This window comes from Paenibacillus sp. Aloe-11 (assembly GCF_000245715.1).
Classification (GTDB): Bacteria; Bacillota; Bacilli; order Paenibacillales; family Paenibacillaceae; genus Paenibacillus; species Paenibacillus kribbensis.
Genome location: NZ_JH601056.1, coordinates 116,903 through 174,573 on the forward strand (window position 1 = coordinate 116,903; position 57,671 = coordinate 174,573).

A 57,671-nucleotide genomic window follows, 5' to 3' on the forward strand; every position below is an offset into this window, starting at 1 on the left:
TACCGGCAACAATCAAACTTCGGCAGCTTCTGACACAAGCAACGGCAGTCAAACAGTCCCTAAAGATCATAACTCAGCAGGTAAAACAACAGCACAACATGACAAGTCCGTTGTTGACAACAGCAAATCGGAGAATTCAGCTACGGTGGCTGCCACCAATAAAACTTATCATTTGGACAAAGCGTATAATGTGGTTCCCAACCAAGAAGGAGTGGAAAAAAAGGTAATCTTGCTAACCTTTGACGATGGGCCCAAGGAAGCGGCCATGATTAATAAAATCATTGATACGCTAGACAAGCACAAGGCCAAAGCTATTTTCTTCGTAAACGGTTACCGTGTGAAGGAGCATCCTGAGCTGCTCAAGCTTATCCATGACCGTGGACAACCCATCGGCAACCATAGCTGGGATCACATCGTGCTAAAGAACAAATCGGAGGCTGAGGTCAAAAAGCAGATTGAAACCGTCCAAAAAATAGTCAAGGATATAACGGGCCAAGCACCGGTGTTTTTTCGCCCACCTCATGGTGCAGGCGGTGACGTAGGCCGTAAGGTTGCCAAGGAAAACGGACTTCTGTACATGACCTGGTCCGTCGGTTCTCTGGACTGGACTATGAAGAAGAGTCAGCCTAACAAAACGGATGCGCTTCTCAAAAATGTAACGGAGCAGCTACATCCTGGCAGCAACATTTTGATGCATGAACTGCCATGGACAGCTGAGGCGCTGGACAGTCTATTGACTCGCCTGGAGCAAAAGGGCTACCGGTTTGTTGATCCGCAAAGCATTGAGGTTCCTGCCGGCTAACAGGAATTTGGGTTTATGGTCAATAATCAACGATAATTGCAAAAAAGGCCTTCATCTTCCGCATAAGCCTGTGCGGAGATAAAGGCCTTTTTCATACACCCTTTTATTACCAGAGCAATTTACTGATAGGCGGTGCTCCCTTAATGCCCCACCATAGCAGCGCTGCTGTAATAAGTACAAAAAGCGTGCTCAAAAAATTTAAAAACCACTTGCTTACCCGGATGCGGCGGGACGGAAACATTTCTGCCCGCGTACGGTACTCACTGACAGGAGCGTCATCCTCCATCATCACAGCAACTTCTGGTGCAACGTCAACGTGGGCCAATTCAGGCACGGGTCGTGAAGCACGGGAACGGACTGGTTTTGATTTCGACCTGTCCTCCTCCTTGACTTTGCGACCATTACGACGGCTACCATAGGTCTGCACTCTGCTAAGCTCCTGATTCATTCTTCATACCTCCGAAAACGCAACGCTAAACCGGATATCAGGTCAATCACAAAATGACAAATGATCGGCGCCCATAGGCTGCCGGTCTGTACGTAGATATAGCCCAATCCGTAACTGCTAAGGAATACCCAGCCTGTTGGAATCCAATGCCGCAAATATCGGATATGGATGACTGCAAACAAAATGCTTGTCCAATAAGGTCCAAAGCTGTACTGAATCGCACCTCTGAACAAAAGTTCCTCACAGATCGAGACGACGGCCGCTATACAAATAATATGCCAAATCGGTCGATTTTGAAACAGCAATTGGTTGATACCGCCGTCATCCATAGCATCCTCAGGCATAACTCGGGATAACACCAGATCCACCAGAAGCATAGCAGCGGCCAATCCCAGTCCCCACCATAAGACATGTAAGCTGTTCGGCAAGGCAAACAGTTCCAACACATTTCTTTGCTGAAAAATAATCCAGACTGCACCGACCAGCAGGGTCAGTCCCTGGGTTAGATACAAATTGTAAAGCAGCAAGCGGTCATTCAGTTCGTGAATTTGCGCTCTTTTCCATTTCACTTTAAGCTTTTTCATGATTAGTTAGTCCTCTGCATAGTCTTCTTTAGCATCATAGCCAAAAAGTCGAGCGGATTCAAGAAGACCTAATTCTTAATTATTCCGCATGTTATAGCTACTTTCTAGCCAGCTATCTATACATGTCGCATCTCCTATTGACATGGCCATGTAAGCCGTGATACATTATGAAAAAATTATTTACGACAACAACCTTGATGGAGAAAAGATATTGATTTCGTCCTCAGAGAATCGGTGCTTGGGTGGAAGCCGATGGCGAAGTAATGTTCTTCAGCGCTCCTGAGTTATTGCATCGAGGCCTAGGAAATTTTATTCCGGCATTAGATGCAATCGGCAGAAAACCGTTATCCTTTCGGTCATTATATGACCGCTGAAGGCAGTCCATTGCGAAATGGCTGCGAATTAGGGTGGTACCACGATAACTCTCGTCCCTTACTATGGAGATAGTATGTGATTCGGGAGTTTTTTTGATGCCCAAAAACCGCAAAGCGGCTCCCCACAGAGCTTTTGTCCATTAGCTTTGACCGAAAGCTCGGTGTGTAATGCTATTTTATCCCTTTTCTGCGTCAATGCGTTATCACACAAGTGTTAACCACGCTCTCCTGTACTTTTAGAAGCATTTCAAGTTTTTTCATGTTCTTTATGGAATGTATTTCAGTTAGAAGTACATCCTGTCCATAAAAGAAGTTAACTTTGAGGAGGAAACCAAATGTTTAAAGTGTTAGTATCCGATCCGATCAGTGACCTGGGCATTCAGCAGCTGATGGATGCAGACGATGTCACGGTGGACAAGAACACAGGTCTCAGCGAGGATGAATTGGTTCAGATTATTGGCGACTATGACGCACTGCTCGTCCGCAGCCAAACCCGGGTAACCGAACGCATCATGGCCGCAGGTAAAAACCTCAAGGTTGTCGGACGCGCCGGTGTCGGAGTCGACAACATCGATCTTGAGGCAGCAACGCAACGCGGGATTATCGTAATTAACGCTCCTGACGGCAACACAATTACGACATGTGAGCATACTTTTGCCATGATGATGGCTCTGGCACGCCATATTCCACAGGCATATGCCAAAACCATCGCCGGTACATGGGATCGTAAAACATTCCTCGGTGTCGAGCTGCGCAACAAAACGCTTGGAGTCCTCGGTATGGGACGCATCGGCAGCGAAGTAGCCAAACGCGCCAAAGCCTTTGGCATGAACATCCTCGGCTATGATCCGTTTCTGACGGAAGAACGTGCCGAGAAGCTGGGCATCAAGCTGGCCAGCGTGGACGAAATCATCCGCAACGCAGATTTCATGACCGTACACACACCTTTAACACCGGAAACCAAGCATATGATTTCACGCCCGCAGTTTGAAGTGATGAAAAAAGGTATGCGCATCATTAACTGTGCCCGAGGCGGTGTTATCGATGAAATGGCTCTCGTTGAAGCCATTGATAAAGGCATTGTGGCCGGTGCTGCCTTTGACGTATTCGAGTCGGAACCGCCAGCACAGGATCACCCTTTCCTGAGCCATCCGAAAATTATCGTCACACCGCATCTGGGTGCCTCGACGGTCGAAGCGCAAGAGAACGTAGCCATCGACGTATCCGAGCAGGTGCTGCACATTTTGCGTGACGAGCCGTTTAAAAATGCGGTCAACATGCCTCCTGTTCCATCCAATGTGATGACGCAATTGCAGCCGTATTTCTCGCTTGGCGAGAAGCTGGGCAGCTTTGCCGCACAGGTAACAAATCAGGCTGTACGTGAAATCCATGTGGATTACGCTGGCGATTTGTCCTCTGTAGATACACAGCCGCTGACACGTTATATTTTGAAAGGTGTACTCAGCCGCCATCTGGGCAGCGATGTAAACATTGTAAATTCTGTACATCTTGCCAAAACACGTGACATCCATCTGGTCGTATCTCAGGCACCGGCTACCAAGGGCTTTACGAACCTGATCACCGTTACGCTTAAAACGCAAAGTGGCGAAGAGCAAAGTGTAGCTGGCACCCTGCTTGCAGGTTATGGCGAACGTATCGTTCAGTTGAACCAATTCCCGGTTGATGTGGCACCAGAAGCTCATTTCCTGCTCATCTCCCACAATGACAAGCCAGGCATTATCGGCCGTGTCGGAACCCTGCTTGGCGAAAACGGCGTCAATATCGCCTCCATGCAAGTAGGACGTAAAATTGTTGGTGGTGAAGCGATCATGATCCTGACGGTTGATAAGGCTGTGCCAAAAGACGTGCTGATTCAGCTGGTCGGGTTGCCGGAGCTGAATACCGCTCAAGAAGTAGTACTGGATTAAATATAGACAGAGCTTAAGAAAGTCCATTGACTTTCCCTATAAAAGTGAGGCGCCTGGGTAATCAGGCGTCTTTTTCCTATGCCAATGTCAAGCATCTATCTTGATGCTGAATGTTCCACGTTGAACAAGATAAATGTTGATTTTTCAACAAAAAGCACCCTCTTCCGAGGATGCTTTCGAACAGGATAATCAGCTAAGTTTCCTTAGTCTGTGACAGAGCCTGACTTTGGTTTTTTGGAGATCGGCAGCAGAATCGTGAACTCTGTCCCTTCTCCCAATGTGCTGGCAGCAGAGACAGAGCCTCCATGAGCCTCTACAATATTTTTGACAATAGCAAGTCCCAGGCCTGTGCCCTTATCCTCGCCTCGCACTCTGGCCTTGTCGGCCTTGTAAAAACGGTCAAAAATATAAGGCAAATCCTCGCTGGCAATACCCACGCCTTCATCCTTAATCCGGATGCGTACAAGCTCATGCCGTTCCCCGAGAATTCGATCTGCCCCAATGGTAACCTTTTTCCCTTCGGGTGTATGTCTGAATGCGTTATCTAACAGATTGGTCAGTACCTGCTCCAGCCGATCCTCGTCCGCATCAGACAACAGCAGCTGTTGGCCCTGATCATGATAATCAAGAGTCAGCCCCTGTTCCTTCGAGCGTACTGCAAATTTGCGGTGAACACGCTCAATCAGCTCGTTCACATTCACTTCCTGACGATGCATGTCTGTATGACCTGCTTCCATTCGAGCCAGATCAAGCAGATCCTTAACCAGCCTTCCCATGCGCAGTGATTCATCATGGATGACCTGCACCAGCTCCTCGGATTCCTCCGGTGAACCAGCCATACCATCCAGCAGCGCTTCACTGTAGCCCTGCATCATGGATAATGGTGTACGGATTTCATGAGATACATTGGCGACAAAGTCGCTTCTCATCTTTTCAAGCTTCACTTCTTCTGTGATATCCCTAAGCACAGCTACCGTGCCACGAATTACATTATCCGTGTACAGAGGGGCCATCTGCACCGACCAGGAGCCATTCTTTACATGAATATGGTCTCCGACGTCCTCTCCTTTGTCCATAACCATATGAAACAGTGGCAGCAACGGGTCTGGCACAGGTGCTCCAAACTCCTTTTGATCTTGTCCTTGCCATTCCAGCTCTCCCCAGCTATCCAGCAAATTTTGCGCAGGCGGATTCGTCAAAATAATTTGCCCGCTTCTGTCAAAGGTAATTACAGCGTCAGACATGCTTCGCAGTACCCTGGATAGATGGTTTTTCTCCTCATTCAGACTGCGGATCGTCGCTTCCAGTTCCGTAGACATATGATTAAAGGTTTTCGCCAGCTCCCCGATCTCATCACTGGTCACCAGTGAAAGCCGTGTATCATACTTTCCCTCACGAATGGCATTCGCCGCCTGAATCAACAGCTGCATAGGCTGTGTGATTTTGGTAAAAAGAAATAAAGCAAAAAAGGTCGTTAATAAAAATCCGACAATACAGGCATAGGTGAACAAATGCTTGATTTCCGTCGATTCATGCGCCGCGAAATTCCTGTTGATATACGGCAATAAAAAAAGTCCCAGGAAAATAAGCACGGAGCCTACAAGACAAATGATGGTGATCCACAGCTTGCCTACCAGTGATCTCCAAAAGTTCACGTTATTTTGGAACCTCCAGCTTATAGCCTACACCCCAAACGGTTGTAATCATAGCCGCTGCCTCCGGGGATACCTTATTCAGTTTTTCACGAAGCCGCTTCACATGCGTATCAACGGTACGCAGATCGCCAAAAAATTCATAATTCCATACATCTTTTAGGAGTTCTTCACGCGAAAAGACTTTATCCGGTGACACTGCCAAATAGTGCAACAGCTCGTACTCTTTTGGGGTGAGACTGATCTCAATTCCGCCCGCACTTACCCGGTGTGCATCATGCTCAATAATAAGATTCGGAAAAACGATACTATTGCTTGGGACCGCTTCTTTGGTTAGAAAGGCAGTTTCCGAAGAACGGCGCAAAATCGCTTTAACCCGATAAATGACTTCCCGGGGACTAAAAGGCTTGACCACATAATCATCGGCCCCAACTTCAAAGCCTTGTACGCGGTTTACTTCTTCGCCTTTGGCGGTCAGCATAATGACAGGCGTTGCCTTGGTCTGACGAAGGCGTGTACATACTTCAATCCCATCCATGCCCGGAAGCATCACATCCAGCAAAATAATGCTGTAATCGCTTGCAGTCGCTTTTTGGAGAGCAATCTCCCCATCCTCGGCTTCATCAATTTCATAACCTTCTTTTTCCAGATACATCCGCAGAAGGCGGCGAATGCGTTCTTCATCATCTACAATTAATATGCGGTTGCTATGTTCTGACATATTCCCAGCCCCTTCGCTAAAAAAAGCATTCTCTCTATTTTACTATTTTCCCGTGCGTGGTCAAACTTTACTCTTGTTCAACAGTCTCTTTACATCAAAAAGGCCGGGGTTATGACCCCCGTCCTGTCCGTTTCTTTTTCGTGTTGTCTGATTTGGCAAGTTGAATGAGACGGTTGATTTCGTCCTTGGTGAGGGGTCTGGTCAGACCACGCTTCAAGTTTTGCAGCAAAAGATCCCCGAAGGCAATTCGTTTAAGTCTGATAACCGGGTGTGAAATAGCCTCAAACATCCGTCTTACCTGACGATTTCTACCTTCATAAATGGTAATTTGGATAACAGACTCCTTGCCATCCGGGTCTACATCTTTATATTCTACCTCGGCTGGTGCAGTAATGCCATCTTCCAGCACAATCCCTTTTTTCAGCTTGTCCAGCTCGGTACCATGCGGAACGCCTTTGACAGTCGCTACATATGTCTTGGGCACATGATGCTTGGGATGGGTGAGCAAATTGGCGAACTCGCCGTCATTGGTAAGCAACAGCAGTCCTTCCGTATCGTAATCCAGACGGCCTACCGGATACACACGTTCCTTGACACCTTTCAGGTAGTCGGACACGATTTTTCGACCTTCCGGATCGGAGGCGCTCGTAATAACCCCTTTGGGCTTGTTCATCATCAGGTAGATTTTTTTCTCGGTTTTGATCGGTCTACCCTTTACCGTAATTATATCCTGATCAGGGTCCGCCTTCGTTCCCAGCTCTGTTACGACAACCCCGTTCACTTCCACGCTGCCCGCCTGAATGAGCTCCTCACATTTCCGTCTGGACGCTACACCAGCCTGGGCCAATATTTTCTGCAATCTTTCCATGTTCGCTAATTCACCTCATGCTAATGATACCCATCTACGAACAAAATCACAACCCCCGTTCAAAAAACGATGCAGGAATCAAAATACAAGCAGGCAAATTGCAATGGCTGCGACAAAACCAACCACGTCGGAAAATAGTCCTACCTTCAGAGCATATCGTCCATTGCGGATACCTACCGCACCAAAATATACAGTCAGTACATACAAAGTTGTGTCCGTGCTGCCCTGAATGGTTGAAGCGATCCGGCCGATCATAGAGTCCGGGCCATAGGTGCGAATCAGATCTGTCGTGAACGCAAGCGAACCGGTGCCCGTCAATGGACGGAGCAGCCCTAGAGGCAGCACCTCACCGGGGACGCCCCAGCTTTTAATCCATGGTGTAACCCAGGATATCATATAATCCAAGGCACCAGAAGCTCGAAAAATGCTGATCGCTACCATCATGCCTACGAGATGAGGAATGATGTTGATCGCGGTGGAGAAGCCGTCCTTGGCCCCATCCACAAAGGAATCGTAAACGGGCACTTTCTTGGCATATGCATATAAAGGAATAAAAGCGAGAATAGCCGGAATGGCCCAAGTCGATATGAGGTTAATAAAATTGAGCATGCCTCCCTCACCCTTTCCAAGTGGTATCCCTGCTCTGGACAGCGGTGATTCCCGTCCGTCGAGCTGCAGGTGAAGATACAGGCGGCGCTGTCGAAGAGGACGCAGGGGTTGCCGTGGTTTGAGGAGGCTGTGGCGTCAATGCGGTCTGAGACGGCGGATTCGCTGGGGGGCGGCGCAGTTCTCGACTACGGTACCACCGATCTGCCACTATCGCAGCAAAGGTCGCTATCGCAGTTGCCACCAGTGTCGTGCCGACGATTTCTGCCGGATGTGCAGAATGATAATTAAGCCGAATCGCAATCAACGTCGTGGGAATCAACGTAATGCTGGCCGTATTTAACGCCAGCAGCGTACACATGGCAGGAGTAGCGGTCTGCTTATCCGGGTTGAGCGTTTGCAGCTCCTGCATCGCCTTGATGCCCATTGGAGTTGCTGCATTGCCTAGGCCCAGCAGATTGGCGCTCATATTGGACAAAATATAGCCCATAGCCGGATGATTGCGCGGAACATCCGGGAACAAAAAGGCAACGATGGGAGCAAGCAGCTTGGATATTTTTTGCAAGAGCCCGCCGTCTTCGGCCAGCCTCATCATGCCCATCCAGAACACAAGCACGCTGATCAGTCCAAAGCACACTGTAACACCTGTGGCTGCCCCGTCAAAAGCCGCCTTGGTCACTACCTCAATATTTCCCTGTGCAGCAGCAAATACAAATCCGATACAAATCAAAGCCACCCATATGAGATGAATCATGATTGATCCCTCCTATACTCCAAACAGATTTCTGATAATCACACTCCATCCGCTTGTCCAGCTGCGTTGCTGAGTGCTGCTTACAGGAGCTTGATCAGTTGGAACCTCCTGTCCTGGCTGTATCGTTCTTGGAGTGGGCAGCTTGCTGCCTTTTGCATACACAGGAACGGAACCGATCAGTTTGCCTTCCAGCAGAAACTCGACACGTCCTCGTAAACCGAAGGATACGTCCGATCTGCCAGCAGAGCGGGACTTTTTATACAGCACTAATCTTTTGTGCAGTTGGCTCTTCTCACCGTCGTTCAGAGGATAAGCAAAGCTCGCGCCCGTCAATAGCGGATAGCCTTTAATGGGTTGTTGCTTGTCCGTAATCGGAATGAGTGGATAATATTGAAACCCGTAATCCAGCATATGTGCATGGTCATTCCAATCATCCCCGTCATTCAAAGTAACGGCAGCAAGCTGGCGACCGTCGCGCGTGGCCGAACTGACCAGACAACGGAAGGCTTTTTTGGTATAGCCAGTTTTCACACCATCTGCCCCTTCATAGAGCCTCAGCATCTTGTTCTTGTTACGCCACGAGTAATCCCAGGGATCGTTGGGATTCGGTGCTTTTTTCAGTTCTGTCTTAACGATATGTGCAAAAGTTGGATTATGCAGCGCATAAGCGGTTAGCCGGGCCATATCGTTCGCTGAGGAATAATGCCCTTCGGTATCCAGTCCATGAGGATTAGCAAAATGCGTATGACTTAGCCCAAGCTGAACCGCCTTTTCATTCATCAAATGAACGAATCCCTCTTCTGTCCCACCCACATGCTCGGCAATGGCAGAAGCAGCATCATTTCCGGAACGCAGCATCAGACCATACAGCATGTTTTCCAGCGTCATTTGTTCACCCATTCGCAGAAAAAGTGAGGAACCTTCTTTGGCATAAGCCGTCGGACTAACCTTTACCTGATCCTGCAAGCGTCCATGCTCAATAGCTACAATAGCAGTCATAATTTTGGTCAGGCTGGCAATACGCAGCTCCCGGTCACCCTCGGCAGCATATATGATTCTTCCTGATGCGACATCAATTAAAGAGGAGGCCTGCGCATGGGTTTTTAATGCAGGTGGGGATACCTCTGTCTTCATCGCTCCCCGAACAGGCTGTGGACCCAGCAATGCGAGCGGCAATGACACAATAAGCAGCAGTGCCAGCGGCAAAACAAAGGCGCGTCCATTAGACGAAAGCTGGTTTTGGCCCGCGTGGATGTGTTGCTTCTTTTTAAACATTTGGATTCCTCCGGTTTTGAGCAAGTCTTGTACCATTCTATGTCCAAGCTGTTCAAAGTATGTCCACCTTTATAACAGAAAATTCCTCTACAAGATATGCCCGGTCAGGCAATTTACACTCCTGATCACATATATATAGTTGAGGATTTGCAAGATCCTGAGTAGCTAAATATTTAATTTGGATGGGGGTACAGCATGCAGCGCCTACAGTTTGAACCGATTTTGAGATCCCGGATTGTAGAGTCCGCAGAGGCATTACAACGAAGCGGCGTATCCTTTGCCACGTTTGCAACCGCGCGTCGTAATCCGCAGTTTTGGGATTTGACGGCAAAAGGTGGATTTCAGCTCAAAGCAGGTGTTACTCCGGCGCAGGGGATCAGGGATATCTTTATACATGGTGATCAATATGCCTTTGAATGTGCAACTGCTATGGTGATTGTATTGTACAAAGCAGTGCTGGATTCCATTCTGGAAAGTGAATTTAACCGGATTTTTGCAGATATGCTGTTGTATGATTGGCACTATGACAGTGACCTCAAGCTCATACAGGAGCAAGGAAGTCATAAAGCGTCTCCCGGCGACATCCTGTATTTCAATAATCCGGATGTGTCACCCGAAACATTGGAGTGGAAAGGAGAAAATGTCGTTAAGATGAAGGAGGAGGACTCGTTTTATGGACATGGGATCGGCATCTTGCCAGCAAAAGGCATTATTGATTCCCTCAATCAGCATCGCAAGCCGGGGGCTACCATATCTGCTTATTTAACGGATGAGGTGATTTATCCGGACTTCAGCTATTTAGCCCAGTTTGCCCCTGAAGGAAACCGTGAAGTTGAACGATCGCTGCATACTTCTTATCAACAGGAACATGGTCAGCGTGTACATGCAGTCATTGGTGGAAGGCGATATATTCGCAGATAGAAACAAATGCAAACAAAAGGAAGGTATTCCTTAGCCCATGTAGGCTTTGGAATACCCTCCTGAAGTAACATTTTAGTTCATGACCTTTACAAGTAAGCCGGGCCAGATTGGCTGGGATCTGTAGTGACATTTACAGGTACCTGTGGAGGTGGGGGCTGCATGCCGCCTGGAGTCTGCATACCGCCTGGAGTCTGCATACCGCCGCCTGCACTTTGGAAGATGGACTGAACCTTATCAATCAGGTAGGGGGTGGAGTCGATTAATTTCTCAATCAGATGTGTTTGATTGTCCAAAGGAACGATTTGTGCCCCCTGTTTGCCAACAACCAGAAAAGCAATCGGTTGAATAGATACACCGCCACCGCTACCGCCACCAAACGGATGCCCTTCCTTCCCGCTATGATTACCCGCTGCCGAGGAAGTATGATGTTCTTCTTCATCAACATTAAAATCACTTCCCCCGGCTGCGAAACCAAACCCCACCTTACTGATTGGCAAAATAACGGAACCATCGGGTGTTTCCACCGCTTCTCCCACAATCGTATTTACGTCTACCATGGCTTTGATGTTTTCCATCGCGGTTTGCATGAGCCCTTGAATCGGGTGATCTGACATGATTATTCCTCCTCTGCTTATTTTCAATCGTAGACTGCCTTTTCTTTCGCTATTGTGCACAGAGCACCTAGAAAATATGTATCGCTCATCCCTCATGCCGGATAGGCTTCTTGGACAAAACCCGTTTCCAAGCTTCCGGTCCACCCGGAACGCGCCATATCCGATAAGCTAAAATGAGCATGGAAAAAAATAAATATCCGAGCGACACATTTCCTTCACAGGTCAAAGTGGTGGTAAAACGCAAACGATTGGCCCAATAGGGTACAACAAACAGCTTGGGGGTGCAGTTCATATGTACAAAGCTGGAAGCAAAACCGATCAGCGTCGTTTTCAGGCCCCATAGAATACCGGTTGAGGTAGCCGTATAGGCTGCGTCAGCAAGACTGATATTGGTGGACCATTCCATTTTGGTCATCGTCACATGGGCTAACGTATGCCGCAGCCAGCGGCTTAAGGCTTTCGTTCCTTTGAGCAAAACTCGTACATCGTGTATAAAATGCTTAATTTTTTCTGCATTAATATTTCCACTATCCACGGAAGCATCGGTTTTATGTATGTTTTTGTTGCGGTCAAGCCGATAGAGAAGCCCTTTTTGCAGATTGGCTATCAGAATAGCAGGAATATCATAATTGATTTTGATCAACCCGCACAGAAATCTGATCTCCAGATGCGCCCGATCATCACTGTCATGCTTGGCAATATCAAGCTTCCAGCGGATACGAGAGAACAAAACAGCCAGCACAAGTAATATGACAACAATGATGGCGATACCGATCCATTTCCACACTGACGAGTCCTCCCAACCTTTTTCTATGGATATACCATGGCAAAAATAGTATGGGTTCTTCACAGGAAAATCATGCATCCTAAAATAGCAAACAGCCAGTCCCTCTCTGCAGGAACTGGCTGTTTCTTTTCTTATCAGGCTTCAAGATCCGGATCGTTTGCAGCAGGCTGGCTGCTCTCCAGACGCTCGAACAATAATTGTGTCTCCTCCTCCAGATTGTCCGAATCCTCGAACATCTCCGGTTGCGGTAGATCCGCGAGAGAGCCCAGACCGAAATAATCCAGAAATGATTTCGTCGTTCCGTACAATATCGGTCGTCCAATGGCCTCTGCACGACCTTTTTCCTCAATAAGCTCCTTGTTGACCAGTGTATGTATGGCCCGCTCGGATTTGACGCCCCGAATATCTTCGATTTCGATTCTTGTAATGGGCTGGCGATACGCAACAATGGCCAGTGTTTCCAAAGCCGCTTGAGACAGTGAGGCACGTGCCGGAGAATAAGCGAGCTTTTCAAAATAGGGTGCATGCTCAGGTAATGTTGCAAGTTGATAATTCCCGGCAAGACGGACAAGTTGCAGACCTCTTCCTCCCTGCTCCATATCCTGTTTCATATCTTCCAGGCTTTTTTCAACCAGTTCTTGCTGCTGCTCTACAATGTCGGCGATCTGCTTGGCGGACAATCCTTCCTCTCCCGCGAGAAACAACAGTCCCTCAATAATTGATTTCAGCTTCAGATAATCCATTAACCCGTAAATCCCCTCTCCACTCCATTACAATATCATCAAAAATCTTCTCCTGATAACAGAAAATTTGCTTCATTTTCATCAGTTCGAGAATCGCCAAAAAGGTTACTACCACTTCATGCCGATACATATCCTCATGCATCAGCTTGGAGAACAGAAACCGCCCTCCTGTCCCCAATCCCTCTAACACCCCGACAACCTGCCGGATACGGTCCTTGACTGAAATTTCATCCCGGTGGACACGAGTTACCGTCGTACGTCGTTCTGCTTTACGCAATGCACGCTGAAAGGCCGCGACCAAATCGCTCGTATGTAGCCCGTGCACCGGATTTACAGGTTCGGTGGGCAGGAATGCACTCAGATCTTCCGGCTCTTTGCCATAAATCAGACTCCGTTCCCACTCACGTTCACTCAGATGACGAGCAATCCCTTTATATTTACGATACTCCACCAGCTTGCGAACCAGTTCCTCGCGCGGATCATAATCCTCTTCTTCATAATAATCCATATCGTCATATTCCATCACAGGTGGTTTGGGAAGCAGCAATTTACTCTTAATCGATAAGAGCGTCGCCGCCATCACCAGAAACTCGCTCGTAATGTCCAGTTCCAGCTCCTGCATACTGTGCAAAAAAGCCATATACTGATCCGTAATATCACTAATCGGGATATCCTGAATGTCGATCTCGGCTTTATCAATCAGATGCAATAGCAGATCCAGCGGACCTTCGAATGTTTCCAGCTTGTAATTTACGACTGTCAATGTGCTTCCCCCTGCCTTACTCCAATCATCATTCAACAATACCTTTCCCCATAGCACGTATGCTCGACGTTATCAATCCCTCTTTCTGTAGTATATACGTCATTGCCTTGCTTAACAATCCATTCCCTTGTTCGCTTTGCAATTACGCCGTCCTTATCTAGTTGCTTATATCATTAAAATTGCTTGCCCAGGTTCGCCATTTCAATCGCCGCCAGCGCAGAATCCCAACCCTTATTACCAGCCTTCGTGCCTGCACGCTCAATAGCCTGCTCAATATTTTCTGTAGTCACCACACCAAAAATAACGGGTACGCCCGTTTTCAGATTGATTGCCGCCACTCCCTTTGCCACTTCGTTGCAGACAATATCATAATGCGAAGTAGAACCACGGATCACGGTCCCCAGCGTAATAACAGCATCATATTTGCCGCTTGCCGCCATTTTTTGCGCAATCAGTGAAATTTCAAAAGCACCAGGAACCCAGGCCACATCAATTTCATCTTCCTGTACACCGTGTCGTTGAAGTGCGTCAATTGCACCACTTAACAGCTTGCTTGTAATAAACTCGTTGAATCTTCCTACCACAATACCATATTTTAAACCATCCGATACAAGATTACCTTCCAGAAAACGTGCCATGCTTATCAACCTCTCTTTTTTAAAATGATTTTTACAATGACAAACGACGACGATAGTCAATTAAATCCTGAATACTGATCAGCTTCAGCTGATGATGCTTGGCGAACACGGCCAAATCAGGCAGTCGGGCCATGGTGCCGTCTTCCTTTATAATTTCACAAATGACTCCGGCGGGCTTGAAGCCGCTGAGTCGGGCCAGATCGACTGCCGCTTCCGTATGACCTGCACGCTGCAAAACACCGCCATCACGGGCAATCAGCGGAAACATGTGGCCAGGCTTGCGAAAATCGCTTCCTACGACTGTATCGTCAGCCAAGGCGCGTACAGTCAAGGAACGCTCGGCTGCCGAAATACCTGTTATTGTCTCCATATGATCAACCGACACGGTAAAGGCTGTGCCGTGGAAATCTGTATTCTGCTCCACCATTGGATGCAGTTCCAACGCCTCGGCTCTTTGCTGTGTTATCGGCACGCAGACCAGTCCACGACCTTCAGTGATCATGAAATTAATGACCTCCGGAGTTGCCTTTTCAGCCAACGCAACAAAATCACCTTCATTTTCGCGCCGTTCATCATCCACGACGATAACGACTTTACCGTTCTTCAAATCCTCCAGCGCTTCTTCGATGGAATCCAGACGAATCTCTTCGTCCAGTTCCCCCTCGTCATGCTCCATTATGTTAGCCGTTGCACTTGTTTGACTCCCTCTATCCATAGTGCTGTCCTCCTTAGTTTTTGTGGCATAAGTACTCCTCTGGCAGAATTACCATTCCAGATCAAGCAAAGCCGTGCCTCGCCAGATAGTCCAGACTTATAGGAGCTTTTTCTGCTCCCTCCGTCGCCGCTGAGCCTCTGTAATTCAAAAGCTGTTCCACATACTTGCCCAGTATGTCGCATTCAATATTGACGGTGTCACCCTCACGTTTGGCTTGTAAGGCTGTCTCGGATAAGGTATGGGGGATAATGGATACGGCAAAGGTATCTCCCGTACGCTGCGCGACTGTGAGGCTGATGCCATCCAGTGTGATCGAACCCTTGAGAAGAATATATTTGAATAATGCTTGATTAGAAGGTGCAACTTCGAACACAACCGCATTCTGGTCTGAAGTCACCCGGCGAATCGTGCCTGTTCCGTCTACATGCCCCTGCACAATATGACCTCCGAACCTTCCACTTGCTGCCATCGCCCGCTCCAGATTGACCCGGCTACCGGATTTGAGTTCTTTCAGATTGCTGCTGCGAAAGGTTTCCGGCATGACATCAACCTTAAAATCCTTAACACCGATCTGTATGGCCGTCAGACAAACACCATTCACGGAAACACTGTCTCCTATTTTCAAGTCGCCCAAGACGACGGAGCCCTCAATCCCCAGTACCATCGCTTCTCCGCTTTTGGAAATCGTTTGAATGCGCCCCACTTCCTCGACCAACCCGGTAAACATGCCCTCACTCCTTTCCATCTCGTTTCAGTTTATCCCTAATTCATCTGTCGTAAGCGCAAAAAACCCCCAGTACGGAATCTATCCGTCATGGGGGTGATGAGAGTCAAATCTACAGTATACAAGCGCAGTCCATATGCATGTTGAAATCTCACGAATAATACGTATGCCAATAAAAAGCATGACTACGATACAACCTAATACGCTAGAAGACCTACCGAAAAGAAAACTAAAAAGCTGTCCCCCGATGCCGCCCTACAACGAAATAAGCCGTACGTACATTTACGTATGCTAATAATCGGCACATGTCACGTCATGCACATGCGCTCCGTATCCTTCTCCCATCCAGACTATACTGTCGGTCCCGGAATTGCACCAGGTCCACCTTCTGCTGATCGTTCAGCATCCGGGTCACGGACTAAGCCGTGCTATGATCATAAAAAGCGATCCACAAGCACGTCATCACCGCCGGTGGGGAATTTCGCCCCGCCCCGAAGGATCTTGCTCTTATTCAATTGAATTAACAGTAAACTTGTTACGTATATTAGCACCAACTTCTAAAAAAAGCAAGTTATCGGATAGACGCCCCTGCTTTTGTTTTAACATATTGGCTGGAGAGTTCTTCAAACCAGGTTTTATCATTCATATGAAGCGCCAGATCAATCAGATCAGCCAGTTCTTCCAAGCCGAGCTGTGTAGCATGGTCAAAGGTAATAACCGCCGAAGCTGTGGGTCCGTGGCTTCCTTCAGAGGATGCGTCATAATCCAGCCGTACTTCAACATGTCCATCAATAAACTCACATTTTAGAAAATAAATAATTTCACACATTAATATCGGACGCACCTGTGTTTCCAACACGCAATCCATCACCTTGGCGGAATAATGCTGATTCGTCAGCGTAAATTTATGCTCCGTTCCCGCCAGTGATGCCCGTCCAAAATCATCTGTAAATTTCAGCTCCACGGGCTTGATGTTCATGACCTTAGGGATTTGCTTTTTTATAATTTCGATTATTTCAACTGTATTCAGTTTAATCATACCTGCACCTCATTGCATCTAAAAATTCAGAAGAAGACTGTTATTTAATCAATTTCATATAGGCCTCCACTCCTATATCGGAAATCATTACCTGTTTTTTTATGCTTCATCCCATAAACGACAAAAAAGATTCTTCACGCAGCAAGCGCAAAGAATCTTTTTGGAAAAACCGAATTATAGCTCCGAAATTTCATGTTTCTTTTTCAGAATGGTCCAGCGGCGTTCAATTTCCTGCTCAAAGGTGGCCAACGTCGCTTCCTCCTTAAGCAGATGCTTCGTTTTCCCCATTAATTTCAACCATTCAGCGGCTGGAATCCGTTTCCCCTTGTCTTCCGGGTTGTACGTAATCGTCGTATTGCCCTGCTCAATTTCGTACAATGGGAAGAAGCAAGACTCAACAGCAGCCTCCACAATGCTGGTTCCCAGCCGATCTTCCGACTTCCAGTTCAATGGGCAGGCACACAGGATTTTGCCATAGGCCGTTCCCACGTTGTTCGCATACCATTGCGCTTTGGCCGCTTTACGCAGCATATCCTGCGGATGGCTTTCAGCAGCTGTGAAGGCATACGGAATGTTGCAGGCGGCCATGATTTGCACGGTGTCCTTGTGATGTCCTTGCTTCCCTTTTTGCATCTTCCCTACACCCGACGTACTGGTCATATGACCGAGAGGAGTGGAATACGATTGCTGCGAGCCTGTGTTCATGTATCCCTCGTTATCATATTCCAGCATGATCAGCTTATGATTGCGCAGAGCCGCACCAATCGCAGAACCCATGCCAATATCCATACCACCGTCGCCGCTGATCATAATAAAGGTTGGATCATCCGACATCTCAATCTCATTACGACGCTTCATTTCCAAGTAAGCTTCCAGCGCTCCCGAAAGTGTAGCTGCCCCGTTTTGAAAAAGATTATGGATCATCGGTTGCTTGTGTGATGTATATGGATAACCCGTTGTCACCACATAGACGCAGCCTGTCTGGAACAATACGACAATATCGCCTTCAATCCCTTTGAAAAACAGCTCAAGCGCAGATAGTGCTCCGCAGCCCGGACAAGCTCCGTGCCCCGGCGTAAGCCGACGTGGTTTGGTCGTCAGCGAACGCAGCGGCGGTACCTTGACCTTGAGCTTTCCGGTCGCCTCGTCCGGCGTGACCTGAATCAGACCCGTGCGGTACGCATCGCCCCGTGGCGGCTGCATGACCTGCGGCATCACCTTATCCGGTGAACCCGGATGAATGCCGTAATAATCAAACGGCTTCTCCGCACGGCCGGCTTCTGCCGCCTCGATCGCGAGCTGGAAGAACGCCTCTGCGTCTTCCGCATAAAAATCCTTGCCGCCCAAGCCAAAGATGCGGCACAATACAGTCGTCTTGTTCAGCGGGTCCTCCTGTAGAGCCGCCTTGATTTCGTGCGTCAAATTACCGCCGTCGGCGCCGTACGAATCCGCACGCTCGCCCACCACCAGCGCCTTGACGTGGCGCAGTGCCTCACGCAGCTGCGCAGCCGGGAACGGGCGGATGATATTCGGACGAACGACCCCGGCCTTAATGCCGCGCGCACGGAACTGATCCGCCACATCCTTGGCCGATTCAGCCGCCGAATTCAGCAGGAATACCGCAACCTCGGCATCTTCCATATGATATAGATCCAAAATCGGATATTCCCGACCGGATAAAGATGCATATTCTGCCGCAACCTGCTCATATACTCCTTCAGACCGTCTTAATGCCTCAGACTGCTGGAAGTGATTGTTCGTCAGATCATCGCCATTCATATGAGCGCCTACCGTAACCGGATGATCAAAATCCAAAATATTCGGATGATTTCAGATTGGGATTCGGCCCTACAAAATCCCGTACCGTCTCCGCATCGGCAAAATATTGCACCTTGCGCTTCTGATGTGACGTATAAAAGCCGTCATAAGCGACCATCACAGGCAATCGAACATCGCTGTGCTCCGCAATTTTCAGCGCCATGATATTCATATCATACACAGCCTGTGGCGTGCTTGCCGTCAAAATGACCCAGCCCGTATTCAGACCGTAGTACAGGTCCGAATGATCCCCGCGAATATCCAGCGGACCACTGACGGCCCGTGTCACCAAATTCATAACCATAGGGAAACGCGTACCTGACTGAACAGGCAGCTGCTCCAGCATATACAGGAAGCCCTGCGAGCTGGTGGCATTCACCACTCTTGCTCCCGCTGCTGCGGCACCATAGCATATCCCCGCCGATCCATGTTCTCCATCCGCTGCAACCAGCTTGATGTTATGCTGACCCCTCGTTCTCATCTGATCCAGGTACTGCGCCACCTCGGTCGACGGAGTGATCGGAAAATATCCCATCATATGATAATTGATTTGCGCAGCCGCTGTAGCGGCCATTTCATTGCCGGATTCGAACGTCGTTACTTGTGCGGCGCCTGCTTGTTTGAGCTCCTCCTCCAGTTTAGCCATTACACACGACCTCCTTCATACACCGGAAATTGGTGGGCAACTCGGTGCTGTTCCGACCAGCCCCATTGCTCACGACGCGAACTTAATGCTCCCGATGGGCAAATATCCACGCATTTTAGACATCCTTTACAATACTGATAATCAATTCCTTGCAAAAATGGCATCATTCTGCCGCGTTTGTCTGCTTGCTCTTCCCATACAAAGCAGTAATCCGGGCAAATTGAATCGCATTTGGCACAATGAGTACATTTGTCAGCTTCATATTCAGGTAAATAACCCTGACGTGAGCCACTAAGATCTTTTGTCATGCTGTTCCCCTGCGTAGCAATAACTCCACCCAATGTTTGCGTTTCGTAGCCGAGCAAAGGCTGCGGACGTTCAAAAACCCGATCCTGCGTGTCATGGGTGACCGGATATACGTGCAGCTCCACTTCCTCAAACCCACGGTTAAACGTACGCAGGTTAGGCTCCACTAATTGTGGATATTTCTTTTCAAAGGTACTGCGAATAACCGATCTCATCGCTTCCGGGTCCAAAAAATCGCAGACACGGAACAAGGCTCCGAGCATGGACGTATTCAGTTTGGTTCGCTCCTCCAATGCGATGCCCATTGCATCCACCACCGCCAGCGTACCGGATACCAGTCCCAAATCAGCCCGTATTTCTTCTGCCGGACGCGTGGAATTGACCACAACGATCCCATCGGCTGGAAGTCCGCTGATCACATTTACCGTTTTGTATAATGCTTCATGGAAAATGCCTACCACATGCGGTTGTTCGATCGGACTGTGATCACGGATATCAACTCCCGGATCACAGAAGCGGACAAAGCTTTTAACCGGAGTTCCCTTCTTTTCTGAACCGTAGGACGAGAAATTTGAAGCATTCAGCCCCAAACCAAGCACACCGGTTTCGGCCAGCATTTTGCCAGCCAGATTAGCGCCGAGTCCACCAATGGATTCCAGCCGGATTTCGAAAAATCCGAGTCGATTTGTGCGCGTTAAAATAGACAATGTGATAAGCCTCCTTCTTTTGCAACCTTCATTGAGCTTGAATACTCATAAAAATAAATGAAAATGCATTCTAATGAAAAGGCTATCACAACGCTTACTTTTCGAATGTGATCTTACTCACTGAAACAACTGCGTGATTGGGAAAAACAGCAAACCGTCAAATAAAAGACAACAAAAAGCCGTCCTGTCCAAAAGACAGAACGGCCTGCGTGTTAGGTCAAAAAATCAGGCATTTAACGGCATTTTATGCGTCAAATACTTTAACCTCTTTCATTTTGTCACCTTGTTTTACAGCATCGATAAATTCCATACCTTTGGTCACTTTGCCAAATACAGTATGTACTCCATCCAAATGCGGCTGTGGAGCGTAGCAGATGAAGAATTGGCTGCCACCTGTGTTGCGGCCCGCATGAGCCATGGACAGAACGCCTTTGGCATGCTTTGTTGTGTTCGTAGCTGTTTCACAGTCAATGGTGTAGCCAGGGCCGCCTGTACCGTTACCGATTGGACAACCGCCTTGAGCAACAAAGCCCGGAATGACACGGTGGAAGCTTAGACCGTTGTAGAAGCCGCTGTTAGCGAGCTTTTCAAAGTTAGCAACCGTATTTGGAGCTTCTTCCGGGAAAAAATCAATTTCGACGATACCGCCGTTTTCAAGATCTATTCTACCTTTTTTCATTGTTTGTATCTCCTTTTCAACCTGTTTTGAAAGCTAAATAACATCAAGTTCCAGTTTACTATGAATTGCTGCGCTTAGCAAAGCCTTGTCCAAAAAAAAGACCACTGTACCGGTATAGTATCCCCGGCCCAATGGTCTGCTTGCTCACACACATCAAAAATCAGGACGAAACCGTAATTTTAGCATTGGAATGAACTGCTGGACTGGCTTCGTCACGAACCAAGCGCTGCGGCACAACATCGTTGCGTACGATATCCTCGTAGGTTTCCCGGCGCACCACCAGTTCGGCTTCACCATTGTTCACGAATACCACCGCCGGACGGCGTATCCGGTTATAATTACTTGCCATGGAGTAATTGTAGGCTCCGGTTGAGGCAACAGCGAGCAAATCCCCGCTATTCGGACGAGGCAGCTCCACATCCCAAATCAGCATATCGCCGCTCTCACAGCATTTGCCCGCAATGGATACGGTCTCTTCGTTCACATTCTGCGCCCGATTCGCCAGCATCGCTTCATACTTGGCCTGATATAACGCCGGACGCGGATTATCCGTCATACCCCCGTCTACCGAGACATATTTCCGTACCTGTGGAATATCCTTAATGCTTCCTACCGTGTACAAGGTTGTGCCTGAATCGCCCACAATGCTGCGTCCCGGTTCAATCCAGATTTCCGGAAGTTCGTCATAAAGCCCGGAAAAATGGGTTTTAACCGCTTCGCCAATAGCATGAACATAGGTAGAAATTTTCAGCGGTGTGTCCTCTTCGGTGTAACGAATGCCAAATCCCCCGCCCAGATTAATCACCTTGAAAGAAAACTGAAGCTGTTCCTTGATTTCTCTGGAAAAAGCAGCGACCCGCTCGGCAGCCATTTGGAAGCCGTTCACTTCAAAGATTTGCGAGCCGATATGGGAATGCACTCCCAGCAGATGCAGATGATCCAGCCCGATAGCCTGCTCTACCGCTTGGCGCGCTGTACCGTTCGCAATGTCAAAACCGAATTTCGAATCCTCCTGGCCTGTGGCCATATATTCGTGCGTATGCGCTTCAACCCCTGGCGTAACTCGCAATAAAATATTCACCTGCTGTTTCCGCTCGGAGGCAAGGGCCTGCAGCAAATGCAGCTCCATCTCGCTGTCGACCACGAAGCAGCCAATGTGCGCATCCAACGCCATTTCAATTTCTTCCGGTGTTTTGTTGTTGCCGTGAAAATGGATTCGCTCTGCCGGAAATCCTGCTTGCAGCGCAGTGAACAGCTCTCCACTGGAAACAACGTCGAGCGACATTCCTTCTTCTGCAGCCAAAGCACACATCGCCATGACGCAAAATGCTTTGCTTGCATAGGCGACTTGAAACTTCAAGCCGGTTTCATGAAAAGCTTCTATAAACTCCCGGCAGCGCCGGCGTACTAACTGTTCATCTACAATATATAGCGGTGTTCCAAAACGCTCCTTCAAAAGCGTTGTATCACATCCGCCAATTTCCAAATGTCCATTGCTGTTAATTTTACTGCTTCCATGCAAATACATGTTCTGGCGCCTCTCTTTCTGGAACAAGCTAGTCATATTCCATCGAATGTTTACACCAGTATAGCAAAAAAAACATCAAGAACAATGGATTTTTATGCAGATCATTTAGATTAATGCTCCTGTCCATTGCCTGAGTCCGAATCTGTATTGGCATCCGTATGGGGCATACGCGTATTGTCCCTCGTTTTATTAAATGACGGGCGGTTAGGCGCATCTAGTACAGGCTTGCGGAACAAAATAGAAGCTAACGCCTTGGCATTAAAAGGGATGAACGGCCACAAGTAAGAAGAATTGTATGACCGATGCATTGTCAGCATCAAAATAATCAGGGTCGTTCCTACGACAAAGCCTGGAACGTGGAAAATGGCTACAGAGATCAGTAGAAATAACCGGATCAGTCTGTTGGCCAATCCTAGCTCATAGCTCGGAGTGGCGAACATGCCTATGGCGGCTACAGCCATATACAGCACAACCTCATTCACAAACAGCCCTGACTTAACCGCAATGTCACCGACCAGAACGGCTGCGATCAAGCCCATAGCGGAAGCCAGGGGTGTAGGGGTATGAACTGCCGCCATCCGCATGAGATCGACCCCTAGCTCTACGATGATAAACTGGGCGATCAGTGGAAGGTGAGCTTGCTTTTGAGGACCGATAAAATCGAGAAATGCCGGTTTTAGTTCGGGATTGATGACCATAAGCAGCCACATCGGAAGCAAAAACATCGAGGCGAAAATCCCAATAAAGCGTACCCAGCGCAAATAGCTTCCCATGAATGCCGTCTGCCGATTTTCTTCCGCATGCTGGCACAAGTCGAAAAAAGTGGTTGGCAAGATCATTACACTGGGTGAGGTATCTACGAAAATAACAAGTCTTCCTTCCATAATATGCGAAGCCACGACATCTGGTCGCTCCGAATATCGCACCAATGGATATGGATTCCAGCCTTTATTGATAATCGTCTCCTCTAATTGCTTGTCCGCCAGCGGAATTCCGTCCAGATTGACGTTTTTAATTTTGTCACGTACGGTATCCACCATCACCTTATCCACGATATCATCAATGTAGCCCAGGCATATGTCTGTCCTTGTTCGGCGTCCGACCTGCATCGCTTCAAATTTAAGTCCGGGGTCCCGCAAACGACGACGCACCAGCCCTACATTCGTAAGCATCGTCTCGGTAAATCCATCCCGGGCACCACGTACGACACGCTCCAACGAGGGCTCCTCCGGACTACGTACCGGGTAATTACGGGTATCCAGAATGACGGAAAAACGCTCGCCTTCCATAAGAAAGGCGCTATAGCCTGCTAGCACCTTGTTGATGACAACCGACATTTTGTCCGTCTTTTCCACTTGAATATGTGGGATATAATATTCAAAGTATGCTTGCAGCCCATCCGAAGACAGATCATCCGGCGTCAGATAGGTAAGCCGCTTCAGCACCTCAACCATGATCTGATCCTTGGCAAAGGTATTCAGGAACAGATACCCAATATGGCGCCCACCCGTTGTCATTTCCCTGAACACCACATCAAAAGTCTCTCCCAGACCCAATACCATTTTGAGTGTTTCGCGATTATCCTTCATCTTTGGCGAAATATCATCCTCAATCTGCCAATATCGAATGGATTCCTCTACATTATCAGAACGCTCACTTTCTTTTTTGTGCTTAAGACGGTTCGCTTCCTGCTCTTGCTTTTGCTTCCATAAGCTCAGATTTTCCCCGTCAGTATCATTTTCCCTTCCAATTGCTCCGTCTGCCTGAACATGCTCCTGATGCTCTTGATCTGCCCTGTGATCCATCTCGTTAGTCCCCTCTGCTTTCATTGTTATCGGTTATATATAAACCAGTCGAATAAGGAACCCGTTACCTTTCCAAGTACCATCGCCATCAACAGGCCAAACATATACACGGACATATGAAGTCTCTTGGCCAGTATGGGCAGAAGATTTAATACCTCCGTTAAAGCTGCGGCGAGCAAACCAATAAACAATCCACAAAATAACCCGGGTATCCATGTAAAAAATTTAGGTAATGGCAAGCAGATATTCCAAAAATCAGCCACGGTTCCCACCACTGAACCTAAAACCATCGCCTTTTCGTATGCACGTGATTTTTTATATGTGCGGGTGAGCTGGGCCAATCGCGGCATGATATCCAGTACAATAAAAAACGCGATTACGCCGCTCCCCACTGCCAGACCTCCAGCGATGCCCAAAATAATCTGCAGCGCGCCCTGTACAAATGTCATGGCTGCTTATCCTTTGAATGCAGGCGGGCCATTTTTTCATATTCCTCCGCCACAACGTACTGATCCACATTTTCCTGATACAAATACATTTCCACCTCCAGCGGCGTCGGCTCCTCGTTCCACTTTTTTTTGAACAAATGATTGAAGAACACGATCATGCCAAAACCGATACCGATCGAGTAGGCAATTTGAAACAGGTACGGATGCTTATCCTTTTTCCCCGTAATCATCTCCACAATCCGAACCTGTACCTCCATCATGCTGACGTCGGCGTGAAAGTTCATAATCGTTAATGCAGAGCCAAAAAACAGAAGCACCCATACCAAAACGAACAGTATTTTGGATGGCTTACGGGGTTTTTCCACGACTTCCACAAGTACATGCGGCTTGCCAAGGGATTCGATTACAACACCCGGAATATGTTCTTTAATTTTGGAAATGATCTGCAGCATGTCCACCAGTATCAGGTTGCCGTCCTGCTTCTGCGGCCGTTTGAGAACAAGCTCAAGCAGCTCGTTTTCCCATTCGGGATCGGCTAGCAGATGGGCCACATCTCCCAAATGCAAATCCTGCCCTTGTATCATCCGCACACGGCTACGAAGCCGCAAGTATACTATAGGAGCCACTGTAGGAGCCGGACTATGAGTCATCCGATCCCCTCCTTATCCTCGTAATTACCGATTATTATGGAACGAAGCAAGCAAATCTATTCTTCGACTTGTCCTTTTTCCCACGCAAAAAAGAGTATCCCCTGCCATGAAAAATGGCCTCGGAATACTCTTTAGACTCACGTAGAAGGATTTCGCTAAATCCTGACTGCTATTATTGGGCAATTTGATCGCGGATCAGCTGCAAAATCTTTTTTTCCAGCCGGGATACCTGCACCTGGGAAATACCAAGTCGACTTGCAACCTCCGACTGGGTCTGATCCCGGTAATAACGCAGGTACACAATTAACCGCTCCCGCTCGGAAAGTCCGCCGATGGCCTCATTCAGAGCCAGCTTGTCAAACCATCTTTCCTGCGATTCGTCAGCAATCTGATCCATGAGCGTGATGGGGTCACCGTCATTTTCGAACACCGTTTCGTGAATCGAGGTAGGCGGCTTATTCGCTTCCTGCGCAAAAACAACATCCTCTGGCGTGACTCCCAGCTCATCGGCAACTTCCTTAACCGTAGGCAGTCGGTTGAGCCGTTTGGAAAGCTCGTCCTTCATTTTGCGGACCTTATTGGCCGTCTCCTTCAGGGAACGGCTAACCTTGAGAGTCCCGTCATCACGAAGAAACCGTTGAATCTCGCCAATAATCATCGGTACCGCATAAGTCGAGAATTTGACTTCATAGCTGAGATCAAATTTATCCACCGATTTTAACAAACCGATGCAACCAATTTGAAAAAGATCGTCAGGTTCATATCCCCGGTTCATAAAGCGCTGCACGACAGACCAAACGAGCCGGATATTACTATTGACCAACGTCTCACGTGCATCATTATCACCAGACTGACTTCGTGCAATGAGCCGCTTGACTTCCGCATCCTCCAAATAGCTGTGTGAAGTTTTTTTTCCTCCTGCTTCCATAGGACCAACCCCTAATTATATAAAGCTTTCTTGGATTCAATCCTTTTCTTCATCCGGACCGACGTGCCTCCGCCCGGCTCACTGACTGCCTCAAACTCATCCATGAAGTTTTCCATAATGGTAAAGCCCATACCTGAGCGTTCCAACTCAGGCTTGGATGTATACAGAGGCTGCTTGGCCAGCTCCAGATCCTCAATTCCCCGTCCTGCGTCTTCAATGACCAGCGTAATCACGTCTGCTTCAATGCCGACTTTAATCGTTACGACACCTGACGGATCACTGTCATATCCGTGAATAATACTGTTTGTCACTGCTTCAGACACCACGGTTTTCAAGTCGCTCAGCTCATCCATTGTAGGATCAAGCCTGGAAATAAAGGCTGCAACAGCCACACGGGCAAAAGCTTCATTCTCGGATTTGGCGGCAAACTGCAAGCTCATGAAATTGTTTCCTGTGCCTTCTCTCATGATACGACCTCCAGTTCCGTGAGCGCATTTCCCTCGTTGTCATATATAGGCATAATTTTAAACAACCCTGACATCTCCAGCAGTCGATATACTGGCGGATTGACATCACAGACGGCCATTTTCCCGCCCTTTTGCTTGATCAGCTTGTATCGGCCCAGGATAACACCAAGCCCTGAGCTGTCCATAAACTGAAGATTCTTCAGGCTGAGCACGATGTGCTCGCATTGCCGACGCTGAATCGCCTCATCCATTTGCATGCGGACCATGTCCGACGTATGGTGATCAAGCTCACCGGCTAGTCTCACAATCAGTACCCCCCGGTGATGCTCCATTTCAATTTGCAGGTTCATGCTTACTCACTCTCCTCCCGGTCTTGGACAAGGATTTCTACGCTGCCGCAGACGATTCCTGCCCTCCGACAAAACTAGAAGAAAACCCCGTCCAATCTACAAAGAAAACAGATTCGACATGGTGCGTTTTAACAATTTCCACCATCCGGCCTTCTCAATAGCCACAGGCGAAGTAATGTTAAACTCCTTTAACCGTTGACCATCCTGATAGACAACCAGCTTGCCGACCGGATCTCCTGCACGGACAGGTGCTTTGAGACTTGGAGCCAATTGCAGCTCATGACGCAGCGTTTGTTTAGTTCCACCTTTTTTCACCAGCACACTGTATGAGCGGTCTGCCTGTATTTTTAATTCTGGCAATACGCCTTTTTCAACTTTTACGCTTCCCAGCAAGTCACCCGGCTTGTATATGGATTTCATTGTATATTGAGAAAATGCGTAGTCAAACATCGATGATACTTCATTGTTGCGTATCTTGGTATTCGGCTCACCGAGCACGACGGCTACGACACGCAATCCATCACGCTTCGCCGTAGCGGAAAGACAAAATTTTGCTTCTGACGTATAGCCTGTTTTCAGCCCATCTGCTCCGGTGTAGAAGCGAACAAGCTTATTGGTATTCACCAGCCAAAAGGGCTTGACCGAGGATTTGCGCAAATAGTCCTGATATGCTCCTGTATACTTCGTAATTTGTGGATATTTCAACAGCTCCCGGCTCATTAGCGCAATATCATGCGCAGAAGAATAGTGATTTTTTACAGGTAAACCGTTGCAATTGGCAAAATGGGTATCCTTGAGTCCCAGTTGCTGCGCTTTGGCATTCATCAGCTCGACAAAAGCCTGCTCGGATCCTGCAATTTTCTCAGCCATGGCCACAGAAGCATCGTTCCCGGAAGCCATTGCAATTCCCTTTAACATCTCGTCAACCGTCATTTCTTCTCCCGGCTCCAGAAAAATTTGCGACCCACCCATCGAGGATGCATATTCGCTGGCCCGCACTTTATCGGTTAGCTTGAGCTTGCCGTTATCAATAGCTTCCATCGTCAGCAGCATCGTCATAATTTTGGTAATGCTCGCTGGGGGAAGCTTTTCACGACTGTTTTTTTCATAGATAACTGTGCCTGTATCTGCATCCATCAGGATCGCCGAGAGAGCCTCAGGAGCCAGCTCCGCCGCAGAGCCTCCCTTGGGTTTGCTTTCTTCGGCCCAACCGCCGACGGGGACAGCAGTCAAGGCCACGAGACAAGCCAGAATGAACGCCACCACTTTTTTCTTCACAATCGGTTCCCTCCTCAACATATTGGCGGAAAGCACCGGAGCCCGTATACTTGCCCCTCCGGCCTATTCGCGTGCTGCTAACCATTGTCGTCAGATTGGAAGAAAAATATTCCATATGGTTGATTATTCATTTTCTTAGCATGGACTGAGGATATGCACGAGAGAGGTTGCTCTAGGCTGTACAAAAAGATACGATTTGTATAAAATAGATACATAACGTATCAAGGTGGTGAAGACGTGAAGCATATACTCACAGTGGCCGGTTTACTGGCTTTTTCAATTCCTTATGCCTGTCAGGGCCTATCTCCCAGAGTCATCACAATTGCCCTGCTCATTCTGTTATTCAGCTATATCATGCTGCTGCCTTCACTCAAAACGATGATCGCAACTTTAGCAGACAATCCGTTGCTGACCTTGCTCATGATGTACATAGCCGCCTCCTGCTTATGGGCTGAACAGGAGCAGACCTCATCTATGCTGATGGTTCTCAAATTCCTTGCCTTCTCTACCTTCGGCCTTTATTTTGTTACCCACTACACAGCACAGGGCTGCATCCGCCTACTCGTCATTACATTAAGTATTTTGAGCGTACTCAATCTGTTGGCTGTTGTGCTCGTTCCCTCCTTTGCTATTCATGCAGGCGTAGAACATACTGGACTGTGGAAGGGGATCTCCGGTCATAAAAACACACTCGGGACCCTCTCTTTATTAAGTTTTGTTTCGCATGTCATATCCTTTTTCAAGGGAAAACACAAAGCTTTGCATATCGGCTTTATTCTGCTCAATGCCCTATTGCTCATTAAATGCCAATCTACCACCTCGTTGGTGCTGACATCCTCGCTGTTCGCATTTATTTTGTTTATATTGCTATTCAAAAGAATTCGAAGTGTCGCGTTGCGAGGTTTCTTCATTAGTACTTCCGGCCTGCTTGTGCTTTTGGGCTTGGTATTCGCCTTTACTTTTGGGGATGCGATTGCATCAGAGTTCGGAAAAACAACAACCTTGACCGGAAGGACAGAAATCTGGCAGGGAATCGCTGGTGCTATTCAGAGCCATTACTGGTTTGGTCATGGTTACGGCTCCTACTGGGCAGCCCGGCCCAGTATCTATGCGGGTGGAATCCGATTTGATCTGACAAGCAGCCATAGCGGCTTCCGGGATTTATGGATCGACGTGGGCCTCGCAGGACTCCTCGCCACGATCGCACTCGTTACAATCACCTTATTAAAATTCAGAATTGGCAAAGCAGATATGTATACATGGCTGACAGCAATGGTCTTTTTCCTATTCATCGTATTAAACAATATAACGGATAGTCGTTTTCTGAACTCATTATCCATCTACTGGATCATTTTTATGGTGATTGTCATCAAGGTGCAGGAGCGGCATAGACTGGCTGTAGCAGAAAAGACAAATTCGGCAGCATTGAGCACATCCCCACTTCATTAGAAGATATCACCACACTCAGGCAGCCCGAGGCAAAAAAGAACCCCGTATCCGAGCGCATCAAAAGACGCTCGGATATGGGGTTCTTTGGTTACATGCCCGCCATTTTGGCTCAGCGGCGCACCTTATCTACATTTGTGGAATAATCGCCAGTACAAGCTTCAAAAATTGCTCGCGTACCTTTTCCGCCGTCTCCATCACTTCACTATGGGACAGAGGCTGATTCAGAATGCCCGCTGCCATATTCGTGATACAGGAGAAACCGAGCACCTCAATGCCCGCATGACGGGCTACAATAACCTCAGACACAGTCGACATCCCCACCGCGTCTGCGCCCAGGGTACGCAGCATGACGATTTCAGCAGGCGTTTCATAGTTTGGTCCCAGCAGACCGGCATATACGCCTTCCTGCAAGCTGAAGCCCTGCTTAGCAGCTGTTTGTTTGGCAATTTCACGCAGACGGCGGCTGTACGCCTCTGACATGTCAGGGAAACGAACACCCAACCCCGCATCATTCGGTCCAATCAGCGGATTCTGTCCTGTCAGATTCAGATGATCCGAGATGACCATCAGATCGCCTGCCTGGTAGGATGTATTTACGCCACCTGCCGCATTCGTTACCAGCAGACTTTGAATACCCAGTTGCTTCATGACCCGAACAGGGAAAGCGGTTAGCTGCGGGCCATAGCCCTCGTACATGTGGAAGCGCCCCTTCATCATGACAACAGCGCGACCTTCAATCGTACCTAACAGTAATTCCCCCTCATGACCTTCTACCGTCGATACGGGAAAATGGGGAATTTCCTGATAGGGAATGCTAATTCCATCCTGAATCAAATCGGCCAGAATACCGAGACCCGATCCCAGAATAAGACCAATTTCCGGACGAATTCCGCTCTTGGAATGGATATAATCTGCTGCTTCCTGAATCATAGCTTGGTTGGCTGTTGACATCAATATCGCTCCTGACTTGTACAATCGTTAAGTTATAGTGCTCCTCACATTTTCTAATGACAGCAAAGCGTCATTACCGCAGCGTTACCGATGTTCCTTGCTTTCATGAGAAGTGCGGTTGCTGCCGTGCGGGTGATGCCTTTCATATACTTCCTTCATATTCCGTCTGGCCGTCTGCGCATAAACCTGCGTCGTAGACATATCGGCATGGCCCAGCATTTCCTGTACAGAGCGCAAATCGGCTCCGCCCTCCAGCATATGTACCGCAAAGGAATGCCGCAGCGTATGCGGCGTAATATCCTCGTTTATGCCTGCCTCCTGACCATACTTCTTAATTATTTTCCAGAAGCCCTGTCTACTAAGGCGCTGACCAGATACATTCAAGAACAGGGCTTCCTGCTCCGCCTGAGCTTCTTCGTCCTGCATGGGTCGCAGCAACGATGGGCGCTGCTCATCTATGTAGGTCTGCGACCACTGTGCCGCCTCACGGCTAATCGGCACTACACGCTCCTTGCCCGCCTCGCCGCCACAGTGAACAAAACGCAGATCGGTGCGCACATCATGCACGTTCAGAGCAATCAGCTCGGATACGCGGATGCCTGTTGCATACAGCAGTTCCAGCATCGCCTTATCCCGTGCCCCCTGCGGGGTAGTCACGTCCGGAGCTGACAGCAAACGCTCTATTTCATCCTGCGTGAGCACCGAGGGCTTCTTTTTGGTCGCTTTCGGCAGCTCTAGCAGAACAGACGGATCTTGGCCTGCAATTCCCTCCCGAATCAAAAAATGAAAAAAGGAGCGAATGGAGGCAACGCTGCGAGAGATCGTCGCCGCTGCTTTCCCCTGTTCCTTCAAACGTCCCAAATACAGCACCAAATGTGACCGCTGGACGTTGTCCGGCTGCTGAAGGCCACAGGTTTCCGTGAACTCGGCGAACTGCTGTATGTCCCGATGATACGCTTCCAATGTGCTGCGCGACAAGCCCTTTTCCTCTTCCATATATCGAACGAAAGGTTGAATATACATTTTCATGAGTAGCAAAAGTCTCCTTGTTCTACCTACAGCGATTCATGGCTATTCCCCATACCAGTAAAAAAAACGCAAACGCTCCAACAACACCATCTGGTGCTCAGTTCCCTCAGAAAATGCCTGTCCGCCAATTACCTTAACTGCATGCCCTTCTGGTATCCGGTAATGATCCACAGGTGTTATCCAATCTGTAAACAATCTGAGGCTATAAAAGAACATGCATGCCAAAGCCCCGAACAGTATGACTATACGCAGCCATTTTAATACGTTTCGCATCGATATAACCATGTGGATCAGCCGCCTTTTCCCAGAATATAGAACCTATCAGGCTCTCTAAGGCAAGGATATGACAAGCTATTCCTTTTTATACCGCTTGATCCTGTGCAGCCATCCCGAACTAAAAGTTCCGGACTAAAAAGTTCCAGACTAAAAAGTCTCGAGCCAAAAAAGTCCCGAACTAAAAAGCTCCCCCCGAACGCGTTAATCCTGAGATTTGTTTTTCCTGGTTTTGCCCAAAGACTTTTGAGCAGTCGTATCGTTCTTCGCCTTGCAACGATAGCAAATACCGTGAAAGTCCAAACGATGGTCCACTACGGTAAAATTAAATTCCCGTTCCAGACGCTCTTCCAACGGCCCAAGCCAATCCTCCAGTATTTCATCTACACTGCCGCACTGCACACATATCAAATGGTGGTGGTGATGCTTGGACGTATCGCCACGCAAATCATAACGAGCCACGCCATCACCAAAATTAATTTTCTCCACGACATGCAGTTCACTTAGCAGTTCTAGGGTACGGTATACGGTTGCCAGACCGATTTCGGGAGCTTTCTCTTTGACGAGCATAAATACATCTTCCGCACTCAGATGATCATCTTCGTTCTCAAGTAAAACTCTAACGGTGGCTTCCCGCTGAGGCGTTAGTTTGTAGCCCTGGGATTGCAGTTGCTGCTTAATTTTTTCGATCCGTGCTTCCATTTGCTGCTTAATTTTTTCGATCCGTGCTTCCATGTGTCTCCCTCCCCCTGCAAAGCTACTGCCTACTGCACTTTTTTTCACTCCTATTATTATAGGGGGTCTATACAAATAAAGTCAAACATTTTGAAACAGGTTAGGATGGTACGGAAGCCGTTAGCATGGGAGTGACCCATTGCATCATAACCGGGGTGATCCAGGTTTCAAAGGACGCGCTACCGACGAGAAGCAGCATCATTACCGCCGTCAGTCCTGCGTAAGACAGCAAAGGACGCAGCATCCCGTCAGACGGGCGGGTAGCAAGTATTTTAGTTTTGATCATATGAATGGAAAAGGTCATCGCAGCCACACTGCACACAAGCAGCACCGGAATCACAAGCAGGTTATGAGGAGCTACCGAGACGAGGGAAAATAACAGCCCTTTCCACGAGTATTGCCCTACTAAATAGCCCACTGAAAATCCGATTAGTACACCCTTGAGAAAATCCAGCACGAGAATACCGGGAAGACCGATGACCGAAAGGCCGCACACCCAAATTAAACCGACCCATTTCAAATGCAGAGACACGCTATCCCAAAAGGTCGAGGCCGCCTGTGGATCAGCAAAGCCCTGCTCGTTTTGATTGACCGTCGCAAAAAAATCCTTTAGATAACGCGACAAATCCTGCAGCTGCTCCAGCGAGAGCGCATTAACCATCAGTGCGCCAAAGACAACCCCCACCAGAAACAGCACAGCCAAAAAAACATAATACGGCGTCTGGTCTTTTAACGTATGACGAAACCATTGCATCGGCGTCCTGCCCCTTTCATCTGCTTGTTTGTCCAAAAAACAACCGGAATCCGACAGCTGATGGCCATGAATGGAGGCAGTAAAGATTCGTAAAAGATGTGCCAAGCCAGCGGCGGCATAGATATTTTTAAGGTTATTTTATGGTTATGAACAAGCAAATGCTGATATGACTTTATCGGGACATGACTTTGCTAGGACTTGGCTATTTTGCCGTATGTTCCGCCACCGCCGGACACGAGAGAGAGTCGTCCCTCACGGGACAGAATAATTTGCTCTGCCAATACTTCCCCGACAACGGCCGCCAGGTCACCCTGATTGACCTTATGCAATATATTCATTTCCGTCCCAAACGCGGTCAGCAGATGATTCAGCTTGGCTTTGCCCAGACCGGGGATAAACTCAAGCGGAATCTGATAAATGTACGGCGGGCGATGTGAGGGAATCACGGGCTGTTCACGGTCGGCAATGCTCCATATTCGATCCAGCACGCCCCGCACCAGCTTGGGGTGACCACAATCAGGACAACGTTCGTCCACCATCTGTTGCTCGTCAATAATCGTACCGCAGCTTTGACAGTAAGAACGGTGGTATTTGCCCAGCTTGGGGTTTAATCCGTAGTTGGCACACACCCTTCGTCCTTCCCGCCGCTCCAAAGCCATTCTGAATTCATCAAAGCACGGCTTCGTGAGCGATAATTTGTTGTATTCTCGTCCGATTTTCCCAAGTGAATGGGCATCAGAATTGGTAATAAAACTGAAACGATCCAGCTCCGAGATCATTCCGGCCATGGATGAATCTGCGCTTAGCCCCAGCTCCACTCCACTGATGAGCTCCATATCGAGCAGTTCTTCCATTCGGGCCGCAGAGCTGCCGTAAATGCCCTTATGAGGGGTAAACACGTGCGCAGGCACCATGATGCCTCCACGCCCGTAAATTTGCTGCTGTAATTCGCGTGGCGGTGCGTAGATGCGTTGTGAGCTGAGATTGACATTTTTCATATGTCGGGCCATCCATTGCGTAAAATCCTCCATCACCGCCAAATTTGGAAAGTAGGCCAATACATGCGCTTCGGGGCGTCCTTCGGCTCGGATTTCCAGCTCCGTGCCTAGCAGAACCACCGTATCACGGTAGGCGATGCCGCCGCCGCTGATTTCCGTCATTTCCCCTGTATGCAAATAAGCTCGAATATCTTCCTGCACATTCGGTGCGTGGCAATCAATGATCCCGATCAGCCCGATCCCTTTGCGACCGGAGGCTTCCTTGGCAATGTTAGCGAAGGTCAGATCACGGCTGCCACTGATTTTCACCGGATTTCCCTTCTCTGTTCTGCCAATATGAATATGGAGGTCAGCGAAATAGTCTGTAAGTTCTACCTTATTTCCGTTCATATTGCTTGGAAGCTCCCTGTGTGCTGCTGGAGCTGCCATGCATAGACAGCCAAAATCGTTTTGGCATCGCTTATCCGTCCTTCACGAATGAGCGCCTGTGCTTCTTCCAGCGTCACCTCAAACAGCTCCAGAAATTCATCCTCATCCGGCTCCATTTCCCCTAGCTCCAGCTCTTCGGTCACATATAGATGTATGATTTCATCCGCAAAGCCGGGGGAAGTATAAAAGGAATGCAGCAGCTTTAACGACTTGGCATTATAACCTGTCTCTTCTCTCAGCTCACGTCTCGCCGCCTCCATCGGGTCTTCGCCTCGCTCCAGCTTGCCTGCTGGAATTTCCACCTCACATCGTCCCATAGCCTGTCTGTACTGGTCCACGACCAGCATTTTCCCCTGATGCAGTGCCAATACAGCCACTGCACCCGGATGCTTTACGATTTCACGCTTTCCAGTAGAGCCGTCGGGTAGCTCTACGGTGTCCACCTGTAACGTAATGACCTTTCCTTCAAAAATCGGCTGCGTAGACACCGTCTTTTCCTCAAGCGCAGGATTCGAATATAGCTTGCGATGCAAATCGTTCGTGTGGTGATTCACTTGGTCGCTCATTGAATATGTCTCCTTCTTCGTCATCTATCTTTTTCTTTATCTATTATCGCCAACGATAGTCTAACTTGTCCACTTCGGACATATGCTGGTGGTATAATAAACTTCCTGTGATAAGGAGCTACTGAGATGAAAAGCTACCGTACCGAAACCACCCTCCATATTGTCGGCAAAGCCTGGCAGATTCAAGCTCTCTTGCGTCAATGGCAAAAGGAACACGGTCCCTCAGCCACCATTGCTTCGCTGACGGTTCCAAAAAAGGTTCAGGTCTAAAAACAAGGAACGATATTCCCGTCTTTAGCCTGAACCTCTTTGTGCATAGGATACAAGTTTTACTTTGCTGTCTCCTGAATCAGAGCTACAACGACTTCAGCAACCTTTACCAGATCATCAGCCTTGATTTTTTCCTCTGTTGTATGAATGTTCTGGTAGCCCACAGCCAGATTAACCGTTGGAATCCCCAGTCCGTTGAATACATTGGCATCTGACCCACCACCGGAATGGAAGGTCGATGTTGGTAATCCCAGCCCTTGAATCGCACGCTGTGCTACCTGCACAACCTCATCATGCTCCGTAAAGCTGAATGCCGGATAGATCACCTCACTGCGGAACTCACCCTGTGCGCCAAATTCACGCGCTGTAGTTTCCAGTGCTTCACGCATATGCTGGATTTGATAGTTAACCTTTTCCTGCACAATACTGCGTGCCTCTGCGCGAATCAGGACAAAATCGCATACAATATTCGTTGCCCCACCGCCTTCGAAGCTGCCGATGTTGGCAGTGGTTTCTTTATCGATTCGGCCCAGCTTCATATTGGAAATCGCTTTGGATGCGACTTGAATGGCACTAATGCCGTCTTCAGGATTCACGCCCGCGTGAGCGGATTTCCCTGTAATCTTCATTTCAATACGTGCCTGCGTAGGTGCAGCTATACAAATGGAACCCACTTCCCCATTGGAATCCAAAGCATACCCGAAGTCCGAATCCAGCACTTCCGGCTTCATCGCCCGCGCACCCATCAGACCGGATTCCTCACCAGCTGTAATAACGAATTGAATTTGACCATGGGGAATGTTCTGCTCGCGCACGACGCGAATTGCCTCAAACAGGGCAGCAATACCCGCCTTGTCGTCCGATCCCAGAATCGTTGAACCGTCACTGCGAATCCAGCCATCTTCACCCAACTGCGGCTTAATACCTTTGCCCGGAGTAACGGTATCCATGTGGCAGGTAAAAAACAATTTGGGTGCTTTCTCCACACCTTCCGCTTTCCAGGTGACAATCAGATTGCCTGAGCCATGTCCGGTTCTTTCACGGGAATCGTCTTCCGTTACCTCCAGCCCAAGCGCATTAAATTTTTCTTTTAAAACACGTGCTATTTCCTGCTCATACTTCGTTTCGCTGTCCACCTGTACCAGTTCCATAAATTCCTGTACGATTCGATCTCTCACTACGTTTGCTCTCATTAAACTTTCCTCTCTTTCCCGTTTACGCTACAATACGAATAGATGGTCTTATCTATGACTTAAACCTTTACAAAAGGAGTTACACATGTCTAACAAAAAATGGGTTCGTTTTTTCGTTTATGTTATGCTCGCTGCTATGATTGGCTCTACACTGTTCATGGTCATCGAGCCGTTCATTATGCCACTATAATGGACAACAACTACGCTCATAGTATCTGGCCGCCTCATGGCTCGATAAAGGCTGTGAGCGGACAAGCTGTTGTGAATGCAAACAGGCGGGCTGTCGTGTCAATCACGTAATAGCCCGCCTTATCTTTATGTTTAGGAATGCGCTTGCCATTCCGCAGCAAACGAAAATTGCTGTTCGAAGTGCGGAACAATTTCCTTCGCAATTTGCTCCACCGAAAAAGTCTGCTGTGTACAGTCCTCCAGTGAAGTCACTCCGTATTCCTGAATGCCACATGGGACAATACCTTTAAAGCCCTCATGCTGAATCCCTGATTTGATGTTGAAGGCGAAGCCGTGACTGGTTATAAAGCCCCGACGGTGCTTGCACTTGTTGAATTTCACACCAATGGCGGCAATTTTAAGATTCCCGACCCACACCCCTGTATATTCAGGCTTACGATTCCCCTCAATCCCGTGAGCTGCCAGCAGTCGAATGATCACTTCTTCCAAACTCCGAAGGTAACCGTGCAGATTCAACTCCTCCCGATTACCGAGCATAAGCAGAGGGTATCCGACAAGTTGTCCTGGCCCATGATATGTAATGTCTCCCCCACGGTCAATCTGAAAGACGCTAATTCCCTGAGCTTCCAGTTGCTCGGGTGTGAGCAGCAAATGCTCGGGATGCCGCTGAGAGCCAATCGTGTAGGTCGGCGGGTGCTGGAGAAGCATAAGCGTTTCCCTCGCTTCTCCAGCATCCAGCTTCCCTACGATCTCCTTCTGAACGTCCCATGCATGAGCATATTCCATTCTATCTATATAGGTTACTTCGAGCGGTCGTCTGTCCACGGCCTGTCACTTCCTCCCCGTCCATTTACCCAAATGTTCGGATGACCCAGCTGTTCGGAAAATTAGTACAGCTTCGTATCCAAGGTGTAGCCTTCCAGGTTTTCTTTGACCCGTTGCAGGAATCGTCCGCAAATGACACCGTCCAGAATGCGATGATCCAGCGACAAGCACAGATTAGCCATCGAGCGAACCGCAATCATATCATCAATGACCACCGGTCTTTTGACGATGGATTCAAAGGTGAGGATTGCTGCCTGCGGATAGTTGATCACCGGATAAGACAGAATTGAACCAAAGGAGCCTGTGTTGTTAACGGTGAACGTTCCGCCCTGCATATCATCCAGTTTGAGCGTTCCCTCCCGTGTTTTACGAGCCAAATCCTCGATTTCACGAGCCAGTCCAGCAATATTTTTCTGATCCGCTTTTTTGATGACAGGGGTGAGGACTGAATCCTCCGTACCCACAGCCAGCGAAATATTGATGTCTCTTTTGATGATAATTTTATCCACTGCCCACACCGAGTTCATGATCGGATATTCCTTGATCGCATTCACGACTGCTTTCATGAGGAAAGCAAGGTACGTAATGTTGATCCCTTCTTTTTGCTTGAACTCGTTTTTGACCTTGTTGCGGAGCATCACCAGATTGGTCACATCCACCTCTATCATCGTCCAGGCATGTGGAATTTCTGAAACGCTTTGCCGCATATTGCGTGCAATCGCACTCCGAATAGGTGTGACATCAATAAAATATTCTGACCTGTTATGGCTGTCACCCTCAACCTCAATCATAGGAACCTTTGGAGCCTCCGTTAAATGAATACCGCTGTTGCGTACCGGAATAGCAGGGTCCATATTTTGAATCGGTGTACTCTGCTGAGCGGCAGAAGGCTGTATTCCAGTAAAAGGCGAGCCTTGTCCCTGCGCCGTTCCGGTTGGCTGTTCTGGTACTACAGCCTGAGCAGAGCCGCCCTGCTGCACATAATTCAGGACATCCTTGCGGGTAATTCGTCCCCCCATGCCCGTGCCCGGTACTCGGCTTAAGTCCACATTGTGCTCAGCAGCCAACGTTTGTACCGCCGGGGAAAAACGTCCCCGCATCGACTGATCAGAAGCAGCTCCCTGCTGAGCTTGTGTATTGCTAGGGGCTGCTGGTGCAGCAGAAGTTGCTGATACCGCAGGTGCAGCCGACTTGGTCTGGATACGGCAAATCAACTCACCTACTGCTACCGTCTGACCTTCTTCTGCTAACAGATCCCCCATAATTCCGTCCAATGTGGATGGGATTTCCGCGTTTACTTTATCTGTAATGACCTCGCAAATCGGTTCAAACTGCTCCACCGTGTCGCCAGGTTGTTTCAGCCATTTGGCAATAGTCGCCGATACGAGCGATTCTGCCAATTGAGGCATGGTCACGTCGTTCCATTGTGTTTGGTCTGACATTTTTTCAGCTCCTTAACATCATAGGAGGGCGCGTTTTACCGCTGCCCTCGCTACACTTTTGGAATGCTTTCGTCCAATCTGCTCCATTCTAAAACATGGCAAGACGACGCATGGCTTCCTTCACTTTGTCCTTGTTCAACATATAAAATTTCTCCATGGGTGGACTGATCGGCATAGCTGGTACATCAGGAGCGCACAGCCGCTCAATCGGGGCATCCAGCTCGAATAAACATTCCTCATTAATAATGGCCGATACCTCAGCGCCGATGCCGCCCGTTTTGTTGTCCTCATGCACGATAAGTACCTTGCCGGTATGGCGTGCAGCCTCAATAATGGCCTGACGATCCAGCGGCTGGAGTGTGCGCAAATCCACAACGTGTGCGGTAATGCCCTCTTCCTTCTCCAGTTCCTCCGCAGCCTGCATCACAAAATGCAGCGGCTGGCTGTAGCCAATAACCGTAATATCGTCACCTTCACGCAATAGATTGGCCTTGCCAATCGGTACGATATAATCATCCTCAGGCACTTCACCCTTAATCAGCTTGTAGGATTTTTTGTTTTCAAAAAACAGCACCGGATCAGGGTCACGAATGGCAGCCTTTAGCAATCCTTTGGCGTCATAAGGCGTAAAAGGAGCTACAATTTTCAGACCCGGCGTACCAAAAAAGATCGACTCTGGACACTGCGAGTGATACAAGCCGCCAAAAATACCCCCACCGATTGGCGCGCGGATGACAACAGGACAATTCCAGTCGTTGTTAGAGCGATAGCGGATTTTAGCCGCTTCACTAATAATTTGGTTCGTCGCCGGAAGCATAAAGTCCGAGTATTGCATTTCGGCAATCGGCTTCATTCCGTACATGGCTGCACCAATCGCAACCCCGGCAATTGCCGACTCTGCCAATGGCGTATCCATGACACGCTGCTCGCCGAATTGCTCCATAAGACCCTTGGTCGTCGTAAAGACGCCACCCTTCACACCGACATCCTCGCCTAGTACAAAAACCGTTTCATCCTGCTCCATTTCTTCTTTCATGGCCAGGCGAATCGCATCAATATATTCCATAATCGCCATAATTATCGGCCCTCCCCATCGCTGTCGGCATACACATGCAGCAGCGTATCCTCAGGCTTCGGAAAAGGAGCAATATCTGCATATTCAATCGCTTCCTTGACTTCGAGCAGCAGCTCAGCCGACAAATCAGCGTCCTTGGCCTCATCCCAAATGCCGCATTCGATCAAGTAATTTTTCATGCGGGCTACGCCGTCCTTGGCCCAGTTCTCATCCACTTCTTCCTTGGTCCGGTAAGCCAGATCATTATCCGAGGTAGAGTGAGGAGACAGACGGTACATCATCGCTTCGATCAACGTCGGACCATCACCACGCACAGCGCGTTCACGTGCTTCCTTCACAGCCGCATATACGGCCAGCGCATCATTGCCATCGACCCGAATTCCAGGGAACCCGTAGCCCAAAGCACGATCGCTCACCTTGCCCGCCAGCTGTTTATGAATCGGCACTGATATTGCATATTGATTGTTCTCGCACATAATGATGACCGGCAGCTTCTGTACACCTGCAAAGTTACAGCCCTCGTGAAAATCCCCCTGATTGCTGGAGCCTTCCCCAAATGTAACAAACGATACAAAATCCTTTTTCTGCATTTTGGCAGCCAGCGCTACACCCACTGCATGCGGAACCTGTGTAGTTACTGGACTGGAGCCTGTCACAATCCGCAGCCGTTTACTGCCAAAGTGACCCGGCATCTGACGACCGCCGCTATTCGGATCATCTGCCTTGGCAAATGCTGACAGCATCAGCTCGCGTGGTGTCATCCCCACAGCAAGCACGAATCCGTAATCCCGGTAATACGGAAGAAAATAATCCTTTTCCCGATCCAGACCAAAAGCTGCCCCTACTTGTGCCGCTTCCTGACCAATGCCGGAAACGTGAAAATTAATTTTTCCTGCCCGCTGCAGGAGCATATTGCGCTCGTCAAATTTCCTTGCAAGCAGCATATATCTGTACATGTCAATTACTTGTCCGTGGGTAAGTCCCAGCTGTTCATGTCTGAAACCAGCGTCTACAGCGCCTTTTGAACTCATCGAGGCACCTCCTTAAGTATCAAAACATCCTACTACCAGCACCTAGTACCATCTTGTCTTAAAACCTGGTACTAAACTCTGACTAACCCCATTATAATCCTTTTCTCCCCAAAAAGAAAAGCACCGATTTATTTGAATGGTTTATATGCCGATTGCCCGTCCATCAACCGCCAGCATCGCTTCTCCCAAAATCTCCGACAACGTCGGATGCGGGTGAATAAGCTGTCCGACTTCCCAAGGCGTAGCATCCAGCAATTGTGCAAGGGCCGCCTCGCTTATAAGGTCCGTCACATGCGTACCGATCATATGTACACCGAGAATATCATTCGTTTCCTTGTCGGCAACAACTTTGACGAACCCGTCCCGACTACCATATACGAGCGATTTTCCGATAGCTTGAAAAGGGAACTTCCCTGTTTTCACCTGATGTCCCCGCTCACGTGCCTCTTGCTCCGTCAAGCCGACACTCGCTGCCTCAGGACGTGTATAAATGCAACGCGGAATCAGATGATTCGGTACGCTGTGAAAATCTTCACCCGCCAGGTGGTGAACCGCCTGCAAACCTTCATGGCTCGCCGCATGCGCTAGCTGTAAGCCCCCGATGCAATCCCCGATTGCATAGATATGCGGCTCATTCGTCTGTAAATGCTCATTAACCGAAATAAAGCCACGCTCTACCCGAATATCCGTATTTTCCAGTCCGATATTTTCCACATTCGCCTGACGGCCCACTGAAATGAGCAGCTTGGAGGCGCTGAGGGTTTCGGTTTCATCCCCTTTTTGCACGTTAATCTGTACGCCTTCCCCATCCTTGCCGTATGTTTCGGCCAGCACCTGCGAGCCCGTCAGCACCTTAACCCCACGCTTGGTTAACAAGCGCTGCATTTCACGCGAAATATCCTCATCCTCGGTTGGAATAAGGCGATGGGCTGCCTCAACTACCGTAACCTCCACGCCAAAATCATTTAGCATGGAAGCCCATTCCACACCAATAACACCTCCACCTACGATGATTAGCGACGCAGGTAATTCTTCCAGCATCAGTGCTTCGTCACTGCTTAGAATAAATTCGCCATCCGGCTCCAATCCGGGCAGCACACGCGGGCGTGATCCGGTCGCAATCATGAGATGGGCAGGAACGACCGTCTCCATCTCACCATCTTCCAGCTCCACAGCTACTGCACCGCTTTTTGGTGAAAAAATCGACGGTCCAATCACGCGTCCCTTGCCGCTCAGTACCGTGATTTTATTTTTGCGCATCAAAAATTGAACCCCCTGATGCAGCTGCTCTACCACAGCTTCCTTACGCTCCTGTACTTTAGGGAACACAAGCTGCGCACCCGACGTCTCGATACCATATTGCGCACTTTCCTTAATGGTTGCATATACTTCCGCGCTGCGCAGCAAAGCCTTGCTCGGAATACAGCCACGATGCAGACAGGTTCCGCCAAGCTTGTCCTGTTCGATAATAACGACTTCCTTGCCGAGCTGGGCTGCGCGAATCGCCGCCACATATCCCCCGGTTCCCCCACCTAAAATAGCGACATCACAATGTATAGTCATGCTTCTCCTCCATTAACTATGATTATATATAGCTTATTGTACTCTCTTTATTTCTCTATACAAAATATAGCGTTTATGCACTCATCTTATTCGTACAGTGCATCCCGCAATTTGGTAGACATCCTTGGGTTTTGAGCTGATTTGGCTCGCAACGCATTGCGGAACGATTCATTTTGCTGGCGCAGAAGATTCAGTTCTGTCTCCAGCTCAGAGATCAACTCCTGTGCTTGCGGGCTTATCAGCCCTTGCTCCAGCAATGTTCTTTTTCTGGCACTATAATCCGTAGCTTTTTGGTTCATGCCTGTCCCCTCTTCCCTTCTTTCCACTACACTTCACCATATCATGCCCGTGGCAACAGAGCAATGACGACCACATTCACATTCAAAAACAAATATACACAAACATGTCGAAAAACAATATATTTTCTCTGGTCTGCATGCTGCTCATTATGGTAATCTATAATGGCTTTTTCTTTCGGAAAATGATGATTCACAGCGTTATGCGCATGATAGAGAGAGGGGAATTCGCGTTGCCTACAGGACGAATTACGATTATTACAGGCCCCATGTTTAGTGAAAAATCCGGTGAATTGATTCGCCGCTGTCAAAAACTAATCCAATACGGGCACCGCAAGGTGATTGCATACAAACCGGCTGAAGATAACCGCTACGCCACGGACGAAATTGTAAGCCGCATCGGATATCGGCTGCCCGCTATTTCTATTCCAAGAAAACTCACAGATGAGCTGGTTCAGCGTATTTTGGAAGAAACGAAGGAGGCCGACGTGGTCGCCTTTGATGAAGTCCAGTTTTTCAGCCGTCATATTATGGCTCTGATACAGGAGTTGGCTTATTGTGGCAAACATGTCATTGCAGATGGCTTGAATCTGGACTACCGGGGCAAGGAATTCGGCTATATTGGCGGTCTGCTTGCCATGGCGGATGACATCGAAAAGCTGACCTCTTTTTGCGCCGTATGCGGCAGCTCGGAGGCGGTATTTACCCAACGGATGGTAAATGGAAAGCCATCCACAGTAGGGCCCATCGTGATGATCGGCGACTCTGAGGCCTATGAGCCTCGCTGTCGCAAATGCTTTATACCGCCTCATAAAGTAAACTGCGATTAGCACGCGATCACCCATGACTTTTTCCTTGCATTTTTTTGGAACGAATGGAGCCACCAGCCCGTATATCCGGTTAAGCTGTACAAGCTTCCAGTTTGTCGTTTGTATACATGACCATGAGATTATCGGGGGGCGTACTTATGAGTTTTTTCAACAAAATCTTAGCAAGCGCAGGAATCGGATCAGCCAAGGTCGATACATTGGTGGATCAAGCCGTATATGTGCCTGGGGAAGAGCTCAGTGGCATCATGCGTATCAAGGGCGGTAAAATTGATCAGGAGATCGGCAAAATCGACATTGAGCTCAAAACAGAATATATCGTAGAGCACGATGATAAAAAAACCACTGCTAACTGCTGTATCGCACGGATCAAGGTGTCTGACGGCTTTCATTTAAAGCAAGGACAGGAGCTTGAAATTCCTTTTTCCTTCCAGCTTCCGCTGGAAACGCCTGTCACTCATGCCAAGCAGCCTGTGTGGCTGGAAACGGTATTAGATATCGACATGGCTTTGGACCCAACTGACCGTGACTCACTCAAAATCGAGCCGCATCCTTATATGAGTACGGTATTTGAGGCGGTTCACCTGCTCGGCTTCCGATTCCGTTCCTCCACCTGCGAACGTCATCCCAAGCTGGGACGTGGTGTTCCGTACGTGCAGGAATTTGAATTTGCACCTGGATCGGAATATGCACGCGATATCGAAGAGCTGGAGCTGATCATGCAGTTGGAACCCGAAGGCGTGCATGTGCTTGTCGAAGTAGACCGTAGAGGCAGAGGATTATCCGGCTGGCTGGAGGCTGCCTTTGATATGGACGAGCGTCACGCCTGGTTGAGCTTAAGCCGTGAAGAGTTATCCTATGGTCCAGATCACATTGCGGATGCGCTGGAGGAATTGATCGACAGACAGCTTCATTAAAATAAGCGAATGCAATCCCAAAAAATCCCCACCGTTAACTACGGCTGGGGATTTTTAACTATATTCTTGGTTGTCGACATCTGCATAGACTAAAGTGGCAACATATCCTGTCTTTCTGCCTTAATCCTGCACTCCTTGCATGCCCCGTAGAGGGAACCGTTATCGTCGGCATAAAAGATTAATTTGTCTTCTTTTCTACAAAAGGAGCATTTTTGCTTACCCCTGTGCTGTATAGGATCAGACAGTCCAAACCCGGATTGGACCTGCCTGCCTGTTGCTTCTGTCGTCGTGCTGGAGCCAGAGGGAGAGGATACCTTAAACTTGGATGTGTTCCCAACACGAGGCTTTCGGACAGGCTTGCGAGAGCGAAATTCAACGACATTGCTGCCTCGCTGTTCGTTCAATTGTTTTTTGCTGCTGCGACCACGCCGTGTCATAACAATCCATCCCAACGCCACCACCAATACGCCGATGACCACCCAAGTTAAGCTATTCCACATGTTCTCACCCCGCCTTTGCTTTTATTCTGATCACACTCCAGCCGCATCATTATTTATCATTATATCATTGAGTGAACATAATCACCATATTAAGGAAAAGGGGGATATGGCAGAAAAAGCCGCTCTACAATAGAGCAGCTTTCCCCTGAAACTAAGTAAATAATAGCCTTCAAATTATACTTTGAATTTGCCGATTTGCCCTTGCAGATCCTCTGCCATCGTAGACAGGTTTCTTGCAGATGAAGCAATTTCCTCCATCGAGGCCAGCTGCTCTTGAGTTGCAGCAGACACGTGCTGTGTACCGGCTGCAGCTTCCTCGGCAATTGCCGAAATTTGCTTGACAAAACCAACAATCTCATCGGTACTTGCAGACATTTGCTCCGAACCAGCAGATACCTCTTCAATTTCGCTTGCCACTTTATTCACGGTTTCCTGAATCAGTTCAAAGGATGCACCTGCATTTTGTACGACTTCCCGACCTGTCATAACATCCTGCCCATTGGCAGCTACCGCCTCAATCGCATGTGCGGTATCCTTTTGAATCAAGCCCACAAGTTCCGTAATTTGTTGAGCAGAATGAGCCGATTGTTCAGCCAACTTGCGCACTTCGCCTGCAACTACGGCAAATCCGCGACCGTGCTCTCCTGCGCGGGCCGCTTCAATGGCGGCGTTCAGAGCAAGAAGGTTGGTTTGACTCGAAATATTGGTAATTACATCAATTATTTTGCCAATTTCATCTGAACGTTCTCCCAATCCAGCCATAAGACCTGCCAAGCTATTCATCGAGTCATTCACAGCATTCATTTGCGTAACAGCCTGCTGAATCATCTGATTACCCTCAGCTGATTTGTGAGCCGCATCCTGAGCTGATGCAAATACATTTTGCGCACGAATGGCAATTTGTTCTACACCGATGGACATTTCCTCGATAGCCTGGGACGATTTGGTCACCATATCCACCTGGTTGCCCGTTCCGGTAGCTACTTCTTGTACCGTTTCGGTTATTTGTGCAGAAGCTTGGCTATTTTGCTCTGCGCTGGCCGTCAATTCCTCTGACGATGTGGTTACCATTTCAGTTGTCTTACTAACCGATTGAATCAGTTGACGAAGGTTTTCAACCATCGTATTAAAGGAAAGGGCCAACGTACTAATCTCATCCCTGCCCTTCACAATGATAGCCTCACCTGTAAGATCACCCGATGCAATGCTCTCAGCAGCACGACTGATTCGCAAAATGGGTTTAGAAATAATCTGGGCGATGATGACTGCCATAATCAGTGCCAACAAAACGGCAGCAATACTCAATATGATGACTATTTGTCTACCCGAGATAAAGTTGTCAACGGCTTCTTGCGTAATCTGTTTTGAACCATCTGCATTCAGCTTAATAAGTTGATTGATCGTGTCGTTCGCACTATACCATAGCACATAAGACTCTTTGTGCAGAATGCTGGATTGAACATAATCGTTAGCTTTCCCGGCTGCAATTACCTCTGGCAGCTTTTCCAGGTACGCTGCATATTTTTTGGAAAAGTCCTCGTACATTTCGCGTTCTTTTGGAGTGGCAATTAATTTTTCATAGGTTTTTCGTCCGCTCTCGACCTTTTTCAAAACCTTATCGTATTCCGCTTGCACCTTCTCCATTTCCGCCGGGTCGCGTTCTACAATAATATTCAAGGAGAGCCGTTCTACATCAGATACGTCGCCGTTCAGCGTTCCCAGAATCGTTACACTAGGCATCCAACGGCTATCGATTTCCATCGAATTATCACCCAGGTTTTTCATTTTTGAGATGGACACTAAGCTAATGACGATCAATAAGACAATAACCGCAAGAAAACCCAATAACAATTTCGCTCGGATGTTAAATTTCATATTTTCGCTCCTCAATCTCTTTTATATATAGATATTATATCGACAAGAATCGACAGTTTGTTTATATCAAATTTAAGAGATTTTCAGAAATGTTTCCAATAGGAAAATTATTTCTTCATGTGGGTTAGTGCATCTGATTTGGGTTAATTTTATAAACTACGTTGAGGCTATTATATTTCATGATCTCCAACAATTGTTCCGCCATGTAACGAGGGGAGTGCTGAAAATCTCCATTCACCCACTCTATGATCATCCCCAGAATAGCATAAGCATAATAACTAGACTGAAGTTCTTGATTTATGTGATTATTCTGCTGTGTATTTACAAGATCCTGTATTGGAAGTTTTTTAAGCTCATTACAAATCTTTGTCTGGACTCCTGGAAGCATATCTGTTTTCAACACAATTTCATAAAAATTTGCATACTGCGCAATATGCTCGAAGATTTTAATGGTGGAAGCCACCATGTCTCCCACTACAAAAGTTTCAGCCTGACGGTAAGGTTCCCGATAGGAATCCACTAGATCCAATAGAACCTCATCAATAACCTCTCCCAACAGATCTTCCTTGTACTGATAATGCTTGTAAAATGTCCCTCTATTGATGTCTGCCTGCTGTACGATATCCGTTATGGTTATATCCTTCAAATCTTTTTCTTTTAGAAGGCACACTAAAGATTCCCTCAATAGTTTTTTCGTTCTTCGAATACGTTTATCCTGAACTAATGTTGGATCAGTCATGCGGCACCGCCATTATTTTAAATTTTATATACACATAATAGATATACTGTTCAAAAAGCAACAATTTGCTGCTTGTTTGCTGATTGTGGTTCATTCATTTCTTTGATTATACTATAAACAGAGGGGAATGATACTTAGTAAACAGGTGTTCGATAAAGTACATTGCACATGACTGAACATGCGGAGGGATCATCATGAAACTTCAAGGTAAAGTTGCAGTAGTCACAGGAGCTGCCTCTGGGATGGGCAAGGAAATAGCCATTTTGTACGCTAAAGAAGGGGCTAAAGTGGTTGTATCTGATATCCATTTAGATTCGGCCAACTCAACCGTAGCAGAGATTGAATCGTTTGACGGAACTGCTATTGCTATTGTAGCGAACGTTTCCAAAGAAGCAGATATTCAAAATCTAATTGATACCGCCGTAAGCACGTATGGAACGTTGGATATTTTAGTTAACAATGCGGGGATCATGGATAATTTTGTTCCGGCTGCTGATTTGACCGATGAGCTCTGGGAACGCATATTTGCAATCAACAGCACCGGACCTATGCGTGCCATTCGAAAGGCACTTCCTATTTTTACCGACAAAGGCGCTGGGGTCATTATTAACATCGCTTCCCTGGGAGGGTTGCAAGGCTCTCGAGCGGGAGCAGCCTATACTGCAGCAAAACATGCTGTTGTCGGCCTAACTAAAAATGTAGGCTTCCAATATGCTAATAAAGGTGTACGGTGTAATGCTATTGCTCCCGGCGCTGTAATTACCAATATTGCAGCTTCCATTAACGCACCTAATGCATTTGGTATGGAAAGAGCGATGGCTGGGCAAAACCTGACTCCTAGGGCTGGGGAGGCCGAAGAAATCGCGAAGGTCGCTCTCTTCCTCGCATCAGATGATTCCAGCTTTGTAAATGGAACTGTTATTACGGCTGATGCTGGTTGGTCCGCTTACTAAAAAAGTGAATAGTTAAACGAAAAACCAGTCCAACACAAAAGTGTCGGGCTGGTTTTTATGGTTATACTACGATTTTCGGGCACAGCGTTTCTTATTCTCTTCATGCTTTTAGCCCTTTAGGACACCTTATTCTCAATCCGCAGCTTGTCAGCGACCATCGCGATGAACTCTGAGTTGGTTGGCTTGGATTTGGAGATATTAATGGTGTAGCCGAAAAGGTGGGAAATGCTGTCGATATTTCCACGTGTCCATGCTACCTCGATCGCATGACGAATGGCGCGTTCCACGCGGGATGCCGTCGTTTTGAATTTTTCGGCGATTGCCGGATATAATGTTTTGGTGATGGCACCTAAAATTTCGATATTATTGTACACCATCGTAATGGCTTCGCGTAAATATTGATAGCCCTTAATATGAGCGGGTACACCGATTTCGTGAATGATGGCCGTAATACTGGCGTCCAGATTTTTGGTCTTACCCATCGGCACAACATTGGAACGCATGGATGAAACGGTCACCGGACTGTTGCTGACTAGCTGTGGCCCCACCAATTGGCGAACACGGTTGGCAAGCACTTCCATGTCAAACGGCTTTAAAATATAATAAGATGCCCCCAGCTGTACGGCTCTCTGTGTAATATTTTCTTGACCGAATGCAGTCAGCATGATGATTTTCGGCTGTGGAGTCAGGTTCATTTCTCTCAAACGCTCCAATACACCGAGACCATCCAGATGAGGCATAATAATATCTAAAATAAGTACATCAGGTATGTTGCGGGATTCTTCGATGCGTTGAAGCACTTCTTCACCGTTATAGGCGATTCCTGTAACTTCCATATCCTCCTGATCGGAAATATATTCAGCAAGCAAATTCGTAAATTCCCGGTTGTCATCAGCCAACAATACCTCAATTTTTTGCAATGTACTTCCTCCTTATTGAGTGTTATTCCGTTGGGATTTCTATTTACAGTATATAAATATTTCTTGTCGGAGTATATGATTTCGACATCGAATTATGAATTCCTTCTGTCGAAAATTATTTTTATTTATTTTTTTTATCGTTTCCATTATAATTAAATTTTTATCTTGCTTTTATGAGCTAATTCCCTGCTTTTCGACAAAAAAATCTTAGGGCCACTAGCTCGCCTTAAGATTGTTTGTCATGCTCACATTATTTTGCATAATTCCTGCATCACGCAGCATCCATTCGATAAAGCAACCGTAGCCAGATTTCGGATCGTTTACAAATACATGTGTCACTGCCCCGATAAGCTTGCCATTTTGAATAATTGGACTACCGCTCATGCCTTGTACAATTCCACCCGTTTTCTCCAGCAGCTTTGGATCTACAATACGGATCACAAGTCCTTTGGTTGCCGGTTTGTCCTGTTGAGAAATGTGTACAATCTCTGCTTGAAACCTTTGAATCTGCTGACCTTCGAGGACGGTCAATATTTCTGCGGGTCCTTCCTTTACTTCATTGGCAAGAGCCACAGGAATGGGCTTTGAATATAAGCCATATTTCGGCTCATCGGACATTTTCCCAAAAATTCCGAAGTTTGTATTACGTTCAATGTTGCCTAATATCCGATGATCTTTGAGAAAATGAGCGCGTTTTTCCCCTGGCTCCCCACTTTGGCTTTTTGCAATTGATGTCACATTGGACTGCACAATCTCTCCACTCCCCACGACAATAGGGGTTTGAGTATTCATGTCGGTAATTACGTGTCCCAAAGCACCGTAAACACCCTGATCAGGAGCGTAAAACGTTAATGTACCTACACCCGCAGCCGAGTCTCTAATGTACAATCCTAGCCGCCACGCTTTATCATCTGAATCATAGGCTGGTGTTAGCTTGGTCGTAAGGGTCTGCTCCCCTCGACAAAGCGTAATGTCAAGCGGCTTTTTGTTCTTACCTGCTTCGTCTACCGCCTCTGCAACTTTCGCCAGGCTATCCAGCGGCTTGCCGTTCATATGCGTAATCCGGTCCCCTAAACGAATTCCTGCTGTCTCTCCAGGTGATACCTTGCGATCGTGACTTTCCTGGATGACATGGTGACCGACGACAAGCACTCCTGAGGATTTTACCTTGACCCCAATCGTCTGTCCTCCCGGGTATACTTTTAAATCGGGAATCACGCTCTCTTGAGCTGTTCTCGTGCTTTTAGAACCGTACCAATCCAAAGAAGCTTGTGGAGGCAGCGCCGCATGCACATACGTAGCGTTACCGATAGAACACATAAGAAAAACAAGCAAAAGACCGAGCAATTTGATCCTGGAGTAAAAATTCAATGGCTGTCACGCTCCCTTTGCTTCTTTCGCTTGACGAGTAAAGGTGGTCGCCAATTGCGTACCTATAAGGTAACCTTGCCCCCAGGCTTTTATAACTGTTAATCATTACGCCAGCCGCTCTTTTCAGGCTTTCTTTCCTTCCGCCAAATTCAACATTTCCTGTGCGTGATGCAATGTTTTTTCGGTAATTTCTACGCCGCCCAGCATACGTGCCAATTCCTTGACACGCCCTTCTTCGGTTAATCCCTCAATTTGTGTCATGGTCCGTCCATCATAAACGTTTTTCTCAATTAAATACTGGTGATCCGCCATACATGCCACCTGCGGTAAATGAGTAATGGAAAATACTTGGCAGACAGAGGACAATCGATACAGCTTCTCGGCAATGGATTGAGCCGCACGACCACTCACTCCGGTATCCACCTCATCAAAAATGAGTACCGGAATTTGATCATGACGAGCAAAAATGCTCTTCATTGCCAACATAATACGTGACAATTCACCGCCTGAAGCGATTTTGCCAAGTGGACGAAGCGGCTCGCCAGGATTGGGAGAAATAAGGAATTCCGCATTATCAATCCCTTGCTTGGTAGGTCTTACACGAAGTCCTTTATATTCATATCCTCGTGGATCTTCAATTGCATCCATACGCACCTTGAGTGACGTTCTTTCCATTTGAAGGTCTTTTAATTCTTGTTCCACTTGCTCTGCAAGCTCTTCCGCGCAAATTTCACGTGCTTCCGTAAGCTCTTCCGCAATTTCCAGCAAATCCGCAAGCAGCTGATCTCGATTTGCAATCAATTGCTCCAGTCGTTCATCCTTATTTTCCAGCAGGTCGGTTTCCTGCTCAATACGGCTATAGTATTCCAAAATCTGCTCGATACTATCACCATATTTTCGTTGTAGCCCGGTAATTTGATTCAAACGTTGTTCTACTTCGTACAGCTTCCCCGGATTAAATTCAATATCCTCACGATACGAACGTAATTGAAATGCTGCATCCTCCAACTGGTAAAAAGCTGATTGAATCTGCTCGGCAATAGGCTGAAGGCTTTTGCTGTCGTAGTTTTGGACATCATTTAGTCTGGACAATACATCATTGATCACGTCCAGTCCACCTTTGCCGTTTAGCAATTCGTAGGCTCCTGATATCCCATCCATCATTTTCTCACTATGGGATAGCTTGACCCGTTCTTCTGCCAATAATTCATCTTCCCCCAATTTCAGCTCCGCTGCAGCGATCTCTTCCAGTTGAAATCGGTACATATCCAATAGCTGATAAGCCTTCTGGCTGGAACTTTGCAATTCCCGTACTTCTTTTTCAGCCTTGACAAAAGCATTGTAGCGCTCTCGATACAACGCTTTGACCGGACCAATGACCGTATCCCCGAACGTATCCAAGAGCGCCAGGTGACGATCTGCACGCAGCAAGCTTTGATGCTCATGCTGTCCGTGGATATTGACTAACTGCTCGCCTACCTCACGCAACATCGTTAAATTAACCATTTGCCCATTAATTCGTGAAGAGCTTTTCCCTTGGACTGTGAGTTCGCGACGAATCAGCAAATGCTCCTCCGCATTGGCTTTAATGCCTTGTTGCTCCAACGTACTCCACACTGGATGATTGGCAGGTAGTTCAAATAAGGCCTCCATCTCTGCTTTATCACACCCATAGCGCACAAGATCGGCAGAGCCTCTACCGCCTGCAATTAGACCCAGCGCATCGATAATGATGGATTTACCAGCACCTGTTTCTCCACTCAAAACGTGAAAGCCTTTAAAAAAATGAACATCAACAGCTTCTACAACTGCCAAATTTCGTATAGACAAAGTGACCAGCATCGTTCTTTCACCTCATGATGTACAAATTAAAACGCCTGATTTGCCAATTAGGAAATGAAGCCCATAAGACGATTCACGATGGCTTCGCTGTTCTCTTCCGACCGACAAATAATCAGAATGGTATCATCCCCGCTAATCGTCCCCATAACCTCAGGCCATTCAATGTTGTCCAGTAAAGCAGCAATGGAGTTGGCTGTTCCCGGCAGACACTTCATCACAATCAGATTTGTTGTGTGATCAATATGCAAAAAATTGTCAACCAACGTACGTTTCAGCTTCTGCACCGGATTATACCGCTGATCTGAAGGCATCGAATATTTATATCTGCCATCATCCATTGGAACCTTAATGAGCAGCAGCTCCTTAATATCGCGTGATACAGTGGCCTGAGTCACCTGAAAACCAGCCTTGCGCAATGCTTCAACCAGCTCATCCTGTGTCTCAATCTCCTGTTGTGAAATAATTTCCCTGATTTTAATATGTCGTTGACCCTTCATATAATCCTCCTGTGGATTAATCTTCATATTCCTCTTCTTCGAGGTCTTCCATTAATGTAATAAGGCGAATACTTTGCTCGTCCGTATCGACGTACAATACACCCGCGCATCCCGGATAGAGCAGCAAATACGGCAAGAGCCTGTCCCGCAATTCAGGACCGCTCCACTGAATTGGTTTCTTCCGGCGTGATGTTGTAACCATATATGTCGAACCGTTTCGTACAGCCACGTAGTCTATAAACAAACGACTATACACGGTATTTCCATTCACTTTAAAAGCAAGCGGTATTTTCATTTTTCCGCCCACCACTTCATAACCTGCGTTTTCAAGCAGGTCCACGGCGGGGCCTTCGTCCAGCTCCTCGTTAATCGGTATCGTCTTTAACACAAGTGGTTCGGGCTCCTCTAACCATGCACGCAGGCTGTATAAAGCCCATATTGCTAATATCACCCCGATCACAACAATGATAACCGTATCATATCGTGTGTCCATGAATCGATCACCTCATGGACATATTCTAGGACAAGACGTAAAATTCCTCTATACTCCTCATTATAGGCGAACGTGAGTTCGATAATCAATCCCCCACACCAAAAAGGGGTTCCCTTAAGTTCACCGAACTCATGAGAACCCCTGAATGTTACTTGCGCGACGGACCATTGTTAAAAGTCTGACCCGCTTCCTGAACGGTACGCTCAATCAGTGAACTGAAATCGTCGTTCTCCAGTGGCAATTTTGCAACCAGAGCCTCGTCCAAACGCCAATGCGCCAAAAATTCAATATTGCCCTCTCCACCTGTAATCGGAGAATAGGCCAAGTCTTGCAGCGAGAGGCCAAGCTCTTGCGCAAACAACAGGATGGTCTGCAACACTTCTTTATGCGTAGCAGGGTCACGGACTACACCGGATTTTCCAACCTTTTCACGGCCGGCTTCAAATTGCGGCTTGATCAGAGCTACAATATCGGCAGGTTGTTTCAGCAATGCAAGCAGCGGAGGCAAAATAATGCGCAACGAAATAAAAGAAACGTCAATACTTGCGAAATTTGGAACAGGACCGTTCAAATCCGCAGGTGTCATATACCTGAAATTTGTTTTCTCCATGACACATACCCGTTCATCATTACGAAGCGACCAGTCCAATTGATTATAACCGACGTCAATCGCATATACGTATTCCGCTCCATGCTGAAGCGCACAATCTGTAAAACCGCCGGTGGATGAGCCGATATCCAGCATCGCCCTGCCGTTCATGTCGAGCGCAAATTGGCGAATAGCCTTTTCCAGCTTCAATCCTCCACGGCTTACATACGGATGCACCGATCCCTTAACTTTAAGCTCGCTGTCGCGTGGCACCTTCATACCCGCCTTCTCGATCCGCTCGCTGTCCGCCAGCACTAAACCTGCCATGATAGCGGCCTTGGCTTTTTCCCGGCTTTCAAAAAAGCCTTGTTCTACAAGCAATACATCAATGCGTTCCTTCGGAACAGACATGTTAATCTCCCTTTAGGCAGCCAAGCTGCTTTTGTCATACTTTTTTTGTAATTATTCTCGTCTTCGCTCCAGGTTCCCTTATACCGATTGTCCCATGCCATAAGCCGGCTCTGCAGTCCATTGACGAAGCTTGAGGCACACGGATTCAGCGGTGAGCCCCACTTCAGCACGCTGCTCTTTAATGGAGCCATGCTCCACAAATATATCAGGAATCCCCATCAGACGCACCTGTGCATTTTGAATTCCTTCTTTAGCATAAAATTCCAGCACAGCGCTACCCAAACTTCCCGCTTCGGAAGCTTCTTCCAGAACGATCAGCTTCGTATGCTGGCGGGCCAGTTCACGCAGCATATCCTCATCCACAGGCTTGAGGAAACGGGCATTGACGACACCTACCTGCAGGCCTTCTCGTTTCATCGTCTCCGCAGCCTCCGTCGCCACCTGAAGCATCGGGCCTGAAGCAATTACAGCGTAGCCCTCACCCTTGCGCAGAAGCTCCCAACTGCCAATCGGTATGGCTTTCAGTTCCGAATCCAATGGCACACCCACCACATTAACACGCGGATAGCGATAAGCAATTGGGCCATCATCGTAGTCCAGCGCTGTTTTCATCATATGGCGCAGCTCGTTTTCATCCTTAGGCATCATAAGCACAAGATTAGGGATATGACGTAAAAATGCCACATCGAACACGCCATGGTGCGTTTCCCCGTCAGCCCCGACAAAACCGGCACGATCAATCGCAAACATCACATTCGCATTATGGCGGCAAATATCATGTACAATCTGATCGTAAGCACGCTGCATAAAGGTGGAATATACCGCAAATACCGGCTTCAGTCCCTCCATCGCCAATGCGGCACACATGGTAGCTGCATGCTGCTCGGCAATGCCGACGTCAATCATCCGTGTAGGGAACTCCTCGCTGAATGGTACCAGTCCAGAACCACCAGGCATAGCAGGCGTAACCGCTATAATGCGTTCGTCCTGTTCAGCCAGCTCAATCAGCGTCCGCCCAAAAATTTCCGTATACATGGGGTTGCCCACAGCCTTGAGGACCTGACCGGATTCAATTTTGTACGGACTGATTCCGTGCCATTTGTGTGAATCTGCCTCCGCAGGCTTGTAGCCCTTGCCCTTAGTGGTTACGACATGCACCAGCACAGGACCCGTGACGTTATCGGCCTGGTGAAAGGTTTCGATCAGCTTCGGCAAATCATGTCCGTCGACCGGACCAAGATACGTAAGACCCAGTTCCTCAAACAGCACGCCAGGCACCATCATATATTTAAGACTGTCCTTGACACGGCCAGCCGATTTGGCAAGTTTACCGCCAATAGCGGGTATTTTTTTCAACAAAACTTCGAGCTCATCTTTAGCCCGCAAATAGTGACGATCCGAGCGGATTTTGCTCAAATAATTATGCATGGCCCCAACATTCGGCGCTATTGACATTTCGTTGTCATTCAGAATGACCATCAAATTTTTACGTTCATGACCGATATGGTTCAACGCTTCGAAGGCCATGCCTCCGGTCAACGCTCCATCCCCGATCACCGCAATAACTTTATTGTCCTCGCCCTTCAAATCTCGTGCCAATGCCATTCCCATCGCCGCTGACAGAGACGTGCTGCTATGACCGGCTTCCCAGACATCATGCTCGCTCTCGCTTCTCTTGACAAATCCACAAAGTCCATCACGCTGACGAAGAGTATCAAACCGGTCCATTCGCCCTGTCAATATTTTGTGCACGTAGGCCTGATGTCCAACGTCATAAATCATCTTGTCCTTCGGACTGTTATAGCAGTAATGCAGGGCGATTGTGAGCTCAACCACTCCCAGATTCGATGCCAGATGCCCCCCAGTCACGGACAGCTTCTCAATCAAAAAGCTCCTGATTTCCTCGGCTAGAGAAGCCAACTCCTCAACCGACAGTGATTTCAGATCGCCTGGTTGCTTTATGTGTGGAAGCAGCACGCATATCTCCCCGCTTTCCTTCAAGTTTGTGTGTAAAGTTAACAAATATTATATCATACTTTATGACCTTGCTTAAACGCAGACAAGTCAAAGCAGCTTTAACCGCACTAATGATCACGCTTCAT

60 protein-coding genes, 1 pseudogene, 1 riboswitch and 1 other annotated feature (1 of these 63 cut by a window edge) are annotated in these 57,671 nt (G+C 47.9%); of the genes and pseudogenes, 9 read left to right on the forward strand and 52 right to left on the reverse strand.

Features of this window, described 5'->3' with window-relative positions:
• Nucleotides 1-802, forward strand: an 802-nt coding sequence (locus WG8_RS14010) for a polysaccharide deacetylase family protein (RefSeq protein ID WP_007430859.1), incomplete at its 5' end; no start/stop codon positions are given.
• Nucleotides 803-908: 106 nt separating this feature from the next.
• On the opposite strand, the gene WG8_RS14015 is transcribed toward WG8_RS14010, so the two are convergent.
• Nucleotides 909-1,250, reverse strand: a complete 342-nt coding sequence (locus tag WG8_RS14015; protein WP_007430860.1) for a hypothetical protein — start codon at nucleotides 1,248-1,250, stop codon at nucleotides 909-911.
• Nucleotides 1,247-1,834, reverse strand: a complete 588-nt coding sequence (locus WG8_RS14020; protein ID WP_007430861.1) for a type II CAAX endopeptidase family protein — start codon at nucleotides 1,832-1,834, stop codon at nucleotides 1,247-1,249. The genes WG8_RS14015 and WG8_RS14020 overlap by 4 nt, the downstream gene beginning before the upstream one ends.
• Before the next feature lie 185 nt (nucleotides 1,835-2,019).
• Nucleotides 2,020-2,270 (forward strand) — a binding site (T-box leader).
• Between the two features lie 273 nt (nucleotides 2,271-2,543).
• Between WG8_RS14020 and serA the strand changes: the two genes are divergently transcribed.
• Nucleotides 2,544-4,136, forward strand: a complete 1,593-nt coding sequence (gene serA / locus WG8_RS14025; protein ID WP_007430862.1) for a phosphoglycerate dehydrogenase — start codon at nucleotides 2,544-2,546, stop codon at nucleotides 4,134-4,136.
• Nucleotides 4,137-4,339: 203 nt separating this feature from the next.
• Here serA and WG8_RS14030 read toward each other — a convergent pair whose 3' ends face one another.
• From WG8_RS14030 to WG8_RS14055, 6 genes are all read right to left on the reverse strand, one after another.
• Nucleotides 4,340-5,791, reverse strand: a complete 1,452-nt coding sequence (locus WG8_RS14030; RefSeq protein ID WP_007430863.1) for an ATP-binding protein — start codon at nucleotides 5,789-5,791, stop codon at nucleotides 4,340-4,342.
• 1 nt (nucleotide 5,792) lies between these two features.
• Nucleotides 5,793-6,509, reverse strand: a complete 717-nt coding sequence (locus tag WG8_RS14035) for a response regulator transcription factor (RefSeq protein WP_007430864.1) — start codon at nucleotides 6,507-6,509, stop codon at nucleotides 5,793-5,795.
• A 109-nt stretch (nucleotides 6,510-6,618) separates the two neighbouring features.
• Nucleotides 6,619-7,377, reverse strand: a complete 759-nt coding sequence (locus WG8_RS14040) for a pseudouridine synthase (protein ID WP_007430865.1) — start codon at nucleotides 7,375-7,377, stop codon at nucleotides 6,619-6,621.
• Between the two features lie 78 nt (nucleotides 7,378-7,455).
• Complete coding sequence (locus WG8_RS14045) at nucleotides 7,456-7,986, reverse strand: spore maturation protein (RefSeq protein WP_007430866.1); 531 nt, start codon at nucleotides 7,984-7,986, stop codon at nucleotides 7,456-7,458.
• Nucleotides 7,987-7,993: 7 nt separating this feature from the next.
• On the reverse strand, nucleotides 7,994-8,737 hold the full coding sequence (locus WG8_RS14050; RefSeq protein ID WP_007430867.1) for a nucleoside recognition domain-containing protein: 744 nt from the start codon (nucleotides 8,735-8,737) through the stop codon (nucleotides 7,994-7,996).
• A 12-nt stretch (nucleotides 8,738-8,749) separates the two neighbouring features.
• Entirely contained in the window at nucleotides 8,750-10,012 is a 1,263-nt protein-coding gene (locus tag WG8_RS14055; protein ID WP_007430868.1) for a D-alanyl-D-alanine carboxypeptidase family protein, read from the reverse strand.
• Between the two features lie 195 nt (nucleotides 10,013-10,207).
• Between WG8_RS14055 and WG8_RS14060 the strand changes: the two genes are divergently transcribed.
• Entirely contained in the window at nucleotides 10,208-10,933 is a 726-nt protein-coding gene (locus WG8_RS14060; RefSeq protein WP_007430869.1) for a hypothetical protein, read from the forward strand.
• 86 nt (nucleotides 10,934-11,019) lie between these two features.
• Here WG8_RS14060 and ytfJ read toward each other — a convergent pair whose 3' ends face one another.
• The 19 genes and pseudogenes from ytfJ to WG8_RS14155 all read right to left on the reverse strand — a co-directional run bounded on the left by ytfJ (nucleotide 11,020) and on the right by WG8_RS14155 (nucleotide 28,567).
• A complete protein-coding gene (ytfJ, locus tag WG8_RS14065) occupies nucleotides 11,020-11,547 on the reverse strand; it encodes a GerW family sporulation protein (RefSeq protein WP_007430870.1) in 528 nt (175 codons plus the stop codon).
• 85 nt (nucleotides 11,548-11,632) lie between these two features.
• Nucleotides 11,633-12,334, reverse strand: a complete 702-nt coding sequence (locus WG8_RS14070; RefSeq protein WP_007430871.1) for a DUF2953 domain-containing protein — start codon at nucleotides 12,332-12,334, stop codon at nucleotides 11,633-11,635.
• A 134-nt stretch (nucleotides 12,335-12,468) separates the two neighbouring features.
• Nucleotides 12,469-13,077: an SMC-Scp complex subunit ScpB gene (gene scpB / locus WG8_RS14075; protein ID WP_007430872.1), complete on the reverse strand. Its 609-nt coding sequence runs from the start codon at nucleotides 13,075-13,077 to the stop codon at nucleotides 12,469-12,471.
• Nucleotides 13,046-13,840: a segregation and condensation protein A gene (locus WG8_RS14080; RefSeq protein WP_007430873.1), complete on the reverse strand. Its 795-nt coding sequence runs from the start codon at nucleotides 13,838-13,840 to the stop codon at nucleotides 13,046-13,048. The genes scpB and WG8_RS14080 overlap by 32 nt, the downstream gene beginning before the upstream one ends.
• Before the next feature lie 173 nt (nucleotides 13,841-14,013).
• On the reverse strand, nucleotides 14,014-14,478 hold the full coding sequence (gene ribH / locus WG8_RS14085) for a 6,7-dimethyl-8-ribityllumazine synthase (RefSeq protein ID WP_007430874.1): 465 nt from the start codon (nucleotides 14,476-14,478) through the stop codon (nucleotides 14,014-14,016).
• Between the two features lie 31 nt (nucleotides 14,479-14,509).
• Nucleotides 14,510-15,193: a 3,4-dihydroxy-2-butanone-4-phosphate synthase gene (gene ribB, locus WG8_RS14090; protein ID WP_007430875.1), complete on the reverse strand. Its 684-nt coding sequence runs from the start codon at nucleotides 15,191-15,193 to the stop codon at nucleotides 14,510-14,512.
• A gap of 61 nt (nucleotides 15,194-15,254) precedes the next feature.
• Nucleotides 15,255-15,920, reverse strand: coding sequence for a riboflavin synthase (ribE, locus tag WG8_RS14095; protein ID WP_007430876.1), 666 nt, complete (start codon nucleotides 15,918-15,920; stop codon nucleotides 15,255-15,257).
• Nucleotides 15,921-16,246: 326 nt separating this feature from the next.
• A riboswitch (FMN riboswitch) is annotated at nucleotides 16,247-16,420 on the reverse strand.
• Nucleotides 16,421-16,488: 68 nt separating this feature from the next.
• Complete coding sequence (locus WG8_RS14100) at nucleotides 16,489-16,956, reverse strand: IDEAL domain-containing protein (protein WP_007430877.1); 468 nt, start codon at nucleotides 16,954-16,956, stop codon at nucleotides 16,489-16,491.
• A gap of 174 nt (nucleotides 16,957-17,130) precedes the next feature.
• Nucleotides 17,131-19,420: pseudogene (locus tag WG8_RS14105) on the reverse strand (thiamine pyrophosphate-dependent enzyme).
• Nucleotides 19,420-20,433 carry a 2-oxoacid:acceptor oxidoreductase family protein gene (locus WG8_RS14110; protein WP_007430880.1) on the reverse strand — a complete coding sequence of 338 codons (1,014 nt, stop codon included), beginning with the start codon at nucleotides 20,431-20,433 and terminating at the stop codon, nucleotides 19,420-19,422. Before WG8_RS14110 ends, WG8_RS14105 begins: the two are co-directional and overlap by 1 nt.
• 244 nt (nucleotides 20,434-20,677) lie before the next feature.
• On the reverse strand, nucleotides 20,678-21,112 hold the full coding sequence (locus tag WG8_RS14115) for a peptidylprolyl isomerase (protein WP_007430881.1): 435 nt from the start codon (nucleotides 21,110-21,112) through the stop codon (nucleotides 20,678-20,680).
• A gap of 160 nt (nucleotides 21,113-21,272) precedes the next feature.
• A complete protein-coding gene (gene lysA, locus WG8_RS14120; protein ID WP_007430882.1) occupies nucleotides 21,273-22,640 on the reverse strand; it encodes a diaminopimelate decarboxylase in 1,368 nt (455 codons plus the stop codon).
• 110 nt (nucleotides 22,641-22,750) lie between these two features.
• Nucleotides 22,751-24,445: a spore germination protein gene (locus tag WG8_RS14125; protein WP_007430883.1), complete on the reverse strand. Its 1,695-nt coding sequence runs from the start codon at nucleotides 24,443-24,445 to the stop codon at nucleotides 22,751-22,753.
• 26 nt (nucleotides 24,446-24,471) lie between these two features.
• Nucleotides 24,472-24,894 (reverse strand): stage V sporulation protein AB, encoded by a 423-nt coding sequence (locus tag WG8_RS14130; RefSeq protein WP_007430884.1) that lies wholly within the window; start codon nucleotides 24,892-24,894, stop codon nucleotides 24,472-24,474.
• On the reverse strand, nucleotides 24,891-25,544 hold the full coding sequence (locus WG8_RS14135; protein ID WP_007430885.1) for a stage V sporulation protein AA: 654 nt from the start codon (nucleotides 25,542-25,544) through the stop codon (nucleotides 24,891-24,893). The genes WG8_RS14130 and WG8_RS14135 overlap by 4 nt, the downstream gene beginning before the upstream one ends.
• A 172-nt stretch (nucleotides 25,545-25,716) precedes the next feature.
• Nucleotides 25,717-26,472, reverse strand: coding sequence for an RNA polymerase sporulation sigma factor SigF (gene sigF / locus WG8_RS14140; RefSeq protein ID WP_007430886.1), 756 nt, complete (start codon nucleotides 26,470-26,472; stop codon nucleotides 25,717-25,719).
• Between the two features lie 11 nt (nucleotides 26,473-26,483).
• Nucleotides 26,484-26,939, reverse strand: a complete 456-nt coding sequence (gene spoIIAB, locus WG8_RS14145; protein WP_007430887.1) for an anti-sigma F factor — start codon at nucleotides 26,937-26,939, stop codon at nucleotides 26,484-26,486.
• A complete protein-coding gene (gene spoIIAA, locus WG8_RS14150; protein ID WP_007430888.1) occupies nucleotides 26,936-27,289 on the reverse strand; it encodes an anti-sigma F factor antagonist in 354 nt (117 codons plus the stop codon). Before spoIIAA ends, spoIIAB begins: the two co-directional genes overlap by 4 nt.
• A 96-nt stretch (nucleotides 27,290-27,385) precedes the next feature.
• Nucleotides 27,386-28,567 carry a D-alanyl-D-alanine carboxypeptidase family protein gene (locus WG8_RS14155; protein WP_007430889.1) on the reverse strand — a complete coding sequence of 394 codons (1,182 nt, stop codon included), beginning with the start codon at nucleotides 28,565-28,567 and terminating at the stop codon, nucleotides 27,386-27,388.
• Nucleotides 28,568-28,804: 237 nt separating this feature from the next.
• On the opposite strand from WG8_RS14155, the gene WG8_RS14160 reads away from it, so the two are divergent.
• Entirely contained in the window at nucleotides 28,805-30,016 is a 1,212-nt protein-coding gene (locus WG8_RS14160) for an O-antigen ligase family protein (protein ID WP_007430890.1), read from the forward strand.
• Nucleotides 30,017-30,142: 126 nt separating this feature from the next.
• Here WG8_RS14160 and WG8_RS14165 read toward each other — a convergent pair whose 3' ends face one another.
• The 7 genes from WG8_RS14165 to WG8_RS14195 form a co-directional block, all read right to left on the reverse strand.
• The gene (locus WG8_RS14165) at nucleotides 30,143-30,967 is read right to left on the reverse strand and encodes a purine-nucleoside phosphorylase (RefSeq protein WP_007430891.1); all 825 of its coding nucleotides are present in this window, start codon (nucleotides 30,965-30,967) and stop codon (nucleotides 30,143-30,145) included.
• Nucleotides 30,968-31,051: 84 nt separating this feature from the next.
• Nucleotides 31,052-31,996: a site-specific tyrosine recombinase XerD gene (xerD, locus tag WG8_RS14170; protein WP_007430892.1), complete on the reverse strand. Its 945-nt coding sequence runs from the start codon at nucleotides 31,994-31,996 to the stop codon at nucleotides 31,052-31,054.
• Between the two features lie 42 nt (nucleotides 31,997-32,038).
• Entirely contained in the window at nucleotides 32,039-32,281 is a 243-nt protein-coding gene (locus tag WG8_RS14175; protein WP_007430893.1) for a YqzK family protein, read from the reverse strand.
• Nucleotides 32,282-32,473: 192 nt separating this feature from the next.
• Complete coding sequence (gene fur / locus WG8_RS14180) at nucleotides 32,474-32,971, reverse strand: ferric iron uptake transcriptional regulator (RefSeq protein WP_043891159.1); 498 nt, start codon at nucleotides 32,969-32,971, stop codon at nucleotides 32,474-32,476.
• 133 nt (nucleotides 32,972-33,104) lie between these two features.
• Complete coding sequence (gene spoIIM, locus WG8_RS14185) at nucleotides 33,105-33,758, reverse strand: stage II sporulation protein M (protein ID WP_007430895.1); 654 nt, start codon at nucleotides 33,756-33,758, stop codon at nucleotides 33,105-33,107.
• 191 nt (nucleotides 33,759-33,949) lie between these two features.
• Entirely contained in the window at nucleotides 33,950-35,146 is a 1,197-nt protein-coding gene (locus WG8_RS14190) for an endonuclease Q family protein (protein ID WP_007430896.1), read from the reverse strand.
• Complete coding sequence (locus WG8_RS14195) at nucleotides 35,143-35,751, reverse strand: NUDIX domain-containing protein (RefSeq protein ID WP_007430897.1); 609 nt, start codon at nucleotides 35,749-35,751, stop codon at nucleotides 35,143-35,145. The genes WG8_RS14190 and WG8_RS14195 overlap by 4 nt, the downstream gene beginning before the upstream one ends.
• A gap of 126 nt (nucleotides 35,752-35,877) precedes the next feature.
• On the opposite strand from WG8_RS14195, the gene mciZ reads away from it, so the two are divergent.
• Nucleotides 35,878-36,021 carry a Z-ring formation inhibitor MciZ gene (mciZ, locus tag WG8_RS26590; protein WP_007430898.1) on the forward strand — a complete coding sequence of 48 codons (144 nt, stop codon included), beginning with the start codon at nucleotides 35,878-35,880 and terminating at the stop codon, nucleotides 36,019-36,021.
• Between the two features lie 59 nt (nucleotides 36,022-36,080).
• Here the strand turns inward: mciZ and WG8_RS14200 are convergent, their stop codons facing one another.
• Nucleotides 36,081-37,214 (reverse strand): tripeptidase T, encoded by a 1,134-nt coding sequence (locus tag WG8_RS14200; protein WP_007430899.1) that lies wholly within the window; start codon nucleotides 37,212-37,214, stop codon nucleotides 36,081-36,083.
• A gap of 85 nt (nucleotides 37,215-37,299) precedes the next feature.
• Between WG8_RS14200 and prli42 the strand changes: the two genes are divergently transcribed.
• Complete coding sequence (gene prli42, locus WG8_RS26950) at nucleotides 37,300-37,404, forward strand: stressosome-associated protein Prli42 (RefSeq protein ID WP_016822268.1); 105 nt, start codon at nucleotides 37,300-37,302, stop codon at nucleotides 37,402-37,404.
• A gap of 131 nt (nucleotides 37,405-37,535) precedes the next feature.
• Here prli42 and lipB read toward each other — a convergent pair whose 3' ends face one another.
• From lipB to WG8_RS14230, 6 genes are all read right to left on the reverse strand, one after another.
• Nucleotides 37,536-38,228: a lipoyl(octanoyl) transferase LipB gene (lipB, locus tag WG8_RS14205; protein ID WP_007430900.1), complete on the reverse strand. Its 693-nt coding sequence runs from the start codon at nucleotides 38,226-38,228 to the stop codon at nucleotides 37,536-37,538.
• A 62-nt stretch (nucleotides 38,229-38,290) separates the two neighbouring features.
• Nucleotides 38,291-39,670: a dihydrolipoamide acetyltransferase family protein gene (locus tag WG8_RS14210; RefSeq protein ID WP_007430901.1), complete on the reverse strand. Its 1,380-nt coding sequence runs from the start codon at nucleotides 39,668-39,670 to the stop codon at nucleotides 38,291-38,293.
• Between the two features lie 88 nt (nucleotides 39,671-39,758).
• Nucleotides 39,759-40,745 carry an alpha-ketoacid dehydrogenase subunit beta gene (locus tag WG8_RS14215; RefSeq protein ID WP_007430902.1) on the reverse strand — a complete coding sequence of 329 codons (987 nt, stop codon included), beginning with the start codon at nucleotides 40,743-40,745 and terminating at the stop codon, nucleotides 39,759-39,761.
• A 2-nt stretch (nucleotides 40,746-40,747) separates the two neighbouring features.
• Complete coding sequence (locus WG8_RS14220) at nucleotides 40,748-41,776, reverse strand: thiamine pyrophosphate-dependent dehydrogenase E1 component subunit alpha (RefSeq protein WP_007430903.1); 1,029 nt, start codon at nucleotides 41,774-41,776, stop codon at nucleotides 40,748-40,750.
• Between the two features lie 141 nt (nucleotides 41,777-41,917).
• Nucleotides 41,918-43,339 (reverse strand): dihydrolipoyl dehydrogenase, encoded by a 1,422-nt coding sequence (gene lpdA / locus WG8_RS14225; protein ID WP_007430904.1) that lies wholly within the window; start codon nucleotides 43,337-43,339, stop codon nucleotides 41,918-41,920.
• A gap of 86 nt (nucleotides 43,340-43,425) precedes the next feature.
• Complete coding sequence (locus tag WG8_RS14230; protein ID WP_007430905.1) at nucleotides 43,426-43,638, reverse strand: hypothetical protein; 213 nt, start codon at nucleotides 43,636-43,638, stop codon at nucleotides 43,426-43,428.
• Between the two features lie 230 nt (nucleotides 43,639-43,868).
• Here WG8_RS14230 and WG8_RS14235 point away from each other — a divergent pair, with 230 nt between their 5' ends.
• Nucleotides 43,869-44,465, forward strand: a complete 597-nt coding sequence (locus WG8_RS14235) for a thymidine kinase (RefSeq protein WP_007430906.1) — start codon at nucleotides 43,869-43,871, stop codon at nucleotides 44,463-44,465.
• A gap of 137 nt (nucleotides 44,466-44,602) precedes the next feature.
• Complete coding sequence (locus WG8_RS14240) at nucleotides 44,603-45,379, forward strand: sporulation protein (protein WP_007430907.1); 777 nt, start codon at nucleotides 44,603-44,605, stop codon at nucleotides 45,377-45,379.
• Nucleotides 45,380-45,468: 89 nt separating this feature from the next.
• Here WG8_RS14240 and WG8_RS14245 read toward each other — a convergent pair whose 3' ends face one another.
• The 3 genes from WG8_RS14245 to WG8_RS14255 all read right to left on the reverse strand — a co-directional run bounded on the left by WG8_RS14245 (nucleotide 45,469) and on the right by WG8_RS14255 (nucleotide 48,493).
• Nucleotides 45,469-45,879 carry a hypothetical protein gene (locus tag WG8_RS14245; protein WP_007430908.1) on the reverse strand — a complete coding sequence of 137 codons (411 nt, stop codon included), beginning with the start codon at nucleotides 45,877-45,879 and terminating at the stop codon, nucleotides 45,469-45,471.
• Nucleotides 45,880-46,053: 174 nt separating this feature from the next.
• Nucleotides 46,054-47,754 (reverse strand): methyl-accepting chemotaxis protein, encoded by a 1,701-nt coding sequence (locus WG8_RS14250; RefSeq protein WP_007430909.1) that lies wholly within the window; start codon nucleotides 47,752-47,754, stop codon nucleotides 46,054-46,056.
• Between the two features lie 124 nt (nucleotides 47,755-47,878).
• The gene (locus WG8_RS14255; RefSeq protein WP_043891082.1) at nucleotides 47,879-48,493 is read right to left on the reverse strand and encodes a TetR/AcrR family transcriptional regulator; all 615 of its coding nucleotides are present in this window, start codon (nucleotides 48,491-48,493) and stop codon (nucleotides 47,879-47,881) included.
• A 194-nt stretch (nucleotides 48,494-48,687) separates the two neighbouring features.
• On the opposite strand from WG8_RS14255, the gene WG8_RS14260 reads away from it, so the two are divergent.
• Nucleotides 48,688-49,446 (forward strand): SDR family oxidoreductase, encoded by a 759-nt coding sequence (locus tag WG8_RS14260; protein ID WP_007430911.1) that lies wholly within the window; start codon nucleotides 48,688-48,690, stop codon nucleotides 49,444-49,446.
• A gap of 116 nt (nucleotides 49,447-49,562) precedes the next feature.
• Here the strand turns inward: WG8_RS14260 and spo0A are convergent, their stop codons facing one another.
• The 8 genes from spo0A to WG8_RS14300 all read right to left on the reverse strand — a co-directional run.
• On the reverse strand, nucleotides 49,563-50,366 hold the full coding sequence (gene spo0A / locus WG8_RS14265; RefSeq protein WP_007430912.1) for a sporulation transcription factor Spo0A: 804 nt from the start codon (nucleotides 50,364-50,366) through the stop codon (nucleotides 49,563-49,565).
• Nucleotides 50,367-50,582: 216 nt separating this feature from the next.
• Entirely contained in the window at nucleotides 50,583-51,737 is a 1,155-nt protein-coding gene (gene spoIVB / locus WG8_RS14270) for a SpoIVB peptidase (RefSeq protein ID WP_007430913.1), read from the reverse strand.
• A 123-nt stretch (nucleotides 51,738-51,860) separates the two neighbouring features.
• Entirely contained in the window at nucleotides 51,861-53,579 is a 1,719-nt protein-coding gene (recN, locus tag WG8_RS14275; protein WP_007430914.1) for a DNA repair protein RecN, read from the reverse strand.
• 47 nt (nucleotides 53,580-53,626) lie between these two features.
• Complete coding sequence (ahrC, locus tag WG8_RS14280; RefSeq protein ID WP_007430915.1) at nucleotides 53,627-54,076, reverse strand: transcriptional regulator AhrC/ArgR; 450 nt, start codon at nucleotides 54,074-54,076, stop codon at nucleotides 53,627-53,629.
• Between the two features lie 16 nt (nucleotides 54,077-54,092).
• The gene (locus tag WG8_RS14285) at nucleotides 54,093-54,569 is read right to left on the reverse strand and encodes a hypothetical protein (RefSeq protein ID WP_007430916.1); all 477 of its coding nucleotides are present in this window, start codon (nucleotides 54,567-54,569) and stop codon (nucleotides 54,093-54,095) included.
• A 148-nt stretch (nucleotides 54,570-54,717) separates the two neighbouring features.
• Nucleotides 54,718-55,569, reverse strand: coding sequence for a TlyA family RNA methyltransferase (locus tag WG8_RS14290; protein ID WP_007430917.1), 852 nt, complete (start codon nucleotides 55,567-55,569; stop codon nucleotides 54,718-54,720).
• A 78-nt stretch (nucleotides 55,570-55,647) separates the two neighbouring features.
• A complete protein-coding gene (dxs, locus tag WG8_RS14295) occupies nucleotides 55,648-57,546 on the reverse strand; it encodes a 1-deoxy-D-xylulose-5-phosphate synthase (protein ID WP_007430918.1) in 1,899 nt (632 codons plus the stop codon).
• Nucleotides 57,547-57,653: 107 nt separating this feature from the next.
• On the reverse strand, nucleotides 57,654-57,671 hold the end of the coding sequence (locus WG8_RS14300; RefSeq protein WP_007430919.1) for a polyprenyl synthetase family protein. The gene runs 906 nt beyond the window's last position; the window shows 18 of its 924 coding nt (coding positions 907-924); its start codon lies off the right edge, out of view; it ends in the stop codon at nucleotides 57,654-57,656.

Coding starts and splice junctions, on each gene's coding strand:
- WG8_RS14015 (WP_007430860.1), bottom strand. CDS start 1,250: ATGAATCAGGAGCTTAGCAGAGTGCAGACCTATGGTAGCCGTCGTAAT.
- WG8_RS14020 (WP_007430861.1), bottom strand. CDS start 1,834: ATGAAAAAGCTTAAAGTGAAATGGAAAAGAGCGCAAATTCACGAACTG.
- serA (WP_007430862.1), top strand. CDS start 2,544: ATGTTTAAAGTGTTAGTATCCGATCCGATCAGTGACCTGGGCATTCAG.
- WG8_RS14035 (WP_007430864.1), bottom strand. CDS start 6,509: ATGTCAGAACATAGCAACCGCATATTAATTGTAGATGATGAAGAACGC.
- WG8_RS14040 (WP_007430865.1), bottom strand. CDS start 7,377: ATGGAAAGATTGCAGAAAATATTGGCCCAGGCTGGTGTAGCGTCCAGA.
- WG8_RS14045 (WP_007430866.1), bottom strand. CDS start 7,986: ATGCTCAATTTTATTAACCTCATATCGACTTGGGCCATTCCGGCTATT.
- WG8_RS14050 (WP_007430867.1), bottom strand. CDS start 8,737: ATGATTCATCTCATATGGGTGGCTTTGATTTGTATCGGATTTGTATTT.
- WG8_RS14055 (WP_007430868.1), bottom strand. CDS start 10,012: ATGTTTAAAAAGAAGCAACACATCCACGCGGGCCAAAACCAGCTTTCG.
- WG8_RS14060 (WP_007430869.1), top strand. CDS start 10,208: ATGCAGCGCCTACAGTTTGAACCGATTTTGAGATCCCGGATTGTAGAG.
- ytfJ (WP_007430870.1), bottom strand. CDS start 11,547: ATGTCAGATCACCCGATTCAAGGGCTCATGCAAACCGCGATGGAAAAC.
- scpB (WP_007430872.1), bottom strand. CDS start 13,077: ATGGATTATCTGAAGCTGAAATCAATTATTGAGGGACTGTTGTTTCTC.
- ribH (WP_007430874.1), bottom strand. CDS start 14,478: ATGGCACGTTTTCTGGAAGGTAATCTTGTATCGGATGGTTTAAAATAT.
- ribB (WP_007430875.1), bottom strand. CDS start 15,193: ATGGATAGAGGGAGTCAAACAAGTGCAACGGCTAACATAATGGAGCAT.
- ribE (WP_007430876.1), bottom strand. CDS start 15,920: ATGTTTACCGGGTTGGTCGAGGAAGTGGGGCGCATTCAAACGATTTCC.
- WG8_RS14100 (WP_007430877.1), bottom strand. CDS start 16,956: ATGATTAAACTGAATACAGTTGAAATAATCGAAATTATAAAAAAGCAA.
- WG8_RS14115 (WP_007430881.1), bottom strand. CDS start 21,112: ATGAAAAAAGGTAGAATAGATCTTGAAAACGGCGGTATCGTCGAAATT.
- lysA (WP_007430882.1), bottom strand. CDS start 22,640: ATGTATTTGCATGGAAGCAGTAAAATTAACAGCAATGGACATTTGGAA.
- WG8_RS14125 (WP_007430883.1), bottom strand. CDS start 24,445: ATGGATCACAGGGCAGATCAAGAGCATCAGGAGCATGTTCAGGCAGAC.
- WG8_RS14130 (WP_007430884.1), bottom strand. CDS start 24,894: ATGACATTTGTACAGGGCGCGCTGCAGATTATTTTGGGCATCGCTGGA.
- WG8_RS14135 (WP_007430885.1), bottom strand. CDS start 25,544: ATGACTCATAGTCCGGCTCCTACAGTGGCTCCTATAGTATACTTGCGG.
- sigF (WP_007430886.1), bottom strand. CDS start 26,472: ATGGAAGCAGGAGGAAAAAAAACTTCACACAGCTATTTGGAGGATGCG.
- spoIIAB (WP_007430887.1), bottom strand. CDS start 26,939: ATGAGAGAAGGCACAGGAAACAATTTCATGAGCTTGCAGTTTGCCGCC.
- spoIIAA (WP_007430888.1), bottom strand. CDS start 27,289: ATGAACCTGCAAATTGAAATGGAGCATCACCGGGGGGTACTGATTGTG.
- WG8_RS14165 (WP_007430891.1), bottom strand. CDS start 30,967: ATGTCAACAGCCAACCAAGCTATGATTCAGGAAGCAGCAGATTATATC.
- xerD (WP_007430892.1), bottom strand. CDS start 31,996: ATGAAAATGTATATTCAACCTTTCGTTCGATATATGGAAGAGGAAAAG.
- WG8_RS14175 (WP_007430893.1), bottom strand. CDS start 32,281: ATGGTTATATCGATGCGAAACGTATTAAAATGGCTGCGTATAGTCATA.
- fur (WP_043891159.1), bottom strand. CDS start 32,971: ATGGAAGCACGGATCGAAAAAATTAAGCAGCAACTGCAATCCCAGGGC.
- spoIIM (WP_007430895.1), bottom strand. CDS start 33,758: ATGCAATGGTTTCGTCATACGTTAAAAGACCAGACGCCGTATTATGTT.
- WG8_RS14190 (WP_007430896.1), bottom strand. CDS start 35,146: ATGAACGGAAATAAGGTAGAACTTACAGACTATTTCGCTGACCTCCAT.
- WG8_RS14195 (WP_007430897.1), bottom strand. CDS start 35,751: ATGAGCGACCAAGTGAATCACCACACGAACGATTTGCATCGCAAGCTA.
- mciZ (WP_007430898.1), top strand. CDS start 35,878: ATGAAAAGCTACCGTACCGAAACCACCCTCCATATTGTCGGCAAAGCC.
- WG8_RS14200 (WP_007430899.1), bottom strand. CDS start 37,214: ATGAGAGCAAACGTAGTGAGAGATCGAATCGTACAGGAATTTATGGAA.
- prli42 (WP_016822268.1), top strand. CDS start 37,300: ATGTCTAACAAAAAATGGGTTCGTTTTTTCGTTTATGTTATGCTCGCT.
- WG8_RS14210 (WP_007430901.1), bottom strand. CDS start 39,670: ATGTCAGACCAAACACAATGGAACGACGTGACCATGCCTCAATTGGCA.
- WG8_RS14215 (WP_007430902.1), bottom strand. CDS start 40,745: ATGGCGATTATGGAATATATTGATGCGATTCGCCTGGCCATGAAAGAA.
- WG8_RS14220 (WP_007430903.1), bottom strand. CDS start 41,776: ATGAGTTCAAAAGGCGCTGTAGACGCTGGTTTCAGACATGAACAGCTG.
- lpdA (WP_007430904.1), bottom strand. CDS start 43,339: ATGACTATACATTGTGATGTCGCTATTTTAGGTGGGGGAACCGGGGGA.
- WG8_RS14230 (WP_007430905.1), bottom strand. CDS start 43,638: ATGAACCAAAAAGCTACGGATTATAGTGCCAGAAAAAGAACATTGCTG.
- WG8_RS14240 (WP_007430907.1), top strand. CDS start 44,603: ATGAGTTTTTTCAACAAAATCTTAGCAAGCGCAGGAATCGGATCAGCC.
- WG8_RS14245 (WP_007430908.1), bottom strand. CDS start 45,879: ATGTGGAATAGCTTAACTTGGGTGGTCATCGGCGTATTGGTGGTGGCG.
- WG8_RS14250 (WP_007430909.1), bottom strand. CDS start 47,754: ATGAAATTTAACATCCGAGCGAAATTGTTATTGGGTTTTCTTGCGGTT.
- WG8_RS14255 (WP_043891082.1), bottom strand. CDS start 48,493: ATGACTGATCCAACATTAGTTCAGGATAAACGTATTCGAAGAACGAAA.
- WG8_RS14260 (WP_007430911.1), top strand. CDS start 48,688: ATGAAACTTCAAGGTAAAGTTGCAGTAGTCACAGGAGCTGCCTCTGGG.
- recN (WP_007430914.1), bottom strand. CDS start 53,579: ATGCTGGTCACTTTGTCTATACGAAATTTGGCAGTTGTAGAAGCTGTT.
- ahrC (WP_007430915.1), bottom strand. CDS start 54,076: ATGAAGGGTCAACGACATATTAAAATCAGGGAAATTATTTCACAACAG.
- WG8_RS14285 (WP_007430916.1), bottom strand. CDS start 54,569: ATGGACACACGATATGATACGGTTATCATTGTTGTGATCGGGGTGATA.
- WG8_RS14290 (WP_007430917.1), bottom strand. CDS start 55,569: ATGTCTGTTCCGAAGGAACGCATTGATGTATTGCTTGTAGAACAAGGC.